General features: G+C 73.8%; 51 protein-coding genes and 1 pseudogene (1 of these 52 cut by a window edge). 31 read left to right on the top strand and 21 right to left on the bottom strand.

Going from position 1 to position 56,419, the window contains the following annotated elements:
- Positions 1 to 359: the 5' end (the start) of an SDR family oxidoreductase gene (locus tag NFX44_RS28490; protein ID WP_262286687.1), read on the bottom strand. It extends 382 nt beyond the left edge of the window; 359 of the gene's 741 nt are visible here — the first part of the coding sequence; the start codon lies at positions 357 to 359; its stop codon lies off the left edge, out of view.
- 125 nt (positions 360 to 484) lie between these two features.
- Between NFX44_RS28490 and NFX44_RS28485 the strand changes: the two genes are divergently transcribed.
- From NFX44_RS28485 to NFX44_RS28475, 3 genes are read left to right on the top strand one after another with little or no spacing between them, the layout of a single operon-like run.
- The gene (locus NFX44_RS28485; RefSeq protein ID WP_262286686.1) at positions 485 to 955 is read left to right on the top strand and encodes an Rrf2 family transcriptional regulator; all 471 of its coding nucleotides are present in this window, start codon (positions 485 to 487) and stop codon (positions 953 to 955) included.
- Positions 956 to 987: 32 nt separating this feature from the next.
- Positions 988 to 1,311 carry a helix-turn-helix transcriptional regulator gene (locus NFX44_RS28480; protein ID WP_262286685.1) on the top strand — a complete coding sequence of 108 codons (324 nt, stop codon included), beginning with the start codon at positions 988 to 990 and terminating at the stop codon, positions 1,309 to 1,311.
- Positions 1,308 to 1,787: an SRPBCC family protein gene (locus NFX44_RS28475; protein ID WP_262286684.1), complete on the top strand. Its 480-nt coding sequence runs from the start codon at positions 1,308 to 1,310 to the stop codon at positions 1,785 to 1,787. Before NFX44_RS28480 ends, NFX44_RS28475 begins: the two co-directional genes overlap by 4 nt.
- Before the next feature lie 63 nt (positions 1,788 to 1,850).
- Here NFX44_RS28475 and NFX44_RS28470 read toward each other — a convergent pair whose 3' ends face one another.
- Entirely contained in the window at positions 1,851 to 3,041 is a 1,191-nt protein-coding gene (locus NFX44_RS28470; protein WP_262286683.1) for a spore photoproduct lyase family protein, read from the bottom strand.
- Positions 3,042 to 3,197: 156 nt separating this feature from the next.
- Here NFX44_RS28470 and NFX44_RS28465 point away from each other — a divergent pair, with 156 nt between their 5' ends.
- Both NFX44_RS28465 and NFX44_RS28460 read left to right on the top strand, forming a co-directional pair.
- Positions 3,198 to 3,551 (top strand): cupin domain-containing protein, encoded by a 354-nt coding sequence (locus NFX44_RS28465; RefSeq protein WP_262286682.1) that lies wholly within the window; start codon positions 3,198 to 3,200, stop codon positions 3,549 to 3,551.
- Positions 3,552 to 3,577: 26 nt separating this feature from the next.
- Positions 3,578 to 4,303, top strand: a complete 726-nt coding sequence (locus tag NFX44_RS28460) for an alpha/beta fold hydrolase (RefSeq protein WP_262286681.1) — start codon at positions 3,578 to 3,580, stop codon at positions 4,301 to 4,303.
- A gap of 54 nt (positions 4,304 to 4,357) precedes the next feature.
- Here NFX44_RS28460 and NFX44_RS28455 read toward each other — a convergent pair whose 3' ends face one another.
- A complete protein-coding gene (locus tag NFX44_RS28455; protein ID WP_262286680.1) occupies positions 4,358 to 7,063 on the bottom strand; it encodes a LuxR family transcriptional regulator in 2,706 nt (901 codons plus the stop codon).
- Between the two features lie 67 nt (positions 7,064 to 7,130).
- Between NFX44_RS28455 and NFX44_RS28450 the strand changes: the two genes are divergently transcribed.
- Together NFX44_RS28450 and NFX44_RS28445 are read left to right on the top strand one after the other, a co-directional pair.
- Positions 7,131 to 7,862, top strand: coding sequence for an ABC transporter ATP-binding protein (locus tag NFX44_RS28450; RefSeq protein ID WP_262286679.1), 732 nt, complete (start codon positions 7,131 to 7,133; stop codon positions 7,860 to 7,862).
- Positions 7,856 to 10,246: an ABC transporter permease gene (locus NFX44_RS28445; protein WP_262286678.1), complete on the top strand. Its 2,391-nt coding sequence runs from the start codon at positions 7,856 to 7,858 to the stop codon at positions 10,244 to 10,246. Before NFX44_RS28450 ends, NFX44_RS28445 begins: the two co-directional genes overlap by 7 nt.
- 53 nt (positions 10,247 to 10,299) lie before the next feature.
- Here the strand turns inward: NFX44_RS28445 and NFX44_RS28440 are convergent, their stop codons facing one another.
- From NFX44_RS28440 to NFX44_RS28430, 3 genes are all read right to left on the bottom strand, one after another.
- Positions 10,300 to 11,394, bottom strand: a complete 1,095-nt coding sequence (locus NFX44_RS28440; RefSeq protein ID WP_262286677.1) for a nucleotide disphospho-sugar-binding domain-containing protein — start codon at positions 11,392 to 11,394, stop codon at positions 10,300 to 10,302.
- A gap of 155 nt (positions 11,395 to 11,549) precedes the next feature.
- Complete coding sequence (locus NFX44_RS28435; protein WP_262286676.1) at positions 11,550 to 12,215, bottom strand: response regulator transcription factor; 666 nt, start codon at positions 12,213 to 12,215, stop codon at positions 11,550 to 11,552.
- The gene (locus tag NFX44_RS28430) at positions 12,212 to 13,567 is read right to left on the bottom strand and encodes a sensor histidine kinase (RefSeq protein ID WP_262286675.1); all 1,356 of its coding nucleotides are present in this window, start codon (positions 13,565 to 13,567) and stop codon (positions 12,212 to 12,214) included. The genes NFX44_RS28435 and NFX44_RS28430 overlap by 4 nt, the downstream gene beginning before the upstream one ends.
- A 128-nt stretch (positions 13,568 to 13,695) precedes the next feature.
- Between NFX44_RS28430 and NFX44_RS28425 the strand changes: the two genes are divergently transcribed.
- From NFX44_RS28425 to NFX44_RS28405, 5 genes are all read left to right on the top strand, one after another.
- Complete coding sequence (locus tag NFX44_RS28425) at positions 13,696 to 14,289, top strand: hypothetical protein (RefSeq protein ID WP_262286674.1); 594 nt, start codon at positions 13,696 to 13,698, stop codon at positions 14,287 to 14,289.
- Positions 14,286 to 15,386 (top strand): peptidoglycan-binding protein, encoded by a 1,101-nt coding sequence (locus tag NFX44_RS28420; protein WP_262286673.1) that lies wholly within the window; start codon positions 14,286 to 14,288, stop codon positions 15,384 to 15,386. The genes NFX44_RS28425 and NFX44_RS28420 overlap by 4 nt, the downstream gene beginning before the upstream one ends.
- Positions 15,383 to 16,069, top strand: a complete 687-nt coding sequence (locus NFX44_RS28415; RefSeq protein ID WP_262286672.1) for an ABC transporter ATP-binding protein — start codon at positions 15,383 to 15,385, stop codon at positions 16,067 to 16,069. The genes NFX44_RS28420 and NFX44_RS28415 overlap by 4 nt, the downstream gene beginning before the upstream one ends.
- Entirely contained in the window at positions 16,066 to 17,250 is a 1,185-nt protein-coding gene (locus NFX44_RS28410; protein WP_262286671.1) for an ABC transporter permease, read from the top strand. Before NFX44_RS28415 ends, NFX44_RS28410 begins: the two co-directional genes overlap by 4 nt.
- 234 nt (positions 17,251 to 17,484) lie before the next feature.
- Positions 17,485 to 20,823, top strand: coding sequence for a S8 family serine peptidase (locus tag NFX44_RS28405; RefSeq protein ID WP_262286670.1), 3,339 nt, complete (start codon positions 17,485 to 17,487; stop codon positions 20,821 to 20,823).
- 42 nt (positions 20,824 to 20,865) lie between these two features.
- Here the strand turns inward: NFX44_RS28405 and NFX44_RS28400 are convergent, their stop codons facing one another.
- The 7 genes from NFX44_RS28400 to NFX44_RS28370 form a co-directional block, all read right to left on the bottom strand.
- Entirely contained in the window at positions 20,866 to 22,800 is a 1,935-nt protein-coding gene (locus tag NFX44_RS28400) for a BTAD domain-containing putative transcriptional regulator (RefSeq protein WP_262286669.1), read from the bottom strand.
- Between the two features lie 88 nt (positions 22,801 to 22,888).
- Positions 22,889 to 23,413 (bottom strand): sigma-70 family RNA polymerase sigma factor, encoded by a 525-nt coding sequence (locus NFX44_RS28395; RefSeq protein ID WP_262286668.1) that lies wholly within the window; start codon positions 23,411 to 23,413, stop codon positions 22,889 to 22,891.
- A gap of 114 nt (positions 23,414 to 23,527) precedes the next feature.
- Positions 23,528 to 26,347, bottom strand: a complete 2,820-nt coding sequence (locus NFX44_RS28390; protein WP_262286667.1) for a BTAD domain-containing putative transcriptional regulator — start codon at positions 26,345 to 26,347, stop codon at positions 23,528 to 23,530.
- 120 nt (positions 26,348 to 26,467) lie between these two features.
- The gene (locus NFX44_RS28385; protein ID WP_262286666.1) at positions 26,468 to 26,920 is read right to left on the bottom strand and encodes an iron chaperone; all 453 of its coding nucleotides are present in this window, start codon (positions 26,918 to 26,920) and stop codon (positions 26,468 to 26,470) included.
- Between the two features lie 220 nt (positions 26,921 to 27,140).
- Positions 27,141 to 29,420, bottom strand: coding sequence for a catalase/peroxidase HPI (katG, locus tag NFX44_RS28380; protein WP_262286665.1), 2,280 nt, complete (start codon positions 29,418 to 29,420; stop codon positions 27,141 to 27,143).
- Positions 29,420 to 29,872, bottom strand: coding sequence for a Fur family transcriptional regulator (locus NFX44_RS28375; protein WP_262286664.1), 453 nt, complete (start codon positions 29,870 to 29,872; stop codon positions 29,420 to 29,422). Before NFX44_RS28375 ends, katG begins: the two co-directional genes overlap by 1 nt.
- Positions 29,873 to 29,964: 92 nt before the next feature.
- A complete protein-coding gene (locus NFX44_RS28370) occupies positions 29,965 to 31,011 on the bottom strand; it encodes a trans-acting enoyl reductase family protein (RefSeq protein ID WP_262286663.1) in 1,047 nt (348 codons plus the stop codon).
- Positions 31,012 to 31,107: 96 nt separating this feature from the next.
- On the opposite strand from NFX44_RS28370, the gene NFX44_RS28365 reads away from it, so the two are divergent.
- Positions 31,108 to 32,046 (top strand): helix-turn-helix domain-containing protein, encoded by a 939-nt coding sequence (locus tag NFX44_RS28365; protein WP_262286662.1) that lies wholly within the window; start codon positions 31,108 to 31,110, stop codon positions 32,044 to 32,046.
- A gap of 12 nt (positions 32,047 to 32,058) precedes the next feature.
- On the opposite strand, the gene NFX44_RS28360 is transcribed toward NFX44_RS28365, so the two are convergent.
- Positions 32,059 to 34,674, bottom strand: coding sequence for a LuxR family transcriptional regulator (locus NFX44_RS28360; protein WP_262286661.1), 2,616 nt, complete (start codon positions 34,672 to 34,674; stop codon positions 32,059 to 32,061).
- Between the two features lie 77 nt (positions 34,675 to 34,751).
- Here NFX44_RS28360 and NFX44_RS28355 point away from each other — a divergent pair, with 77 nt between their 5' ends.
- Positions 34,752 to 35,099, top strand: coding sequence for a nuclear transport factor 2 family protein (locus NFX44_RS28355; protein WP_262286660.1), 348 nt, complete (start codon positions 34,752 to 34,754; stop codon positions 35,097 to 35,099).
- Entirely contained in the window at positions 35,096 to 36,469 is a 1,374-nt protein-coding gene (locus tag NFX44_RS28350; RefSeq protein WP_262286659.1) for an MFS transporter, read from the top strand. Before NFX44_RS28355 ends, NFX44_RS28350 begins: the two co-directional genes overlap by 4 nt.
- 53 nt (positions 36,470 to 36,522) lie before the next feature.
- Here the strand turns inward: NFX44_RS28350 and NFX44_RS28345 are convergent, their stop codons facing one another.
- Entirely contained in the window at positions 36,523 to 37,029 is a 507-nt protein-coding gene (locus tag NFX44_RS28345; RefSeq protein ID WP_262286658.1) for a tetratricopeptide repeat protein, read from the bottom strand.
- 74 nt (positions 37,030 to 37,103) lie between these two features.
- Here NFX44_RS28345 and NFX44_RS28340 point away from each other — a divergent pair, with 74 nt between their 5' ends.
- Together NFX44_RS28340 and NFX44_RS28335 are read left to right on the top strand one after the other, a co-directional pair.
- A complete protein-coding gene (locus NFX44_RS28340; protein WP_262286657.1) occupies positions 37,104 to 38,093 on the top strand; it encodes a winged helix-turn-helix domain-containing protein in 990 nt (329 codons plus the stop codon).
- 141 nt (positions 38,094 to 38,234) lie between these two features.
- Positions 38,235 to 38,597 carry a hypothetical protein gene (locus tag NFX44_RS28335; protein WP_262286656.1) on the top strand — a complete coding sequence of 121 codons (363 nt, stop codon included), beginning with the start codon at positions 38,235 to 38,237 and terminating at the stop codon, positions 38,595 to 38,597.
- Positions 38,598 to 38,627: 30 nt separating this feature from the next.
- Here NFX44_RS28335 and NFX44_RS28330 read toward each other — a convergent pair whose 3' ends face one another.
- On the bottom strand, positions 38,628 to 39,236 hold the full coding sequence (locus tag NFX44_RS28330) for a hypothetical protein (RefSeq protein ID WP_262286655.1): 609 nt from the start codon (positions 39,234 to 39,236) through the stop codon (positions 38,628 to 38,630).
- A 162-nt stretch (positions 39,237 to 39,398) separates the two neighbouring features.
- Between NFX44_RS28330 and NFX44_RS28325 the strand changes: the two are divergent.
- The 7 genes and pseudogenes from NFX44_RS28325 to rph form a co-directional block, all read left to right on the top strand.
- Positions 39,399 to 40,214 (top strand): annotated as a pseudogene (locus NFX44_RS28325) (hypothetical protein); the annotation flags it as partial.
- Positions 40,215 to 40,324: 110 nt separating this feature from the next.
- Complete coding sequence (locus NFX44_RS28320) at positions 40,325 to 40,615, top strand: helix-turn-helix domain-containing protein (protein ID WP_262286654.1); 291 nt, start codon at positions 40,325 to 40,327, stop codon at positions 40,613 to 40,615.
- Positions 40,616 to 40,622: 7 nt separating this feature from the next.
- Positions 40,623 to 40,865 (top strand): hypothetical protein, encoded by a 243-nt coding sequence (locus NFX44_RS28315; RefSeq protein WP_262286653.1) that lies wholly within the window; start codon positions 40,623 to 40,625, stop codon positions 40,863 to 40,865.
- 119 nt (positions 40,866 to 40,984) lie between these two features.
- On the top strand, positions 40,985 to 41,290 hold the full coding sequence (locus NFX44_RS28310) for a hypothetical protein (protein ID WP_262286652.1): 306 nt from the start codon (positions 40,985 to 40,987) through the stop codon (positions 41,288 to 41,290).
- Positions 41,291 to 41,328: 38 nt separating this feature from the next.
- The gene (locus tag NFX44_RS28305; RefSeq protein WP_262286651.1) at positions 41,329 to 41,562 is read left to right on the top strand and encodes a hypothetical protein; all 234 of its coding nucleotides are present in this window, start codon (positions 41,329 to 41,331) and stop codon (positions 41,560 to 41,562) included.
- The gene (locus tag NFX44_RS28300; protein ID WP_262286650.1) at positions 41,559 to 42,215 is read left to right on the top strand and encodes an HAD family hydrolase; all 657 of its coding nucleotides are present in this window, start codon (positions 41,559 to 41,561) and stop codon (positions 42,213 to 42,215) included. Before NFX44_RS28305 ends, NFX44_RS28300 begins: the two co-directional genes overlap by 4 nt.
- 242 nt (positions 42,216 to 42,457) lie before the next feature.
- On the top strand, positions 42,458 to 45,055 hold the full coding sequence (rph, locus tag NFX44_RS28295) for a rifamycin-inactivating phosphotransferase (protein WP_262286649.1): 2,598 nt from the start codon (positions 42,458 to 42,460) through the stop codon (positions 45,053 to 45,055).
- Positions 45,056 to 45,267: 212 nt separating this feature from the next.
- Here rph and NFX44_RS28290 read toward each other — a convergent pair whose 3' ends face one another.
- A complete protein-coding gene (locus tag NFX44_RS28290; RefSeq protein WP_262286648.1) occupies positions 45,268 to 45,579 on the bottom strand; it encodes a hypothetical protein in 312 nt (103 codons plus the stop codon).
- Positions 45,580 to 45,920: 341 nt separating this feature from the next.
- Between NFX44_RS28290 and NFX44_RS28285 the strand changes: the two genes are divergently transcribed.
- The 3 genes from NFX44_RS28285 (at position 45,921) to NFX44_RS28275 (ending at position 49,977) form a co-directional block, all read left to right on the top strand.
- Entirely contained in the window at positions 45,921 to 47,900 is a 1,980-nt protein-coding gene (locus NFX44_RS28285; RefSeq protein WP_262286647.1) for a potassium transporter Kup, read from the top strand.
- Between the two features lie 390 nt (positions 47,901 to 48,290).
- The gene (locus NFX44_RS28280; RefSeq protein WP_262286646.1) at positions 48,291 to 49,493 is read left to right on the top strand and encodes a D-alanyl-D-alanine carboxypeptidase family protein; all 1,203 of its coding nucleotides are present in this window, start codon (positions 48,291 to 48,293) and stop codon (positions 49,491 to 49,493) included.
- Between the two features lie 64 nt (positions 49,494 to 49,557).
- The gene (locus NFX44_RS28275; RefSeq protein ID WP_262286645.1) at positions 49,558 to 49,977 is read left to right on the top strand and encodes a PPOX class F420-dependent oxidoreductase; all 420 of its coding nucleotides are present in this window, start codon (positions 49,558 to 49,560) and stop codon (positions 49,975 to 49,977) included.
- Between the two features lie 4 nt (positions 49,978 to 49,981).
- Here NFX44_RS28275 and NFX44_RS28270 read toward each other — a convergent pair whose 3' ends face one another.
- The 4 genes from NFX44_RS28270 to NFX44_RS28255 all read right to left on the bottom strand — a co-directional run bounded on the left by NFX44_RS28270 (position 49,982) and on the right by NFX44_RS28255 (position 53,061).
- The gene (locus tag NFX44_RS28270) at positions 49,982 to 51,034 is read right to left on the bottom strand and encodes an NAD(P)/FAD-dependent oxidoreductase (RefSeq protein WP_262286644.1); all 1,053 of its coding nucleotides are present in this window, start codon (positions 51,032 to 51,034) and stop codon (positions 49,982 to 49,984) included.
- A 50-nt stretch (positions 51,035 to 51,084) separates the two neighbouring features.
- Entirely contained in the window at positions 51,085 to 51,339 is a 255-nt protein-coding gene (locus NFX44_RS28265; RefSeq protein WP_262286643.1) for a helix-turn-helix transcriptional regulator, read from the bottom strand.
- 53 nt (positions 51,340 to 51,392) lie between these two features.
- Positions 51,393 to 51,926 carry a hypothetical protein gene (locus NFX44_RS28260; RefSeq protein WP_262286642.1) on the bottom strand — a complete coding sequence of 178 codons (534 nt, stop codon included), beginning with the start codon at positions 51,924 to 51,926 and terminating at the stop codon, positions 51,393 to 51,395.
- Positions 51,927 to 52,005: 79 nt separating this feature from the next.
- On the bottom strand, positions 52,006 to 53,061 hold the full coding sequence (locus NFX44_RS28255; protein WP_262286641.1) for a LuxR C-terminal-related transcriptional regulator: 1,056 nt from the start codon (positions 53,059 to 53,061) through the stop codon (positions 52,006 to 52,008).
- Positions 53,062 to 53,266: 205 nt separating this feature from the next.
- On the opposite strand from NFX44_RS28255, the gene NFX44_RS28250 reads away from it, so the two are divergent.
- The 4 genes from NFX44_RS28250 to NFX44_RS28235 all read left to right on the top strand — a co-directional run bounded on the left by NFX44_RS28250 (position 53,267) and on the right by NFX44_RS28235 (position 56,340).
- Positions 53,267 to 53,788: a hypothetical protein gene (locus tag NFX44_RS28250; protein WP_262286640.1), complete on the top strand. Its 522-nt coding sequence runs from the start codon at positions 53,267 to 53,269 to the stop codon at positions 53,786 to 53,788.
- Positions 53,789 to 53,827: 39 nt separating this feature from the next.
- Positions 53,828 to 54,298, top strand: a complete 471-nt coding sequence (locus tag NFX44_RS28245; RefSeq protein ID WP_262286639.1) for a hypothetical protein — start codon at positions 53,828 to 53,830, stop codon at positions 54,296 to 54,298.
- 90 nt (positions 54,299 to 54,388) lie between these two features.
- Entirely contained in the window at positions 54,389 to 55,126 is a 738-nt protein-coding gene (locus NFX44_RS28240; protein WP_262286638.1) for a hypothetical protein, read from the top strand.
- Between the two features lie 77 nt (positions 55,127 to 55,203).
- Positions 55,204 to 56,340: a glycerophosphodiester phosphodiesterase family protein gene (locus NFX44_RS28235; RefSeq protein WP_315974648.1), complete on the top strand. Its 1,137-nt coding sequence runs from the start codon at positions 55,204 to 55,206 to the stop codon at positions 56,338 to 56,340.
- The last annotated feature ends 79 nt before the right edge of the window (positions 56,341 to 56,419 follow it).

Here is a 56,419-nt window from a genome sequence, read left to right as displayed (position 1 = left end):
CCCTGCCGGAGCAGGTCCTCCTGGAGGGTCTTGGCACGGTAGTACTCGAGCTGGGGCACCTGGTCCACCCCGACGATCGAGAGGACCACCTGGTGCCGGACGCCGGCACGCTCCCCGGCGGCCAGCAGGTTGGTCATCGAGGTGCGGAAGAAGTCGAGCGAGGCCTCGTCGAAGGTCGGCGAGTTCGCCACGTTGACCACCACCTCGGCGCCCTCCAGCGCCTTGTCCAGCCCCCCGCCGGTGAGCAGGTCGACGCCGGTCGACAGCGCCGCGGGGACGGCCTCGTGCCCGGCCGCGGTCAGCTTCTGGACCACCTGCGAGCCGATCAGTCCGGTGCCACCGATGACTGTGAGCTTCATGGCTCTCACCCTTCCACGACGCGCCGCACGGCACGCCGGCTTCGTCGAGACGCCGCCTCGAACTCGGATAACTTCTGTCCGAGACTCTAATCGGATAGTCTTTGTCCGAGTCAAGAGGGGGTCCCATGAAGCTGTCCGGCGGGGTCGAGTGGGCACTGCACTGCTGCGTGGTGCTGACCACGGCGACCGAACCGGTGCCGGCGGCCCGGCTGGCCGAGCTGCATGACGTCTCCGGCAGCTACCTGGCCAAGCAGTTGCAGGCGCTCTCCCGCGCCGGCCTCGTGACCTCCGTCCAGGGCAAGGCGGGCGGCTACGTCCTGACCAGGGCTCCCGAACTGATCACGGTCCTCGACGTCGTCGCCGCCGTCGACGGCGACCAGCCCGCGTTCGTGTGCACCGAGATCCGCCAGCGCGGCCCGCTGGCCACACCGGCGGAGGCCTGCACCGGGCCGTGCCCGATCGCCCGCGCGATGGCCGGCGCCGACGCCGCCTGGCGCGCCGCCCTCCGGGCCGTCTCCATCGCCGACCTCGCCCGCGACGTCGACGAGGACTACGGCCCCACCGCGCTGGCCGGCATCCGCGACTGGCTGTCTTGACTCGCGCCCTCGGTAAGCTGTAGCTTACGTTCGTGGCTACTTACCGAACGGGCGACGGCTGGGACGCCCTGGGCGACCCCACCCGGCGCACCATCGTCGCCTGCCTGGCCGAGCGACCCCGTGCCGTCGGCGAGCTCGCCGACGAGCTGCCGATCAGCCGACCGGCGGTGTCCCAGCACCTCAAGGTCCTGAAGGACGCCGGGCTGGTCACCGACCAGGCGGCCGGCACCCGGCGGGTCTACCGGCTCAACCCGGCCGGTGTGGCCGCGCTACGGGACCAGCTCGACACGTTCTGGCACCGCGCGTTGGACAGCTACCAGAGCGCCGTCGAACAACCGACCGAGGAGACCCCATGACCGAGACAGAAGTCCCTGTGGTCCGCCGGCAGATCGTGGTCGAGGCGCCGCTGGAACGGGCGTTCACCGTGTTCACCGAGCGGTTCGGTGACTTCAAGCCGCCGGAGCACAACCTGCTCGGCGCGGCGATCGCGGAAACCGTGTTCGAGCCCAAGGTCGGCGGCCACATCTACGACCGGGCCGTCGACGGCAGCGAGTGCCGCTGGGCGCGCGTGCTCGCGTACGAGCCGCCGGACCGGGTGGTGTTCAGCTGGGACATCAGTCCCCGGTGGCAGGTCGAGACCGACCCGGACAACACCAGCGAGGTCGAGGTCCGCTTCGTGGCCGAGACCCCGCACCGCACCCGCGTCGAGCTGGAACACCGCCACCTCGACCGGCACGGCCCGGGCTGGCAGTCCGTCCGCGACGGCGTCAGCCACGACGAGGGCTGGCCGCTCTACCTCACCCGGTACGCCGCCCTGTTCACCGACCGCTGACCGCGGGCGCGGGGACGCTCCCGCCCGGTCGCGTCCCCGCACCGTCAACGGGCCGCTTCGCGGTCAGGTCCAGTAGAGCAGCCGGCAGGCCGGCACCCGGGCGGCCAGTTCCCGCTCGAACCAGGTCCGCAGCTCCGTCATCGTCTCCCGCGGGTAGACGTACTTCACCGCGCCGAACCTTCCGTACTTCCGGCGGCGGGACTCCTCGTCCATCTCCAGGCGGGTCCGCGGATACCAACCGAGCAGCACCTCCTTGCTGCCCGGCGTGAACCGGTGGGTGATCAGCTCGGCCGTCAGGTCCAGCCCGGCCAGCCCGCCCACGGCCGACGCCACCCGGTCGAGGAGCGCGCCGTAGTGCCGCCGCCAGTCGGGCACCGGCATGATCGGCGCGATGGTCAGTCCCACCGGGTAACCGGCGAGGGCCAGCCGGCGCAGGGCCGCGAGCCGGTCCGCCACCGTCGCGGTCCCGCCCTCCAGGCGCTCGCTGACCGGCGCGGCGTTGACGCTGAACCGCACCCGGGTACGCCCCCCGTGCGGCACCCCGACGAAGGTGTCCACATCGGCGTACTTGGTGGTCCAGCGCAGTTGCACCGGCGCGTCCCAGGCGGCGAAGTGCTCCACGGCCCGCCGCCAGCTCCCGGTCAGGTGCTCCAGGGCGAGCGGGTCCGTGTAGCAGGACGCCTCGAACGTGGTGCCCTCCCCGGCCCGCGCGGCGCTGCGGCTTGTCACGGTTCCCCGCCCGGCGTACGCGGCCAGCCCGGCGAGGATGTCGTCGAGGTCCGCGTACACCCGGGTCACCGGCGGGCCGGACAGCGACCCGGCGAGATAGCAGTACTGGCAGTGCGCCGGGCAGCCCTCGGCCAGGTCGACCCGCCAGTCCGCGCTCGGCGCGATCGGCTGCAGCGCCCGCCGCGACGGCGGGCTGACCACGATCGCCAGGGTGGCCTTGGCCCGCGCGTACGTCTCTCGCTCGGTCTCCCCACGCACGCCGGTCAGCCGGTTGGCGCGCAACCGCTCCACCTCGGTGCCCAGCGCCTCGACCCGGTCGACGACCCGCCGCCCGTGCGGGTGGTCGAGGGCCGCCGGAGTCACCACCACCCGGCGCGGCGTCCAGCGCCGGGCCGGCCGGGCCGCCGGCGCCAGACCGGTCAGGTCGCGCGTCGGCACCCCCTCACCGCTGGCGTCGTGCGAAGCCGGGGACACGTCCACGGCGAGCGGCTCGTCGACGTCGACGGAGTCGCTGTCCCGCCTCATCCGGCCCGCCTACCCGCTCCCCCTCCCGTCAACCCGTGGAGCTGGTCCTGGCGGGTCGGGCATGTCTCGACCGGCGGCGGGTAACGCCACGTCCCCGGTGCCGCGCGCCTGCCGGACCGCAGGCGGGCGTGGAGATCGACTGGACAGGAGACGGGCATGTCGCACCAACCCGGCGTCGCGGAGCCGCCCACCGTCCGGCGTACCGAACTCCAGCGGCATCCGGCCTCGGTGCCGGGTCGGCTGATCGTGCAGACCCTGTTCGAGATCCCGGTCGGGCTGGCGTCGGGGCGGCACCGGCACCCCGGCGAGGAGGTGGGGTACCTCATCCACGGGGTGATCGCCATGGAGTTCAACGACCGGCCCACCCTGACGGTCCACGCCGGGGAGCCGTTCCTGATCCCACCCGGAGTCGTCCACAACGCCCGGAACATCACGGCCGACGTCACCACCATGATGCTCTCGACGTACCTGGTCGACGAGACGCAGCCCCTGGTGACGCCGTGTGACTGACGGACCGTCGACCGAAAGGACCGATCATGACCAGCACCTCCGCGCGTCCCACCGTCGTCCTGGTGCACGGCGCATTCGCCGACAGTTCCAGCTGGAACGGGGTGGTGGAGCGGTTGATCGCCGCGGGCGTCGCCGTGAAGGCGGTGCCCAACCCGCTGCGCGGCATCGCCGAGGACGCCGCGTACGTGGCGAGCGCCCTCCAGCAGACGCCGGGCCCGGTCCTCGCGGTGGGGCACTCCTACGGCGGAGCCGTCATCACCAACGCCGCCTCGCGGGTCGACAACGTCGTGGGCCTGGTCTACGTCGCCGCCTTCGCCCCCGAAGACGGCGAGACGCTGATGGACATCGAGGGTGGCTCGAAGGACAGCGTGCTGACCTCGGCGCTGGTGCCGGTGCAGTATCCGACCGCCTCGGGGACCGAGGCGGAGTTCCTCATCGACCCGGCGAAATTCCACGACGCGTTCGCCGCCGACCTCGCCGAGAAGGACGCGACGGTCATGGCGGCCACCCAGCGCCCGGCCTCCTCGCTGGCCTTCTCCACGCCCACGACGAACCCCGCCTGGAAGAGGCTTCCCTCCTGGGCGGTCGTCGCCACCGGCGACCGGGCCGCCGGCAGCGACGCGCTGCTCCGGATGGCCGAGCGTGCCGGCGCCACCATCACCCGGGTCGAAGCCTCCCACGTCGTCATGGTCAGCCAGCCCCAGGCGGTCACCGACGTCATCATGCAGGCCCTCGACGGCGTGTCCCGCTGACCGCAGCCGTGCGGCCGCGGCGCGCCTGCCGCGGTGCCGGCGCGCCGCGTGGGTTCACGCCGGCAGGTCGAGGCGGGCCAACTGGCCCCGGTTGGCCACGTTGAGCTTCGGGAACGCGCGGTAAAGGTGATAGCTGACAGTCTTCGGGCTGAGGAAGAGCTGTGCCGCTATCTCCCGGTTCCTCAAACCCGCGTGAGCCAGCTTGACGATCTGCAACTCCTGCGGCGAGAGCGCCGCGAGCAGGTCGACGGCAGCGGCGGACGGTGTCTGCTCGCCGGCGGCACGCAGCTCCGCGGCCGCCCGGTCGGCCCACGGCTGTGCCGGCAGCCGTTCGAAGATCTCCCGCGCGGTCCTCAGGTGCGACCGGGCCTGGTTCTTGCGCCGGTCGCGGCGCAGCCGCTCGCCGTACGACAGGTGAGTACGGGCGACCTCCCACGGCCGTGAGCCGTCCGCGTGCGCGCGCAACGCCGCCGCGAAGTGGTGGTCCGCGAGGTCCGTGTCCGTGGTGAGCATGCCCTGGCAGCGGTGCCATACGGCCCGCGCCCAGTCCTGTCCGGCCGCGTCGGCGAACGCCCCGAACCGGTCGCCCGCCGCGCGGCCGCGCTCCGGATCGCCGAGGCGAACGGCGCACTCAACCTGGTCGGGTGCGAAGTAGACGGCATGGGCCTGGTGCCGCACCGGCCCGTCCAGGGCGGCGTCGAGCCGGGCCAGCGCCTCGGCGGTGCGGCCCTGGGCGAGGTCCAGCATCGCTCGGGCCCAGACTGCCCAGGCGAGGCCGTTGGCGATGCGGTGGGTGGCGAAGCCGTCCTGGCACTGGGCGCTGAGGCGCAGGCAGGTGTCCTCGTCGCCCTGCACGGCGGCGATCCAGGCGAGCACGCCCTCCAGATATCCGGCGCGGTTCGGCTGGCCGGTGTCGGCGGCCAGCTGCAGGCCTTCGGTGGCCGACGCGACCGCGTTGCGGAACTGTCCGAGATACAGCTCGGCGGTGGCGAGGGTCACGTGCGCGAGTGGCAACCAGCCGACCGCGCCGGCGGCGCGGCAGTCGTCGACGACCTGCCGGGCGATGCTGCCGCCGGCGGTGAAGTCGCCGACGATGCCCGCCACGAACGCGGCGTTGAGCCGCAGGCCGTAGGCGCCACGGCTCCGCAGCCCCGCGGCGACCAGCGAACGCATCACGGGCAGGGCCCCCACCGGGCCGGTGGTGAGCAGGGTGGCGGCTCCGGTGACGGCGGAGACCGCCGGTGCCAGGCTCTCCGGGGCAGGGCCCAGCTTCGCCAGCCGTTCGGCGGCGTCGGCCACGCGGGGCGGGTCGCTGAGCTGCCAGGCGTTGCGGGCCGCGTCGATGAGCACGGTACGCGCACCGACGGGATCCACGTCGGACAGTGCCGTGGACGCCGTCACCAGCAGGTCGTGTGCCCGGGCGGCGTCGCCGGAGTCGAAGGCGACCCGGGCCCGGAGTTCGTGGTAGCGGGCGGCTCGGAGCGGATCGGCGGGAGCCGCGCCGACCCGGTCCAGCAGGTGCTGGGTACGGTGCTGCTGTCCGGCATCGTTCGCCGCGACCGCGGCCGCGATCAGCCGGCGACCGCGCAGCCCGGGATCGGCGGTCAGCTCGGCGGCGCGTTCCAGTGCCGCCGCTGCCGCGGCGTATCCGCTGCGGCCCTGCGCCCGCTCGGCGGCGAGTTCGAGCGCGCGGGCGGTGGTCTCGTCGGGGCCCGTCGCCGCCGCGGCGAGATGCCAGGCCTGTTGGTCCGGCTCCGCGGCGACGGCCTCGGCGAGCGCCCGGTGCACGGCCAGCCGCTCGATCCCGGCCTGCTGGTAGGCGACGGCCCGCAGCAACGGATGGGTGAAGACCACCCGGCCGCCGGACACCCGCAGCAGGTCGGCCTGCTCGGCCTCGGCCAGGGCGGCGCGCAGCGCGTCGCGGGAGATCCCCCGGGTGGCGGCGGCGCGCAGCAGGTTGCCGAGTTCGGCTGCCTCGTCGGCGGCGGCGATGGCGAGCACGGCACGCGCGGTCGGCGCCAACCGGGCGATGCGTGTACCGAAGGCGTGCTCGAGCCGCTTCGACAGCGGCAGCGGCGCGGGCAGGTGCGTCTGCTCCGCCGCCACGTGCGGCAGCTCGCGCAGTGCCAGCGGGTTGCCGCCGCTCTCCCGGATGATCCGTTCCCGCGCCGCGTGGTCCAGACCGGGAGACCAGCGGTCGAGCAGGGCGCCGCAGGCCGAGGCGCCGATCCCGGCCAACCGGTGCTCGGGCAGACCTGCGGGATCGAACCCGGGACGCGCCGCGAAGACCATCGCCACCGCGTCGGCGTGCAACCGCCGGCCGACGAAGCGCAGCGTCCGCGCGGAGGACTCGTCGAGCCAGTGCGCGTCGTCGACGAGGCAGAGCACCGGCTCGTCCTCGGCCAGGTCGCCGAGCAGGGTCAACGCGGCGGCGCCGATCAGCAGCGGGTCCCGGCCGGCGGCCGGCTCCACCCCGAGCGCACCGAGCAGGGCGGTGCGCTGCAGGTCGGGCAGCGCCTCCGCGCGGCCGAGCACCGGGTGGAGCAGGAGGTGGAGGGAGGCGAACGGTATCTCCGCCTCGGACTCGACCCCGGCGCAGCGCAGCACGGTCAGCCCCGGGCCGGTGGTGACGTGGTCCAGCAGCGCGGACTTGCCGATGCCCGGATCCCCGATCACCACGAGCGCGGCGCTCCGGCCGGCGCGTGCCTGCTCGACGGCGGTCCGCAGGACGGCCAGGTCAGCGTCGCGGCCCACCAGCATGGGATCGGAAACTACACCAGTCACCTGTCCGGTACCCCACGGGAATGGATCTTCATAGCGTCGGCGCATGCCTTCCGTACCCGTCGTCGAGGTCAGCGAGGTGACCCGGCGCTACGCCAACGGGGTCACCGCCCTCGCCGGTGTCTCCGTCAGCTTCGACACCGGATCCTTCACCGCCGTCATGGGGCCCTCCGGCTCCGGCAAGTCGACCCTCCTGCAGTGCGCGGCCGGCCTGGACCGGCCCACCTCTGGCCGGGTCAGCCTCGCCGGGCAGGACCTGACCGTGCTCAGCGAGCGACGGCTGACCCTGCTGCGGCGCGACCGCATCGGCTTCGTGTTCCAGTCCTTCAATCTGATGCCGGCCCTCACCGCCGAACAGAACGTCGCCCTGCCACTGCGGCTCGCGGGGCGCCGCCCCCGCCGCGCGGATGTGCTCGCCAGCCTCGCCGCCGTCGGTCTCGCCGAGCGCGGCGGACACCGGCCGGGCGAGCTCTCCGGCGGGGAGCAGCAGCGCGTCGCGATCGCCCGGGCGCTGCTGACCGCGCCAGCGGTGCTCTTCGCCGACGAGCCGACCGGCGCGCTGGACCGGCGCTCCGGTGAGCAGGTGCTGCGGTTGCTGCGTGAGGTGGTCGACCAGCGCCGCCAGACCGTCGTGATGGTCACCCACGACGCGCACGCCGCCGCGTACGCCGATCGGGTTCTCTTCCTCGCGGACGGCCGCATCGACGGCGAGATCGTCGCGCCGACCGCGGAGGCCATCATGATGCACATGGCGCGGCTGGGGGCGGCGGCATGCTGACAACGCTCGCGCTGTCGACGCTGCGGATCCGTTGGCGGTCCTTCGTCGGCATGTTCGTGGCTCTGGCTCTCGGGTCGGCGCTGGTCGCCGCGCTCGGCCAGGTCCTGGCCACCACGGTCGGCGCGGCCGACCGTGGACCGCAACGCTACCGGGACGTCCCGGTCGTCGTGGTGGGTGTCGACGAGCTGAGCGTGCCGACCGGGCACGGCGGGGAGACGGTGCCGCTGGCGCTGCCGCAGGGGGTTCCCGCCGCACTGGCGACCACGTTGCCGCACGCGGTCGCCGACCGGATCTTCCCGGCGACGCTCGCCACCGGGCCCGGCGGGAGTGTTGGGCGCCCCTGGTCGGCCCTACCCGCCGCGGCGCAGCACCTGGTCGCCGGCCGGGCGCCGACGACCGATGACGAGATCGTTGTCAGCGAGGGCGCCCGACCGGGCGACCGGGTGCAGGTGGTCACGGCGGCGGGGGTACGCCCGTACACCGTCGTCGGCGTCAGCAGCACCGCCCGCGAGGTCTCCCTCTTCTTCACCGACGTCCGCGCCGCGCAGCTCTCCCCGCGCGTCGACGCGCTCCTCACCTGGCAGCCGGAGGCCGACGTCCGCGCGGCGGTCGGTACGCGGGCCCGGGTGCTGGTCGGCGAGGAACGTGCCCGGTTGGACCCGAACCGGGAGAGTGACGCCGATGCCCGCAACAACGCCAACACCATCGCCGGCATCGCCCTCGGGTTCGCCATCTTCATCTCGATCGCCGTGGTGGCCGCGACCTTCGCGTTCGCGGTCGGCCAGCGGCACCGGGAGATGGCGCTGTTGCGGGCGACCGGGGCCACACCGGGCCAGATCCGCCGGATGGTCTACCTCGAGGCGCTGACCATCTCCTTCTTCGCGGCCGCAACCGGCGCGGTCGCGGGCCCGTACGCCGCCCCCGCCGTCCTCGACTGGCTCGTCGCGCGCCGCATGGCCCCGGACTGGATCGACTCGGTCAGCGGTTCCTCCGTACCGGCCTACCTCTCCTTCGCCGCCGGCATACTCGTCGCTCTGCTCGCCGCGGTCACGGCCGCGTGGCGGGCCAGCCGGGTCCGGCCGGTCGAGGCGCTGCGCGACGCCCCGGCGCAGGCCCGGCCGATGCCGCTCAGCCGATGGGTGCTGGGCCTCGGAACGCTGGCCACCGCGCTGGTCTGCATGGCGATCACCGCCGTCGCGGATCCCGGCTCGGCGACCAACCGCAAGACGTACATGCCCGTGCTGATGCTGCTGATCGCGGCCGCCGCGCTGCTCGCCCCCGCTGTGGTCCGGCCCACCGCCCGGCTGCTGACGCGGCCGTTCGAGCGGGTGGGCGGCACCGTCGGAATGCTGGTGGCGGCCGCCGCGACGAGCTCGGCGCGGCGGACGGCGGCGCTCGCGACGCCCGTACTGCTGACCGTGGTCCTGCCCGCGGCGCTGCTCACCGCCTCCGCCATGACCGACACCGCGAGAGCGGCGGCCGACGCGCAGTCGGTGCGGGCCGACTACCTCGTGCTGCCGGACGGCACCGCGGGGCTCGACGTCGAGCTGACGGCCCGCCTGCGGGCCGTTCCCGGTGCCGACGTGTCGACAGTGACCGAGAGCAGCGTCTACACGCTCGAGGGCGACATGGTGCTGATCCAGCGCCCGACGCAGGGCGTGGAGTCCGTCCCGGACGACGCGATCGTCCCGGAGCCGGACTGGGGATACCGGGTGGGTGACACGGCCCGGCTGTGGCTGGCCGACGGCACCGAGGCCCGGTTGCGCGTGGTGCGGCTACTGTCCCCCGGGGCGGGCGCGGCCGCACTCGTGAGTCCCCGTAATGCCCGTGCCGGGCTGCCGTCGACGGCCCTGGTCGACGTGCGGCCCGGCGACGACCCGGCGGCCGTGGCGGCGGCACTGCGCCGAGCCGTGGAGGGGCACCGCGCCCTGGTGGTCAGCAAGCGGCAGTGGTCGGCCGCGACCGCCGCCGGACGGGCGAGCGCGAGCCGCCTCGGACTGCTGATGGTCCTCGGGATCCTGCTGACCTACACCACGATCGCGCTCGTGAACACCCTGGTCATGGGTGCACCGGACCGCGCCGGCGAGCGGCGCACGCTGCACCTGCTCGGCGCCGACCGTGGCCAGGTGCTCCGTTACGCGCTGGCGGAGTCCCTGGTGGCCGTCGGCGTCGGCGTGGTGCTCGCGGCAGCCGTCGCCGCGGCGGGGCTGAGCGGACTGTGGGTGGCGCTGCTCCGGGTGGCCGGACCCGTTCCGCTCGACGTGTCGTGGACGGTGCTGGGCGCGGTGGTCGCGGGCTGCGTCCTGATCGCCACGGTCCTGCCGGCCCTGCTCGAGCGAGCCGCCCACTCACCGACCGCATCGAGGGCGGAGCCGCCAGCGTGACGCCAGGCCGGACGCGGCCGGGGGTCGGCACCGTGGCCCGGGCCTCGGCAGGGTCACCGGCACAGCGCGGTCAGCGCGGGCACCACGTCGGAGGGCGCCGGCATCGCGGCCATCTCGTCGCGTACCTCGCCCGCCGCCTTCCTGAGCTCCGCGTCGGTGATGAGCCGGGTCAGGACGTCCGGTGTGATGGCCCGGGCGGCCACCGCGAGACCGGCGCCGCGCCGCGTGACCACCTCGGCGTTGTGCCGCCGGTCGCCGGGGCCGGGCACGACGAGCTGCGGCACGCCCGCGGCCAGCGCGCCGAGCACGCTGCCCGCCCCGCCGTGGTGCACGCACGCCGTCGCGTACGGGAGCACCCGGTCCAGCGGCACGCGGCCGACGGTCCGGACGTTCTCCGGTAGCCGCGGCAGCCGGCCGGGCGGCCGGACGAGCACGATGTCGGCGTCCACCGTGGGCGCGGCCGCGACGATCGCCGCCGTCGGGTCGCCGCCACCCGGGCCCGCGACGGTGCTGCGGCTCACGATGATCCGCGGCCGCTCCCCGGCGCTCAGAAGCCAGGCCGGCACCGTACCGCCGCCCGAGCACGGCACCGCCCGCATGGGCAACCCCGGTCTCGGTCCGGTGAGGCTCGGCGGTGACACGGTGATCGTGGCGGCCGGCGTGCCGATCCGGTACCGCCTCATCGGCCCGCTCGCCGCCACGGCCGCGACGAGATCGGCGGCGGGGAACAGGTTGTTCTCCTGCAGGACGCCGGGAACCCCGACCCGCTCGGCGGCGATGCCGCCGGCCACACCCAGCGGCTCGTAGACGACCAGGTCGGGCCGTTCGCGCCGGGCCAGCGCGGCCACCGCGTCCACGAACGTGGCGTTGGCGGCGCCGAACAGCTCACCGACGACCGCGGTGCCGGCACGCCCGGTGAGTTCCCGGCGGGCCAGCAGGGGATGACGCAGCAGCACCCGGCCGGCGATCCGGCCGAAGGCGAACCCCGGCGCGACGTCGTGCGCCGCCAGGCCGCCGAGGTCGACGTCGAGCGCGTCGCCGCCACTCGCGACCAGCACGTCGTGGCCGGCGTCCCGCCAGGCGCGGGCCAGCGGGAGCAGCGGCAGCAGATGCCCCTGCAGCGGCGCGGAGACGACCAGGACGCGCATGCCCCATTGAAACCCGACGGCGGCGCCGCCTAATGTGACCTGCATCACTACTTTACGTCTGCTTCGCCGGCGTCGAGCGCCCCACCCACGGCGTGACCGTGCTGTTCGACGTGCACGCCCTCGCCTTCGAGGGCCCACCACCCTGGCTCTGATCGCTACCGGTCCGTGCCGGTGTCGACCAGGCCGCACTCGTAGCCGAGGATGACCGCCTGCACCCGGTCCCGCAGGTCCAGCTTCGCCAGGATCCGGCCGAGGTGCGTCTTGACCGTGCTCTCGGAGACGAAGAGCGCCACCGCGATCTCGCTGTTCGACAGCCCTCGCGCCACCAGGGTGAGCACCTCGCGCTCGCGCTCCGTCAGCGCCCCGAGCCGCGCGTCGCGGTCGGAGCGGGTCGGGGTCTTACCGAGGTAGTGGGCGAAGAGGCGGCGGGTGACGCTGGGCGCGGCCACCGCCTCGCCGGCGGCCACCACCCGCACGGCGGAGATCAGGTCGGCGGCGAGCGCGTCCTTGAGCAGGAAGCCACTCGCGCCGGCCCGCAGCCCGGCCAGCACGTACTCGTCCAGGTCGAAGGTGGTCAGGATGATCACCCGGGCCGGGTGGGGGCCGAAGCGGATCCGCCGGGTGGCCTCGATGCCGTCCAGGCCCGGCATCCGCACGTCCATCAGGACCACGTCGGGCCGGGTGCGGGCCACCACGTCCAGCGCCTGTGCGCCGTCGGCGGCCTCCCCGACCACCTCGATGTCGCCGGTCTCCTCCAGCACCAACCGGAACCCGGTGCGCACCAGCGTCTGATCGTCGACCAGCGCCACCCGTACGCTCATCGCGGTACCGAGGTGATCTCGCGCGCCTGCAGGGGCAGCGTGGCGCACAGTCGGAACCCGCCGCGGTCGGACCGGCCGGTTTCCAGTTCCCCGCCGAGCATCTCGACGCGCTCGGCGATGCCACGCAGCCCGTTGCCGCGCCCGTCCGCGCCGTCCGCCGGACCCGTGCCGTCGTCGGTCACCTCCACGCGGAGCCGTCCGGGCGCAAAGGCGAGCCGCAGCACCGCGGCGGCGCCCGGGCCCGCGTGCTTCAGCGTGTTCGTCAGGGCCTCCTGCACGATCCGGTACGCGGACAGATCGACCGCCGCGGGCACCGCTGCCGGCACCCCGTCGACGTGCAGCTCGATCCGCATGCCGGTGGACCGCAACTGGTCGATCAGCCCGGGTAGCGCGTCGAGGCCCGGCAGTGGGTTGAGGCGCGGGTCCTCGGCCGGCTCGGTGCGCCCGGCGGCGAGCAGCCGGCGCATCTCGGCCAGCGAGGCGCGTCCGGTGGTGATCACATGCTGCAGCGCGGTGGCGGCCCGGTCAGGATGCCGGTCGAGCGCGGCCGAGGCGCCCTGCGCCTGCACCACCATCACCGAGATCCCGTGCGCCACCACGTCGTGCAGCTCCCGGGTGATCCGGGCGCGCTCGGCCGCGACCGCCAGCGCCGCCCGTTGCCGCTCCTCCCGGGCCAGGTCGGCGGTCCGCTGCTCGACCGCGGCCAGGTGGGCGCGCCGGCTGCGCATCGCGTCGCCGACGGCGTACGCCGCGACCAGCAGCAGCCACAGCTCCATCATCGCCTGGCCGACGCTGACCAGTCTGTCGACCGAGACCACCGGCTCCGGTGCCGGTCCGATCCTTTCCTGGACCGACGCACCCTCGACCTGCCCTCGCGCAACCTGCCCTTGCACAACCTGCTTGCCGGACCGCGCGTAGTCCTGCCGCTCGACATAGATCTGGCCGCTCAGCATCGTCGCGTAGGTCAGGAGCATGGTGAGCGCGAGCACGGCGAGCGAGACCCGCCGGCTCCGGGCCATCGCCGCCACGGTGTACAGGACCAGCGGAAGCGCCAGATCGAGCACCTGGAACTTGGTGTCCTTGAAGACATGGCCGACCGCCCCGGCCCCGGTGAGGGCCAGGGCCAGCGGGGGATGGTGTTGCCTGATCAGGAGGCCGGCAACGATCAGTGCGGCGAAAATCCACCACAGGCGGTCCCCGGGGGGAGCCGTCTTGCTCAGATACTCCTTGGCGGAGGCCGGGTTCGTCGGGGCCAGGAACTTCATCACCAGCCCGGGCCCCACGGTCAGCACGATCAGCACCACCGACAGGGCGGCGTCGGTCAGGAAGTGGCGCGGCACGAACCGGGGCACATTCCCATGGTAGGGAGCGTCGGCTCCGGCGGCGTCCGACCCAGGTGCTACGTCCGCGGTATCGGCGGTCGCCGAAGGACCGACTCCGGTCCGACGAATTCCATCTCGCCCGCGGCCACCGTGAAGCCATGACCAGAACAACGTCCACAGTGTTCCTCATCGCGCTGCTCGCGGTCGGGGCCGGGACCGCCGGATGCGATCCCGGCGGTGCCGCCTCCGGATCGTCGGGCCCGTCGGCGTCCGCCTCGGGGAGCCGGCAGCATCTCCTCGCCCTCGGCCAGGAGTGGGTCCAGTGCATACGCGCCCACGGCCTGCCCCGGATGCCCGACGCCGAGCTCAGCCAGGACGGCTACCTCCAGATCGCACCTCAGGCCGGGTACGACTGGAAGGCGGACCTGCGGAACCATCCGACGACCATCGACGCGTGCAAGTCGATCGAGGATCGGTATCCGCCGAACGCGTTCCGCCCCAAGGAACAGTTCTCGGCCGCGGACCTGGCCAAGCTCGCCGAGTACGCCAAGTGCATCCGCGAGCACGGCATCCCCGAGTTCCCGGATCCGAATGCCGCCGGCGAATTCGACCTCACCGGAACCTCGCTGGCGAACGGGATCCCGGAGCAGCAGATGAGCCCGGCGGCGCGGGCGTGCCAGCAGATCTGGACCGGGGACGTCCGCATCACGGACAACGGCGGTACCGTGCACGGCGGCGGAGGGAAGAAGTGAGCCGCCGGCGCGGTGCCGGCACGGTGCTCGCGGTCGCGGTGGCCGCGCCGCTCGCCGCCGGCGTGGCCTACGCCGCCCACTCGCCGAGCTCCCCGGCGACACCCACCGCCTCGGTGGCGGTCGGAACAGCCAGGGTCACCAAGGGCACGCTCGCCGAGCGGGTCCAGATCGGCGGCGTGCTCGGCTACGCCGGCGCCTACCTCGTCGACCATCAGGGCGCGCCGGGGGTGCTGACCGACGCCCCCCACTCCGGCGACACGATCGGCCGCGGCGGCGTCCTCTACCGCGTGTCCGACGCGCCGGTCCGCCTCCTGCTGGGCAGCGTTCCTGCCTACCGCGACTTCCGATCCGGGATGAGCAACGGACCCGACGTGCGCCAACTCGAGGCCAACCTGGTCGCCATGGGCTTCGACCCGCACCACCGGATCACCGTCGACCGGCACTTCTCCGCCGCCACGGCGGCGGCGATCCGACGCTGGGAAGCGTCCTGGGGACGGCCGGCGTACCAGCGCACGGGCCGGCTCGGCCAGGGCGAGATCGTCTTTCTGCCCAACCCGCTGCGGGTGACCCAGATGCAGGTCCGGGTGGGCGGGACGGTCGGGCCCGGGACGACCGTGCTCACCGGAACGTCGACGAGCCGGGCGGTGATCGCGCAACTGGACACCGGGCAGCGCAGCACCGTACACGTCGGGGACCAGGTCGAGGTCACGCTGCCGGACGCCGAACCGATCCGCGGCCGGGTCACCGCCATCGGCGAGGTCGCGACGGCGCCCTCGGCCGAGGCGGGCGACGGCCCGCAGCAGCCGGCGAACCCGGACATGGCGACGGTCCCGCTGACCATCGCGGTCCGCCTGCCCCGCGGCTCCGGACTGGACCAGGCGCCGGTGACCGTCGACATCACCACCGGCACCCGCCCCAATGTCCTGCTGATGCCGATCGCCGCACTGCTCGCCCGGCCCGGTGGCGGCTACCAGGTCCGCCTGAGCGGCGGGAGCGCGGTCCAGGTGGAACCGGGCAGATACGACGAGAGCACCGGCCAGGTGGAGGTCGTCAGCGGCCTCACCGCCGGCCAGACCGTGGAGGTGCCGGCGACATGACCGCCGTCCTGGAGCTGATCGACGCGCGCAAGGTCTACCCGGGCACGCCACCGGTCGAGTCGCTGCGCGGTGTCACCCTCGCCGTGCACACCGGCGAGCTGGTCGCCGTGGCGGGCGCGTCCGGGTCGGGCAAGACCACGTTGCTCAACCTCGCCGCCGGCCTGGACCGCCCGTCCGGTGGCTCGGTACGCATCGCCGGCCACCCGGTCGAGAAGCTGCGCGACCGGCAGCTCTCCGGCGTGCGTGCGCACCTGCTCGGGGTCGTCTTCCAGCAGTTCTTCCTGCTGGAACGGCTGAGCGCGGCCGACAACGTGGCCACCGGCCTGCTCTACCGCGGGGTGCCGGCCGCGGAACGCCGCCGGGCCGCGCACGCCGCGTGCGAGCGGGTCGGCCTGGCCCACCGCGCCCACTCCCCCGCCGCTCATCTGTCCGGCGGCGAACGGCAGCGAGTGGCGATCGCCCGCGCGCTGGTCGGCCGGCCTGCCGTGGTGCTCGCCGACGAACCGACCGGCAACCTGGACTCCGTCACCGGCGCCGAGATCGTCGAACTGCTGCGCGAGCTCAACGACGACGGCGTCACCATCGTCGTGATCACCCACGACGAGCGGGTCGCCGCGGCGATGGGGCGCCGCATCCAGTTGCGCGACGGCCTGGTGGTAGCAGACAGCGGCGGTGCGTCGTGAGGTCCCGCCTGCGCGTCGCCGACCTGCTGCCGGTGAGCACGGTGGGGCTGCGGTCGCGGCCCGGGCGGGCGGCGCTGTCCATCCTCGGGGTGGCGATCGGGATCGCGGCCATGGTGGCCGTGCTCGGCGTCACCCGGTCCAGCCAGTCGGACGTGCTCGCCCGCATCGACCGGGTCGGCACCAACCTGCTCACCGTGGCCAACGGCAAGACCATTCGCGGGGAGGAGGCCGAGTTGCCGGTGACCGCGGGCACGGCCGTGGCGCGTACCGATGGGGTGCTCAGCTCGGCGGCCACCGCGACCCTCGACGAGCGCATCTACCGCAACGACCGGGTTCCCTCCGGCCGGACCGGCGGGCTCTCCGTGCGGGTCACGGACCCGGCGTTGCTCGCCACGCTGGACGCCGCCGTGGTGGACGGCCGCTTCCTCGACGCGGCGCTGGCCCACTATCCGGCCGTGGTGCTCGGCCACTACGCCGCCACGTCACTGGGCATCCGCGATGTCACCGGGAACCCACAGGTCTACCTCGGCCACCGCTGGTACACCGTGGTGGGCATCCTGGCGCCGGTCGAGCTGGCGCCCGAACTGGACGCGTCGGCACTGATCGGCGCGCCGGTGGCGGCCGCGCAATTCGGGTACGACGGCAAACCGACCCGGATCTTCGTACGTGCCCAGACCGAGCGCACCGACGAGGTGGCCGGCCTGCTGGGGCGGGCGGCCAACCCGGCCCACCCCGAGGAGGTCGCCGTGAGCCGGCCCTCCGAAGCGCTCACCGCCCGGCTCGCGGTCACCGGCGGCGCCACTGTCCTGCTGCTCGGCCTGGGCGCGGTGGCCCTGCTGGTCGGCGGCATCGGCATCGCCAACGTGCTGGTGATCTCGGTCCTGGAACGGCGCGGCGAGATCGGGCTGCGCCGGGCGCTGGGCGCCACCCGGCGGCACGTCGCGGCCCAGTTCCTGGTCGAGTCGCTGCTGCTGGGCGCGGGCGGCGGCGCGGCGGGGGTGCTGCTGGGCGCCACGGTCACGTACGCGATGGCCACCGCCCGCGGCTGGCAGACGCTCGTACCGGTCGCCGCGGTCGGCGCCGGGCTGGGCGCTGCCGTCCTCATCGGCGGGCTGGCCGGTGTCTACCCGGCGCTGCGGGCCGCCCGGCTCTCCCCGGCGACGGCACTGCGCACCGCTTGAGCGCAGCGCGAGACCACCGAACGGGGGACGAGCCCCGGTCGACCGCAGATCGGTCGACCGGGGCTCGTCGGTTGCGATCGGATCACCTCGGCGAGGGCCCGCAGCTGGGAGTTGGAACCGACGATGAGACCCGAAGAGGCCGCCACCCATTGTGAGCCAGGTCACATTGATTGAACCGTCGCCCGCCGGACACGTCCGGAGCACCTGGATACCTCTCGCGTTCATCCAGGGAGCATGATGCGTTCAACTCGCAAGTTATCGGCGCTGGCGCTGCTCGCGCTGGGCGTCTCGGTGGTGGCTCCGGGCGGTACGCCGGTGTCGGCGCAGCCCCGGGCCGCCACGCCGGCGACCACACCCCCGGTCGCGTCCCAGCCCCGGGCGGTCACGCTGCTCACCGGCGACACCGTCCACGTCAGCACCGTGAACGGCCAGACCGCCGTGAGCGTCGTGCCGGGCAAGGGACGGGAGCGGATCCCGTTCCTCACCCAGAGCGCCGGCAAGGACGTGCGGGTCATCCCCGCCGACGCCGTCGGCCTGCTCAACCGGGGCAAGCTCGACCAGCGGCTCTTCGACATCACGACGCTGGTCGGCTTCGGCTACGACGACACCCGGGCCACCCTGCCGCTGATCGTCCAGCACACCGGCGCCGCCCCCGCCGGCCTGACCGGCGCCCGGACCACCCGTGAGCTCTCCGGGGCGAGCGCCGTCGCGGAGAACCGGGCGGACGCGGTGGCCTTCTGGAACACCCTCACGTCCGCCTCCGGCGGCACCGAGCGGCTGCTGCGGGCCGGGTTCGACAAGGTCTGGCTCGACGGGCTGCGCCACCCCACCCTCGACGTCAGCGTCCCGCTCACCGGCGCGCCGGAGGCCTGGCAGGCCGGCTGGACGGGAACGGGGGTGAAGGTCGGCGTGATCGACACCGGCGTCGACCAGACCCACCCCGACCTGGCCGGCCGCGTCGCCGCCGCGGCGAACTTCACCTCCGACCCGGACACCCTCGACCGGGTGGGCCACGGTACCCACGTCGCCTCCACCATCGCCGGCACGGCGGCCGCGTCGCAGGGCCGCTACCAGGGCATGGCGCCCGGCGCGACCCTCTACAGTGCCAAGGTCTGCGTCGAGGAGGGCTGCCCGGAGTCGGCGATCCTGGCCGGCATGACCTGGGCGGCGCAGCAGGGCGTCAAGGTCGCCAACATGAGCCTCGGCGGCCCGGACAGCCCGGAGACCGACCCGATCGAGGCGGCCGTGGCCGACCTCACCCACCGCTACGGCGTGCTGTTCGTCGTGGCCGCGGGCAACAGCGGCGAGGCCGGCGAGGCCACGGTGAACTCGCCCGGCAGCGTCACCGAGGCGCTGACCGTGGGCGCCGTGAGCAAGACCGGCGAGCTGGCCAGCTTCTCCAGCCGGGGTCCGCGTGCGGGTGACGCCGGCATCAAGCCGGACGTCACCGCGCCCGGCGTCGGCATCCTCGCCGCCCGCAGCTCGACCTCCGACCTGCCGCCGGACGACGGAAACCCGCAGTACACAAGCCTCAACGGCACCTCGATGGCGACCCCGCACGTCGCCGGCGCGGCGGCGATCCTGACCCAGCAGCACCCGGACTGGTCGCCCGAGCGGATCAAGTCCACGCTCATGGCGGCCGCGAAGCCGAACGCCGCCATCGGCGTCTACGAGCAGGGCGCGGGCTTCCTCGACGTCGCCCGGGCGATCCGGCAGGACGTCACGGCGAGCCCGGTCAGCGTCGCCTTCGAGCGCACCGGCGCCACGCAGCAGCGCACGATCACGTACGCGAACAGCGGCTCCGCCCCGCTGACCCTAGCCGTCTCCCTCGACGCGAAGGACGCCGACGGCGCACCCGCGCCGGCCGGCCTGTTCCACCTCGGCGCCTCCTCCGTGACGGTCCCGGCCGGCGGCACGGCCACCGTGACCGTCGACGTGCAGGCCGGCACCGACCTGTCGGACCACTACTTCGGCGGTGAGGTGACCGCCACCGGCGGCGGCGTGCAGGTGCAGACCCCGGTCGCCCTCGACATCGCCCGCCACCAGCTCAGCCTCAAGCTCGTCGGGCCGGACGGCGGGGCCCCCACCCCCGAGCAGGGCTGGGTGACCCTCCTGACCGACCTGGAGCGGCAGACCGTCCTGGTGCTCGACAACCCCGCGGTCACCACCTACCGGGTCCGCGCGGGCCGCTACCTGGTCCAGACCTACCTGCTGACCGGCGACCCGTACGTCCCGAACGTCACGTCGCTGGTGCGCCCGAGCCTCGACCTCACCACCGACCAGGCGCTCACCGTGGACGCCCGCCGGGCGAAGCCGATCGCGGTGTCCGTGCCGAACCCGAAGGCCACCCCGGTCCACCAGGAGTTCGGCTGGACGATCCGGACCGAGCAGCCACAGATCTGGGGCAGCAACGACCCGTTCGGCGTCGTCATGGGCGTCCCCCTCGACCTCGTGCGGACCGCGCAGATCGGGGCCGGCACGACGCCCGGCTTCGTCTCCTACGTCAACGGGATGTGGGGTCGGGTGGCCGAGGACGGCAGCCTGCACAACAGCCCGTACGTCTACCGGGTCTACCTCTACGAGCCGCAGCGGATGATGACCGGCCTGACCCACCGGCTGCGGGCGGACGACTTCGCCACGGTCCGCTCCCGGATCAGCGCGGACGTGGCCGGCGTGCCGGTGGCGCGGACCGCGGTGGCGCACGCCCCCGGCAACTCGCCGGTCTACCGGGACGAGCGCACCATCCCGCCGAGCTTCACCTACGACGCGCCGGGCACCATCACGGAGTACTACAACCAGGACAAGCGGGCGGTGTGGCAGTCGACCTCGGCCCAGCCGCGGTACACGTACTACGAGTCGCCCTGGACCAGCTTCAAGCCGGGGCGCACCTACACGGTGGCGTGGGCCAACGGGGTGGCCGGGCCGGTCTTCCCGGCGCCGAACTTCGGCCAGCAGTACGCGACCCGCTACTGGGGCGACACGATCGGCGGGCCGGGGCCGCTGCACGGCGACGGCTCGGGGCACATGGGCTTCCGGCACGTCGTCGGTGGCAGCGTGGAGGTGAACCTCTACCGCAACGGCGTGAAGATCGGCGACGCGAACCAGACGCCCTGGACCTGGGACGTGCCGGCGGAGGCGGGTGACTACCGGCTGGCCGCGACCTTCCGCAGCGACCCGGCCTTCACCCTGTCCACGGTGGTCGACGCGGAGTGGACCTTCAAGTCCGCGCACGTGCCCGACGGCGACCTCGTGAAGCTGCCGATGACGGCGGTCCGGTACAGCCCGGCGCTCGACATCGACAACCGGGCGCCGGCCGGCCGCCTGTTCGCGATCCCGTTCTCGCTCGACCGTCAGGTCGGGGCGGCGCCGGGCCGGACCCGGACCCTGACCGTCGAAGCATCCTTCGACGACGGCAGGACCTGGGGGCAGCTGACCGTCCAGCGGTCCGGCGAGAAGGGGGTCGCCTGGGTGCGAAACCCGGCCGGCACCGGCTTCGTCTCGCTGCGGGCGGCCGCGACGGACACCAGCGGCAACACGGTCAAGCAGACCATCATCCGCGCCTACCGGTACTGACAACGGTCCCGGACGCGGCGCCCACCGGCGCCGCGTCCGGGGTCACCGGCGGGCGGCCGCGCCGCGGTGGTGGTCGTGCATCCGCTCGACGGCGGCGTCCCGCTCCGCGGCGTCGTCCTGTTCCTCCCCCAGCTCCGCGGCATAGGCCCGCAGCAGGTCGTGCATCCGCCACCGGCCGTCGCCGGACCGCACCAGCAGATTCGCCGCCAGCTCGGCGAGCAGGCCACGGGCGGTGCGCGGGGACAGGCCGGCCAGGACAGCCGCCGCCTCCGTGCTCACCTCCCCGGCCGGGTGCAGAGGCAGCAGCCGGAAGAGCCGGGCCGCCCCGGGGGTCAGGGCCCGGTAGGACCAGGAGAAGGCCGCCTCCAGATCGGCGTGTGCGTCCCCGAAACCGGCCAGCCGGCCGTCGGCCCCGGCCAGCTCACCGGCGACCGCGGGCAGGCTGAGCGCGGGCCGGCCGACGGCGCGGGTGGCGACCAGCGCCAGGGCCAGCGGCAATCCGCCGCACCGGGCGACGATCTCGTCGACGGCGGCCGGGTCGGCGGCCGTCGCGTCGCCGAGCCAGCGGGTGAGCAGTTCACGGGCCTCGGCGTCGGTCAGCAGGTCGAGGTGCAGCGGGTGGGCGCCCGCCGGGCCGGCCCCGCCGGTGATCCGGCGGCGGCCGGTGGCGATGACCAGACTGCCGCCGGTGCCGGGCAGCAGGTGCCGGACCTGGTCCCAGTCGCGGCAGTTGTCGAGCAGGATCAGCATCCCGCGCTCGGCCAGCATGCTGCGGTACAGGCCGGCCTGCGCGTGCAGCTCGGCCGGGATGGCGGCCGGCGCGACCCCCAGCGACCACAGGAAGCCCCGCAGCGCCTCGGCCGGTGTCAGCACCGCGTCGCCGGAGTCGAAGCCGCGCAGGTCGGCGTACAACTGCCCGTCGGGGTAGCGGGCGGCGAGCCGGTGGGCCAGGTGCACCGCCAGGGCGGTCTTCCCCACCCCGGGCATGCCGTCGATGACCAGCGCGGCGGGCGGCCGATCGCCGGCCAGCAGCTCCTCCGCGGCGGCCAGCAGGTCGCGGCGGCCGCTGAAGTACGGATGGTCGGCCGGCAACTGCGCCGGCCGCCCGGCACCGGTCGACGGCGACACCTCCGGCCGAGATCCGGCCGCCGTCACGCCGGGTGGCGCTCCGGACCGGATGAAGGCCGGTCCGGCGCCGGGCCACGGCCGGGAGCCGCCGGCCGCAGCATCGGGGTCGAGCAGGCTGTCGCGGGCCGCTCGCAGGTCGGCGCCCGGCCGGATGCCGAGCTCGTCGGCGAGCCGGTGCTCGATGTCGGCGTACGCCGCGAGGGCCTCGGCGCGCCGGCCGTCCGCGGCGAGCGCGAGCAGCAGCCGCGCCTGGAGTCCCTCGTCCAGCGGCTCCCGGTCGGCGGCCAGCCGGATCGCGGGCAGCACCGCGGGGACGCGGCCGGCCCGCAGCGCGGCGTCGGTCGCCGCCCGGACGGCCGCGAACCACTCGCCGTCGACGGCGACGAACTCCGGCTGGGTACGGCCGCCGGCCCGCAGGTTCGCGGCGCACCGGTCGCGCCACAGCGCCAGTGCCTCCCGGTAGAGCTCGACGCCCGCTGCGCCGGAGCTGCCACCGGCCCGGTCGACCAGGCGCCGGAAGCGCAGCAGGTCGAGCGAATCCTCCTCGATCAGCAGCCGGTACCCGGCGCCGTCGCGGATCAGCACCGAGCCCGCCGCCCGCGTCGGCAGGCCCGGCTCGAAGCGCCGCCGGAGCGCCCCGACGTGCCGGTGCACCACGTTGACCGCGCTGGGCGGCGGGTCGGATTCCCACAGCAGGTCGACGAGCTCGGCGACGCTGACCGCGCCGCCCGCCCGGACGAGCAGGAGCGCCAGGATCAGCCGCTGCTGCCGGGTGCCCAGGTCGAGTTCGGACCGGCCGCGCCAGCCCCGCACCGGGCCGAGAACGGCGAAGGAGAGCGGGGTGGTCATCCGGACGCGATCCGTACAGAGCTGCTTGCCACGACCGCCACAGCATGGCAGGGGCCGCCGCGGGACCGGCGGCGGGGGTGTTCCCTGCTCAGGCCGCCTGGAGCCCGGTGCGCAGGGCGCGCAGGGCGTGGTGGGTCCGGGACTTCACCGTGCCGATCGGCACCCCCAGCCGGCCCGCGACCTCCTCCGTCGACCGCCCGACCAGGAACACCTCGGAGAGCAGGCTGCGCTGCGCCGGGCTCAGCCGGCGCAGCGCGCGCCGGACGGCGTACGACGCCAGCGCGGTGCCGGTCGTGTCGTCACGGGCCGGAATCCAGGTCATGTCGACGAGATGGACCTCGGCGGGACGGCCCTGCCGGCGCCGGACCCCGTCGATGACGAGCCGCCGGGCGACGGTGAGGAGCCACCGGCGGGCGGCCTCGGGCTCGGCCGGCACCGAGTCGAGGTGTCGCCAGGCCCGCAGCATCGTCTCCTGGAGCAGGTCCTCGGCGGTCTGCCGCTGCTCGCGGGTCAGCAGGAGCAGGAGACCCAGCACGGCACGGGCGTGGTCCGCGTGCAGCGCGGTCATGCGCTCGGCCCGGCCGGCCGGTGATCCGTCGGACGCCCACAGCACGGTCGCTCCCCCCTCCCCAGCAGCAACGGTGAATGAGGCAGGAGCCTAGGGACGGGGGATGCGAATGGACTGACGCGCGAGTGCGAATCGAGTGCCGTCGCCGAGCGCGACCGGTCACGGACCGGACGTGACCGCCGCGAGCAGGCCGGCCAGTCGCCGGCCGGTCGGCGTGTGCGTGTGCGCGTGCGGGATCAGGGCCAGCGCCTCCCGCCACGCCCGTACCGCGGCGTCCCGGTCGCCGGCGGCGGCGAGGGCGTCACCGAGCAGCGCGAGCACCTCCGCGGCCGGGGCCGGCGCCGAGGCCTCCTGGTAGGCGACGGCGGCCTCGCGCCAGCAGTCGACCGCACGGTCGAGCTCCCCGCGGGCGGAATGCCCCCGGCCGAGCACCTCCCACGCCTCGGCGACGCCCAACCGGTACCGCGCGCCGCGCGACAGCGCCATCGCCCGCTCGGCGCAGCGCACGGCCTCGTCCGCCCGGCCCAGTTCGGCGTGGCTCGCGCCCATGATGACCAGGACGTCCGCCAGCAGCTTGTCGTCGCCGGCCACCCACGGCCCCAGCGCCGCGGAGAGCGCCCGGAGGACCTCCTCGTGGCGCCCCTGCGCGCTCAGGATCATCGCCCGGTTGAACCCGGCCCGGGTCATCTCCCCGTACAGGCCGAGCCGGGCGAGCAGCTCGACCGCCCGGTCGAGATGCCCGAGCGCGGTCTCGTGCTCGTGCCGGAAGTAGGCCGCCCCGGCCAGGCTGCGGTGCATCCGGGCCTGCCCGACCAGGTCGCCGCCCGCCCGGGCCGCCGCGAGGGCCACCTCGCCGGTCGTCGTCCAGTCGGCCCACCGGCCGCTGCGTTCGAAGAAGTGCTGCATCCCCAGGGCGAGCTGCCAGGCCTCGGCGTGCCGGCCCTGCCGGGCGGCCCGGCCGACCAGCGCGATGAGGACCTGCCGCTCGGCGGTGAACCAGCGCATGGCGTCGCCGTGCCCGTCGAAGCGCAGCGGGGTCTCGCCCGGCCCCGGCTCGATCAGCGGTTGGTACTCGGAGGCCAACAGCCACCGGTGCGCCTGATAGCCGGTGGCCCGGTAGAACCGCAGGCAGCGCAGCTCCGCGGCGGCGCGCTCGGCCGGGCCGTCGTTCTCCTCGCCCAGCTCGGTGGCGTAGGCGAGCAGCAGGTCGTGGGTGCGGTAGCGGCCCGGCAGGTCCTCGGTGACCAGGTGCGCGCGGCTCAGCTCGCCGAGCAGTGCCCGCGCGCTCCGCAGGGGGACGCCGGCCAGTCCCGCCGCGCCGGCGATCGAGACGTCCGGGCCGGGATGGATCGGCAACAGCCGGAAGAGCCGGGCGGCCGGCGCGGACAGCGCCCGGTAGGACCAGGAGAAGACGGCACGCAGCCCGGTCTGCGGGTCGTCGCCGTCGAAGCCGTCCAGACTCCCGGGCGCCCGGGCCAGCTCCGCGGCGATCTGCGCCGGCGGCGTCCCCGGCAGGCCCGCCGCCCGGGCGGCCACCACGGCCAGCGCGAGCGGCAGCCGCCCGCAGCTGGCGATGATGGCGTCGATCGCGGCCGGATCCGCCGCGACGCGGGCCGCGCCCAGCGGCCGCGACAGCGCCGCGCGGGCCTCCTCGACGCTCGGCAGGCCGACCGGCAACGGGTGGGCGCCCGCCGCGGTCAGCAGGCCGCTGAGCCGGCTGCGGCTGGTGACGATCACCAGGCAGCCGGGGGTGCCGGGGAGCAGGTGCCGGATCTGCTCGGCGTCGCGGCAGTTGTCGAGCAGGATGAGCAGCCGCCGGCCGGCGAGGCTGCTGCGGTACAGGCCGGCCTGTGCGTGCAGCTCGGCGGGAATGCCGTCCTGGGGCACCCCGAGCGAGCCGAGGAAGCCGCGCAGCGCCTCGGCCGGGCTCATCGCCGGCTCGTGCCCGTCGTATCCGCGCAGGTCGACGTACAGCTGCCCGTCCGGGTAGCCGGCGGCGAACCCGTGGGCGAGGTGGACGGCGAGGGCGGTCTTGCCGACCCCGGGCATGCCGTCGATGGCGAGCACCGCCGGCCCGCCCGGGCGCGCGACCGCCGCGCGGGCCTCCGCGATGAGGTCGTCCCGGCCGCTGAAGAACGGCAGGTCCGGTGGCAGCTGCGCGGGCCGTGGGAGCGGCGCCGGCGAGCCGGTACGGGCCGGCCGGGTGCGCTGGTGCAGCACCCGGTCGTACGCCTCCCGCAGCTCCTCGCCGGGGTCCACGCCCAGGTCCTCGGCGAGCCGGTGGCGCACCGCCCGGTACACCTCGACGGCCTCCGCCTGCCGGCCGTCGGCGGCGAGCGCCAGCAGCAGCCGGCTCTGCAGCGACTCGTCGAACGGGTGCTGCTCGGCGGCCTGCCGCAGCGGCGCCAGCACCGTGCTCAGCCGGCCGCAGCGCTCGGCGGCGTCGGCGGCCGCGCGCACGGCTTCGGCGCGTTCGGCCTCCACGGCGAGGAACGCGGGGTGCAGGCGGGAGGCAGGTTCCAGACCGGCGGCGCACCGGCCGCGCCACAGCCGCAGCCCGTCGAGGGAATGCCGCAGCGCCGACTCCGGATCGCCGTCCTGCAGGCTGCGGGCCGCCCGCCGGTTCAGCGACCGGAACCTCAGCAGGTCGAGGGACTCCTCGTCGGCGTGCAGCCGGTAGCCCGACAGCTCCCGGTGGATGTGCCGGCCCGCCGCCCGGGTGGGCAGGTCGGGCTCGAACAGCCGCCGGAGCATCCCGACGTGCCGGTGCACCACGTTCGCGGCGCTGGCCGGGGCCTCCTCGTCCCACAGCAGGTCGACCAGCTCGGCCAGGGTGACCGGCAGCCCGCCCCGGACCAGCAGCAACGCGAGCACCAGGCGCTGCTGGCGGGCGCCCAGACGCAGCTCGGCGCCGGCGCGGACGACCCGGATCGAGCCGAGCACCGAGAAACCGACCGTGTCGCCCGCCTCCGCTCGCACAGCGGCCACGGTAACCGGCCGACCCGCCGGCCGGAGCTTGCGATCGGGCAAGCTACGGCCGGTTCAGGTACGCGAGGACGGCGAGAGCCGCCGGCCCGGGCCGGCGGCCAGCCGCGCAGCTCAACTCACCGCGCGCTTCACGAGCGCGGCGATGCGCGCCTCCACCTCGGGCGTCACCTCGGTCAGGGCGAAGGCGTTGGCCCACATCGTGCCCTCGTCCAGCTCCGCCTGGTCGCTGAAGCCGAGCGTCGCGTAGCGCGCCGTGAACTTCTGCGCGCTCTGGAAGAAGCACACCACCTTGCCGTCCCGCGCGTAGGCGGGCATCCCGTACCAGAGCTTCGGCGCGAGGACCGGCGCGGCGGCCGTGACGACGGCGTGGACCCGCTCGGCCATGACCCGGTCCGAGTCCGGCATCTCGGCGATCTTCGCGAGCACGCTCCGCTCCGCCTCGGCCTCCTTGTCCGCGCGCGAGCCCCGGCGCGCCGCGGTCCTGAGCTCCTGGGCGTGCTCCTTCATGGCGGCCCGCTCCTCGGCCGTGAATCCCTCGTACCCGCTGGTCCTGGTGCTGGCCATGGTTCCTCCTGTGCTCGTGAACCGGGCGTGTCCTCCCGGCCCGATCGCTGTGGTCACAGCCTCTCCCGGCCCGGGCACGGGCCGCCTCCGTGCTGACCACGGAAACCACCACGGACACCCGGGTCGGTGCACCCGCCGGCAACCGGCGGACCGGCGCCGACGACGACCGAGCCCCGGTCGATCCTGCTGGATCGACCGGGGCTCGGCGGTGCAGGCCGGATCAGCGGGCGTCGAACCGGTCCAGTTCCATGACCTTGGTCCAGGCGGCCACGAAGTCCGTCACGAACTTCTCGCGCGCGTCCTCGCTGGCGTAGACCTCGGCGAGGGCCCGCAGCTGGGAGTTGGAGCCGAAGATGAGGTCGACCGCGGTGGCGGTCCACTTCACCTGGTCGGTGGCCAGGTCCCGGATCTCGTACACGTGCTCCTCGGACTCCGACGCCTTCCACCGGGTGCCCGGGGAGAGCAGGTTGGCGAAGAAGTCGTTGGTGAGCACGCCGGGCCGGTCGGTGAGGACGCCGTGGCGCGCACCGCCGACGTTCGCCCCGAGGGAGCGCAGGCCGCCGACGAGGACGGTCATCTCCGGGGCGGTCAGGTTGAGCATGTAGGCACGGTCGATGAGCAGCACCTCCGGCTGGGTCTTCTCACCCGGACGCAGGTAGTTGCGGAACCCGTCGGCGCGCGGCTCGAGGACCCGGAAGGACTCGACGTCGGTCTGCTCCTGGGAGGCGTCCGTGCGGCCCGGGCGGAACGGCACGGTCACGTCGAAGCCGGCGTCGCGCGCCGCCTTCTCGACCGCGGCCGAGCCGGCCAGCACGATCAGGTCCGCGAGCGAGATCTTCTTGGCGCCGCCGGCGGAGTTGAACTCCTGCTGGATGCCCTCCAGGGTCGACAGGACCGTCGCGAGCTGCTCGGGCTGGTTGACCTCCCAGCTGCGCTGCGGCTCGAGGCGGATCCGCGCGCCGTTGGCGCCGCCGCGCTTGTCGGTGGACCGGAAGCTCGCGGCGGAGGCCCAGGCGGTGGAGATCAGCTGGGCGGTCGTGAGACCGGACTCCAGGACCTTGGCCTTGAGCGCGGCGACGTCGGCGTCGTCCACGAGCTCGTGGTCGACGGCCGGCACCGGGTCCTGCCACAGCTGGGGCTCCGCCACCCACGGCCCGAGGAAGCGCTCGATCGGACCCATGTCGCGGTGCAGCAGCTTGTACCAGGCCTTGGCGAACGCCAGCGCGAACTCGTCCGGGTTCTCCAGGAACCGGCGGGAGATCTTCTCGTACGCCGGGTCGACGCGCAGCGACAGGTCGGTCGTCAGCATCGTCGGCTTGTACTTCTTCGACGGGTCGAACGGGTCCGGGATGATCTCGGGAGCGTCCTTGGCGACCCACTGCTTGGCGCCGCCCGGGCTGGTGGTGAGCTCCCACTCGAAGCCGAAGAGGATCTCGAAGAAGCGGTTGCTCCACTCGGTCGGCCGGTCGGTCCAGGTCACCTCGAGACCGCTGGTGATGGTGTCCGGGCCCGTGCCCGTGCCGTGGGTGCTCAGCCAGCCCAGGCCCTGCGCCTCCAGCGGGGCGCCCTCGGGCTCGGGGCCGACGTGGTTGTCGGCGACGGCGGCGCCGTGGGTCTTGCCGAAGGTGTGGCCACCGGCGATGAGGGCGACGGTCTCCTCGTCGTTCATCGCCATCCGGGCGAAGGTCTCGCGGATGAAGTGCGCCGCCGCGAGCGGGTCCGCGTTGCCGCGGGGGCCCTCCGGGTTGACGTAGATGAGGCCCATCTCGGTCGCGCCGACGCCGGTCACCATCTCCTTCTCGGAGGCGTAGCGCTCGTCACCGAGCCAGGTGTCCTCCGGACCCCAGAAGATCTCCTCGGGCTCCCAGACGTCCTCGCGGCCGAAGCCGAAGCCGAAGGTCTTGAAGCCCATCGACTCCAGGGCGACGTTGCCGGCGAGCACGAGCAGGTCGGCCCACGAGATCTTCTGGCCGTACTTCTGCTTGACCGGCCAGAGCAGGCGGCGGGCCTTGTCCAGGTTGGCGTTGTCCGGCCAGCTGTTGAGCGGGGCGAACCGCTGGCCGCCGTCGCCGGCGCCGCCGCGGCCGTCCTCGATCCGGTAGGTGCCGGCGGAGTGCCAGCTCATCCGGATCATCAGGCCGCCGTAGTGCCCGAAGTCGGCCGGCCACCAGTCCTGCGAGGTGGTGAGGGCGGTGACGATGTCCTGCTTGAGGGCCTCGACGTCGAGCTTGGCGAACTCCCTGGCGTAGCTGAAGTCCGCACCCAGCGGGTTGCCCTTGGGCGAGTGCGCGTGCAGCACCGACAGGTCGAGCTGGTTGGGCCACCAGTCACGGTTGGTGCGCGGACGACCGCCGGTCTTCGGGGTCGGCGAGTCGATCGCCGGGTTCTCGCTCTCGCTGCCGTGGGCGGTCACGGAGTCGTGCGCGACCGGGCAGCCGGCCGCCGCCTTCTTGTCCACGCCCTGGGCGCTGGAGGGGGCGTTGTCCTGGGTGTCGCTCATCAATGTCCTTCCGAACTGGCGGATCGCTGGGAGGTGCGTTCGGTCGCGCAGTCGGGGCAGGTGCCCCAGTAGACGACCTCCGCCTCGTCGACCAGGAACCCCTGGTCGTCGGAGGCGGTGAGACACGGGGCCTCACCCACGGCGCAGTCGACGTCGGCGATCGCCCCGCAGGAGCGGCACACGACATGGTGGTGGTTGTCCCCCACCCGCGACTCGTACCGGGCCGTGGCGCCCGCCGGCTGGATGCGCCGCACCAGACCGGCGTCGGTGAGGGCACGCAGCACGTCGTACACCGTCTGGTGGGAGACCGTGGGTTGATCGGCCCGGACCAGGGCGATCACGGTGTCGGTGTCGACGTGCGGGTGGTCGCGCAGTGCGGCGAGCACCGCCAACCGGGGCCGGGTGACCCGCAACGAGACCGCGCGGAGCTGGGTCTCGAAGTCGGGCGCCATGCGACGAACATAGCTCACTCTTTTGGAATCAATCAAGTTTTGCCGCGATCCGATCCGCCCAAAAGATACCCGCCATCGGGGTCGAACGGTGCCTAATGCCCGTTCTGGCGCGAGGCGACCGAAAGGTGGGCGGACAGCGCGCGGAGGAAGTCGGGCGCGTCGAAGATCTCGCCGGCCGAGGCCACGCCGGTCGTCCTCGTGGCACCGGCGAGGATGCGGCGGACCGCCTCGACCGCCAGCGGCGCACTGACGGCGTAGATGTCCCGGCCGCTGGCGACGACGCCGCGCCGCCGCTCGCCGGAGCGCACGACCACGTCGACCGTGAACGTCTGCGCGGACCGGCCCAGCTCGTCGACCGCGGCCGGTGCGGGCGTGTCCGGGCCGGCCAGGTCCCGGGCGGCGTCGGTGGTCATGTACGTGCGCACCTCGGGGATCGACAGGTGGCTGGGGATGGTGACCACGTCGGCCATCGTGAACCCGCCGAGGACGGTGCGGGTGCCCAGCGGAGCGGGGAAGGTCCAGTCCAGAACCGGCAGGTCCCCCTCGTCGTGGTGGTACTCCAGCCGGCCGCCGGTGTAGCGGACCCGCCGGCCGTCCCGCCGTTCGCGGGAGACGGTGCCCGAGGCGAGGGTCCCCGCCGTGGGGTGCCAACTGCTCAACCCGTACGCGACGTGCGCCTCGTCGGCCGCCGTCCAGTCGCCCATCGCCGCCGTGACCAGCAGATCGCCGAGGCCGCCGAAGAAGGCCATCGCCGGGACCACCGCGACGCCGGCGCTCCGCGCGCGGTCGGTGAACCGCGCGAACGTGTCGACGTTGGCCTCGATCTCCGCCGCCACGTCCACGTACGGGATCCCGGCGCGCAGGGCGGCCTCGATGACCGGGGCGGCGGTCGAGGCGAACGGGCCGGCGCAGTTGACGACCGCGGCCGCACCCCGCAACGCCCGGTCGAGCGAGGCCGGATCGTCGGCCGACGCCACCCGGTGTTCGAGCCCCGGATGCGACGCCGCCAGCGCCCCGAGCCGGCCCGCGTCGCGGCCGAGCAGGAGCGGGACGAACCCCCGGGCGCGCAACTCCGCCACCACGAACCGCCCGGTGTGCCCGTACGCGCCGAACACCGCCACGGTCTGATCCGAACCCATCTGAATTCCCCCTCGGAAGATCGACTGAGACGATCTTCCCCGCGACGGCCGGCCCGGACCAGTGTCTGGAACGCCATGCCCCGTACAGTTTCAGACATGGCCACGATCGCGCTCGCCGCCACCGACGGGATGCTGCACTTCGAGTTCGCCATGGCGTGCGAGGTCTTCGCCCGCGACCCCTCCGGCCTGGCGGACCCGTGGTACGACCTCGTGGTCTGCGGCCCGGGCCCGGTCGGGATCGGCAGGTTCCGGGTGGAACCCGACGACGGCCTGGACCGGCTCGCCCGCGCCGACACCGTGATCGTTCCCGCCGTGGCGGACATCGACGCGGACGTGCCACCCGAGCTGCTCGACGCCGTCCGCGCGGCCCACGAGGCGGGCGCTCGGCTGGTCTCGCTGTGCACGGGCGCGTTCGTGCTGGCCGCCGCGGGGGTGCTGGACGGGCTGCGCGCCACCACGCACTGGGCCCACACCGAGGAGCTGGCCGCCCGCCATCCCCGGGTACGGGTCGACCCGGACGTGCTCTACGTCGACAACGGCACCGTGCTCGCCTCCGCCGGCAAGGCCGCCGCGGTCGACCTGTGCCTGCACCTGATCCGGCGCGACCACGGCTCGACGGTCGCCAACGCCGTCGCCCGCCGCCTGGTCGTGCCGCCGCACCGGGCCGGCGGCCAGGCCCAGTTCGTCACCACCCCGGTGCCCGCACGCGACGACCATCCCCTCGCCCACCTCCTGCCGTGGGCGATGGCCCGCCTGAACCGTCCGCTGACCGTGGAGGACCTGGCCCGCCAGGCGAACATGAGTTCGCGCAACCTGGCCCGCCACTTCGTGGCGGCAACCGGCACCACCCCGCTGCAGTGGCTGTCGACGCAGCGGATCCGCCGGGCCCAGGAGCTGCTGGAGAACACCGACCGGAGCGTCGACGCCATCGCCCGGGCGGCCGGCATGGGCACCGCCACCACACTGCGCCGGCACTTCAACCGGACCGTCGGCGTGCCGCCGGAGACCTACCGGCGCACCTTCCGCAGCACCTGACCCCCGCCGTCCTCACAGCGCCAGGGCGCTCAGCTCCGCGCGGCCGGCCACGCCGAGCTTCGGGTAGGCCTTGTACAGGTGGTACGCGACCGTCTTCGGGCTGAGGAAAAGCTGCGCGGCGATGTCCCGGTTGGACAGTCCCGTCGCGGCCAGCCGGACGATCTGCAGCTCCTGCGGGGTGAGGTCGGCGCCGGCCGACGCCGCGGGCTGCGGGCTGCGCAGCCCGGTCGCCTCCAGCTCGCCGCGCGCCCGCGCCGCCCACGGCGCCGCACCCAACTGGTCGAACGTGTGCAGGGCGCGCTGCAGCTGGCCGCGCGCCTCGGCCTTGCGGCGGGCGCGGCGCAACCACTCCCCGTACAGCAGCTCGGTGCGGGCCTGCTCGAACGGGCGGCCACCGGCCTTCAGGGCGAGCAGGTGATCCTGCTCGTCGCCGGTGAGCAGCGCCCGGCACCGGTACGCCAGGGACATCGCCCACGGCTGGTCCACCCGCTCCGCCCAGGCCCGGAAGCGGGCGTACGCCTCGTCGGCCCGCTCGGGCACGCCGGCCCGGACGGCCGCCTCGACCAGGTCCGGCACGCTCCGGTACGCGCACACCTGGTGGGCGTACGGGTTCTCCTGCAGGGCGGCGAGCCGCGCCACCGCGGACTCGGCGCGGCCCTGGCCGAGGTCGAGCAGGCCCAGCGCCCACAGCGTCCACGCCCGACCGCCCGCCTCCGCGCCCGCCGGGGCGCCGTCCAGCGCCGAGGCCACCAGCTCCCGGCAACGCGCCTCGTCACCGGCCACCGCGGCGAGCACCGCCTGGACGGCACGCAACTGGCTGACCCAGAGCGGTTGACCGCCGTCCCGGGCCACCCGCACCGCCTCGTCGAGGCTGACCGTGGCGTCCCGGTGCCGGCCGTGGAAGAACTCCGCCTCGGCGAGGAAGAACAGCAGGGTGGGCAGCAGGCCGAGGACGCCGTCGGCCCGGCAGCGGGCCACCAGGGCACCGGCCAGCTCGTACGTCTCGGCGTCCTGCCCGGCGACGAAGCCGAGCCCGCAGAGTTGCAGCCGGTCGCGGGGTTCGCCGCCCACCTGGGCGGCGGTCGCGGCCAGCGGCAGCGGCCGGTCGCGCACGGCGGCGACCTGGTAGCGGGCCACCGGATGGTCGAGCGTGGCGAGCTGGTCGAGGCAGGCGCCCAGCTGCGGCTCACCGAGGTACCAGGCCGGGTGGAACGCGGCTACCAGCAGCGCGTCCCGCTGTTCCGGGTCGAGCGTCGCACCCTGGGTCATGAGGTCGTACGCGGTCTGGTGGCCGCCCTGCCAGAACCAGGCGTGCCCCTCGACCCAGGCGACGCGGGCGTGGAAGGTCGGGTCGTCCACGAGGCCGGCCGCCCGCTCGGCGAGCCGGACGGCGTCGCCGAGGTGCCCGGACTGCAGGCCGCTCTCCGCGGCCAGCAGTAGGCGGCGCGCCTTCGCGGCCTCGTCCCCGCTCAGCTCCGCGGCGCGCTCGAACGCGGCCAGGGCGGCGCCGTAGCCGCTGCGCCCGCGGGCCTGCTCGGCGGTGCGTTCCAGCGCGGCGGCCACCCGCTCCTCCGGCCCCGTGGTGGCCGCGGCGAGGTGCCAGGCCCGCCGGTCGGCGGTGTCCGGCGCGGTGAGCACGTCCGCGAGCGCCCGGTGCGCGGCGAGCCGCTCCGGATACGGTGCGGCGGCGTGCACCGCGGCGCGGACCAGCGGGTGTCGGAACCGCAGCCGCCGTCCGGTGACCTCGACGAGCCGGGCCTCCTCGGCCGCGCGCAGGTCCGCGGGGCCGCCGCCGAGCGGCGCGGCGGCGCGCAGCAGCACGTCGAGGTCACCGGTGTCCTCGACGGCGGCGACGCGCAGCAGCGCCCGGGTGCCGGCGGGCAGCCGGTCGACCTGGCCGTGGAACGCCGCGAGCAGCCGGTCGGTCAGCGGCAGCGGGCCGTCGGTCCCGCCGGCGGCGAGGACTCCGGGCAGCTCGATCAGCGCGAGCGGGTTGCCCTGCGCCTCGCCGAGCACCCGCATCCGCACCTCCGGCGCGAGCCGCGGGTCGAGCAGCCGGGCGGCGTCGGCCGGCGCGAGCGCGCCGACGGTCAGCTCGGGCAGGCCGGGGGCGGGGAAGCTGCCGTCCCGGGCCGCGAAGATCATGACGATGCCCTCGGCGTGCAGCCGGCGCGCGGCGAAGAGCAGCGCCTCGGCGGAGACGGTGTCCAGCCAGTGCGCGTCGTCGACGAGGCAGAGCAGTGGACCGTCCTCGGCGAGGTCCGCCAGGAGCGACAGCACGGCGAGCCCCACGAGCAGCCGGTCGGCCGGGGCGCCGCCGCCGAGGCCGAACGCGGCGGCGAGCACCTGCCGCTGCGGCCCGGGCAGCCGGTCGAGGCGGTCGAGCGCGGGCCGCACGAGCTGGCTCAGCCCGGCGAACGGCAGCTCGGCCTCGAACTCGGCGGCGCTGGCGCGCAGCACGCGCGCCGGGCCGGCGGCCGGTGCCGGCAGCTCGGCCGCCCAGTCCAGCAGCGCCGTCTTGCCGATGCCCGGGCCGCCCCGCAGCACCAGCGCGGCGCTGCGGCCGGTCCGGGCCCGCGCCACCAGGGCCGCGATCCGGTCCTGCTCTGCGCCGCGGCCGTGCAACATTCCCGCACCCTACACAGGTACGCGGTACCTAAGCGCTACCGATTCCCGGGCTCCGGATCATCCCTAGCGTCGTGGCCATGGAACTGATCGAGAAGTACCTCACCGCCTGGAACACCACCGACCCCGCCGCCCGCCGAGCCCTCGTCGACGAGGTCTGGACCGCCGACGGGACCTACACCGACCCGCTGGCCGCCGTCGCCGGGCGCGACCAGATCGACGCGCTGATCGCCGGCGTGCAGCAGCAGTTCCCCGGCCTGGAGTTCCGCCTCGCCGGCCCGGTCGACGCGCACCACGACCTGGCCCGGTTCACCTGGCACCTCGGCCCGCGCGGCGCCGAGCCGATCGTGATCGGCTTCGACGTGGCGGTGATCGCCGACGGCCGGATCGCCACCGTGCACGGCTTCCTGGACCGGGTGCCGGCATGACCGTCCTGGCCGCGCGGCCGGCGGCGGTCACCGCCCCGGCCGCCCGCGCCGGCGGCTTCCTGCCGGTGCTGCTGACCGCCACGTTCATGACCGCGATCGACGCGTTCATCGTCAACGTGGCACTGCCGGCGATGCAACGCGACCTGCACGCCGGCCCGGCCGCCCTGGAATGGGTGGTCGCCGGCTACGTCCTCGCGGTGGCCGCCGGCCTGATCACCGGCGGCCGGCTGGGTGACCGGTACGGCCGCCGCCGGATCTTCGGGCTCGGCCTCGCGCTGTTCACGGCCGCCTCCGTGCTCTGCGGGCTGGCGCCCACCGCGGGCGTCCTGCTCGGCGCCCGGGTGCTGCAGGGGCTCGCCGCGGCGCTGCTCATGCCGCAGGTGCTGGCCATCGTGCGGACCAGCGTCGCGCCCGCCGAGCAGCCGAAGGCGTTCGCCCGGTACGGCCTGACGATGGGCCTGGGCGCCGTCTTCGGGCAGCTGATCGGCGGCCTGCTCATCCAGGCCGACCTGTTCGGCCTGGACTGGCGACTGTGCTTCCTGATCAACCTGCCGATCGGCGTGGCCGCGCTGGTCATCCTCCGGCGGGTGCCCGAGTCCCGCCAGCCGGCGGCCCGGCTCGACCTGGCCGGCGTGGTCCTGGTCAGCGCGGCGCTGGTGGCGCTGGTGCTGCCGCTGGTGGAGGGGCGGGAACAGGGTTGGCCGCTGTGGACGTGGCTCAGCCTGGCCGCCTCGGTGCTGCTGTTCGCGCTGTTCGTGGCGACCCAGCGGCGCAACGGGCAACCCCTGGTGCACCTGACGCTGTTCCGGGAGCGGGCGTTCTCGGTGGGGCTGGTGGCGACCCAGGTGTTCTGGATGGGGCAGGCCTCCTTCTTCCTCATCCTGGCCCTCTACCTGCAGGTCGAGCGGGGCCTGTCGGCGCTGGAGTCGGGCGTCGTCTTCACCGCGATCGGCGCCGGCTACCTGGCCACCTCGACGTACGCCCACCGGATCGCCGCCCGGCTCGGTCGCCAGGTGGTCACGGTCGGCGCGCTGGTGATGGTGTTGGGCCTGTACGGCATGTGGGAGGCGGCCGGCCACGGGACCGGTTGGCTCGTGCCGGGGCTCGCCGTGGACGGCATCGGGATGGGCATCGCGCTCGCGCCGCTCACCACCACGGTGCTCGCCCGGGTCAGCCCATCGCACACCGGCGCCGCCGCCGGCGTGCTCGCCACGGTCAACCAGACCGGCAACGCCGTCGGGGTGGCCCTGATCGGCATCGTCTTCTACCAGGCCGCCGACCTGACCGGCGGGTTCCGCGCCGGGCTGGTCGCGCTCATCGCGTTGGAACTCGCGCTGGCCGCGGTCATCCAACTGTTGCCGAGGCGATGACGCCGACACACCGGCCGCCGTCCACGCGACGGCGGCCGGTGTGTCGGTGCCTCCTAGCTCTGCGCCGCCTCGGGCTCGACCAGCAGGCGGGCGTAGTTGGCCATGGAACGCTGGTAGCGGGGCAGGTGCGGGGCCAGCGCGGCAACCGCGACGGCGACGGCCTCCCGTTCACGGCCCACGCTGGTCAGCGCCAGAGCCAGCGTGGCGCTGACCGCGTCGTCGAGCTCGTCGGCGGGCTGCTGCCGCTCGGCCGTCAGCAGGTCGACCGACTCCTCGGCCCGGCCCATGTTGCGCAGCGAGCTGGCCAACTGGATCACCGACCGCCGGCGGCGGATGCCGGAGACGCCACCGGCCAGCGCGGCCCGGTACAGCGGCACGGCCCGGTCGGAGTGGCCGGTGGAGTCGAAGGCGCAGGCGCGCTCGAACGCGGCCACGGGGTCGCCGTCCGGCAGCTCGGCGGCGAGCGCGTCGACGCGTCTGCGGAACTCCTCGGGTTCGTGGTCGTCGATGGTGGCCCACAGTTCGGCGCTACGTCGTTCCCAGTCCGGTGATGTCGTCATGGCGGCGATGGTGGCCGGAACGGGTAGGGTGTCGCCAGTGATTCGGCGAGGAGCGAATCACCGGAGGGACGGGCATGGCGATCACCCTGCGGTTCAGCCCGGCCGACCTCATGCGCTGCCGGTTCGCCGTGTCGCCGGCGCTGGAGACGATCGAGGCCATCCGGCTGACCACGCCCGAGGACACCCCCGGCTACCACCAGGGCTTCCTCCACGCGATGCGGGACCGCCTGGCGGCGCTGGACCTTCGCCCGGTCACGCTGCTGCAACCCCGCCGCGGTTACAGCCCGGACTTCCTGTCCCCGCCGCCGACCACGGCACGCCCCCGCTTCGAGGACGAACTGGCCCGCATCGAGGCGACCCCCCTCGACCGGGTGGCCGAGGAGATCGCCCGCTCGCTGCACGAGACCCGCGGCGCGGCGCGCACCGCGGTGGGCCGCCGGCTGCTGGCCGACCCGGCCGACGCGCTGCGCCTGCTCACCGGCGTGATCCGGAACGTGTGGGACGAGGTGATCCGGCCGGTGTGGCCGAACGTCCGCGCCCTGCTCGACGCCGACGTCGCCCATCAGAGCCGCCGGCTCGCCGAGGGCGGCCTGGACCGCCTCTTCGCCGAACTGCACCCCCAGCTGCGCTGGCACGACGGGGTCCTCACGCGCGACCGCGGTGACCACGAGGACCGCCAGCTCACCGGCGAGGGCCTGCTGCTGATCCCGAGCGCGTTCAAGTTCGACCAGGTTCTGGTGATCCTCGACGAGCCGTGGCAGCCCACAGTGATCTATCCGGCGCGCGGCCTGGGCACCCTGTGGCAGTCGACGCGGACGCAGGAGCTGGCGGCCGCGGGTCGCCTCATCGGGCGCAGCCGCGCGACCCTCCTGGCCGGGCTGACCGAGCCCGTCAGCACGACCGTCCTGGCCCACCGGCACGCCCTGGCCGCCGGCACCGTGTCGCAGCATCTGACCGTGCTCCGCGAGGCCGGGCTGGCCGTGGGCGAGCGCCACGGGCACGAGATCCGCTACCGCCGCACGCCGCTGGGCACCGCGCTGCTCAGCGGGACACTCCCCGCCTGACGGCGGCGCGGGCGACAGACCGCGCAGCGGGGCGTATTACGGACGAACCGGCGGAGCGGACGACTGGCGGTCCGGGGAATGACGTCGACCGGGGCGGGCAATCGGCCCGGGTACCGGCGGACGAGACCAGCGAGGTGCGCGATGACGGGCAGCAGCGGGCGGGGCGACAGGCAGCAGCCGGAGGCGGCGAACCCCTGGGTGACCCGGGACGGCTTCGACGCGGAACCGCCGTGGGGCCTGGGCGAGCACGATCCGATGGACGAGGGCAGCGAGGAGACCGCCGTACCCGAGGGACGGCGCGGCGAGCGGCGTGCCGACGCGCCGGCCGCGCCGTCGGGCCGCGCCGGCCGGCACGGGTTCGGGCCGGTCGAGCCCACCCGTACGCCGATGGCGGGTCCCGGCGCGCCCCCGGACCCGGCGCCGACCGGGCGGTCGTTCCCGGACGACGCGGACATCGACGTCCAGTCGGAGGACGCGCTGCGCACACGCGGCCGGCGGTCCTGAGCAGACGGTCCGACCGGTCCGGGGAACCGTTCAGTACCGCCTGCGGGGCAGCCACCCCAGGAAGCGGGCCCTGGCCTGCGCCAGGGGCAGGGTGGGCAGGTCCCGGGTGGCGGCTACCAGGCAGGTTCCCAGGTAGACGGCCAGTCCGGCCGTCGTCCCGCCGAACTCCGCCAGCAGTTGGCTCTGCTTCGTGGGGCAGGGCCATTCGTGGGCGCACCCGCTGCACCGCCAGTCCGGCGGACGGGGCAGGTGTGCGGGAGGGCCGGAGACCCGGTAGCGACGGGACGCGCCGTTGCGGGCGCGTACGTTGCGCCGGGACGCGGCGTCGGCGACGGGTGGCTCGCCCACCAGCCGGCGGCGGGCCGTCGTGAGTGCGGCACCGACCCGGACCAGCACCTCCGGACCCAGCTGTTGGGCGAGCACCGCGGTGAGCAGGTGGTGCCCGAACGCGTCGAACTCGTCCTGGGTCACCCGCAGCCGCCGTTGAAGCTCGAGGAGCAGCACCGGTTCGGAACCGGACCGGCCCGCCAGCGCCTCCCGCAGAAGCTCCCGCAGGCACCCACCCAGCTCTGCGCGGTGGCAGCCGAAACGGTGCGCCAGGCTCGGGTCCTCGTCGATTCGACGGAGGGTCTCGGTCACCACCGCCGACGTCACTCTCTGGGCACCGGTTTCCTCCACCACCACTCCCTTCCGGTCGCACCGCGGCGACGGGCCAGCGGAGGACGCGTCGCGACAAGCGCCCCCACAGGTTGAGCGCGACCACACCGGGGATCACTCTTCCCGATCATCGACCGCCGGACTATGCCGGCCAGCGCAGAGGATCGGCGGCGCCTGATCGCTCCGCGCAAGTCCCGCGCGTGGAACACCCGTGGGAGCGCGATTCCCCGGATCGGGAATAGCATCGGCACGAGCAAACCTCGGAACCAGCTTGTCCCCGGCCGCCGAGCCACCGTCCGCCGCCGCCGTGACTCCGGCCGCCCTTCCCACCACAGCGTTCCTCTCGCACCCCATCCGCACCATCGGTCAGCCCATGGAGGACGGTTGAGTGCCGACGGTCCCATCAGCCACCGCTTCGACAGCCGCGACCCACAGCTCATCCGCGACTACCTCGCCGGCGCCTACGGGGCCGGCGGCCTACGCCTCAGCAGCAGCGACCGCGACTACCACCTGCGCCACCGGGGCGTGCGGGCCGGCCGGTTCCAAGCCGATCGACTCGCCCAGTCCACGGACCTGCGGGTCGCCGTCGAGGAGATCAACTCCCTGGTCGTCTGCGAAGCCGCGACCAGCAGGGTGGATCGCAGCTGTGACGGCGAGCAGGGCGAGTACGTTCCCGGCGACGTCTTCGTCGCCGCCACACCGGGACGCCCCTACCGGCTGCGCTGGCAGCCCGGCGAGGTGGCCCTGCTCCAGCTGGACACCCACCTGTTCACCCAGCTGGCGCTCCCCGACGTACGGCGGCGGCCCGAGCCGATCCGCTTCACCGCGCTCGAACCCGCCTCCCCCGCCCTCGCGGAGCACTGGCGGGCCACCGCCCACTATGTCCGCCTGGCCGTGCTCGGCAACACCGAGGCCAGCCGAGAGCCCCTGGTCATCGGCGCCGCGGCCCGTGCGCTGGCCGCCGCCGCCCTGGCCGTGTTTCCCAACACGGCCCGGACCGAGCCCACCGCACAGGACCGCCGCGACGCCGTGGCGCCGTGGCGCCCGCTGTCCGCCGGGCGATCGCCTTCATGGAGGAACACGCCGAGCAGGACATCAGTCCCGCCGATGTCGCCGCTGCCGCCGCCGTCTCGGTCCGCGCCCTGCAGTTGGCCTTCCGGCGTCACCCGGACAGCACCCCGATGGCCCAGCTGCGCCGGATCCGCCTGGAACGGGCACACCACGAGCTACGGCAGGCCGACCCACGCCGGGAGACGGTGAGCCGCATCGCCAGCCGCTGGGGTTTCCCGAGCCACAGCCGATTCACCGCCCACTACCGCGCCGTCTTCGGCGTTCCGCCGAGCCGGACCCTGCACACCTGAGCGAGAGATGCGGGCGATCACGACCGCCAGGCCGGTGGCGCCGAGCCGGTACGACTGGACGACGTACGAGCCGCAGGCGATGTTCACCGCGGCGCGCACCGGCACCAGGAACTGGACCACCCGCTGCCGTAGCAGCCAGGCGGCGATCCCGGCGGGGGTCTCCGGCGTCGGCAGCGCCGCCGTCCCGTACCTCGACCTTGACGCCGCGCTGGTGGGCCTCCTCGGCGAGCCGGCCGATCCTAAGGATTGAAGCATCTTCACCCACCCGCGCACGGCCGGTTTGCCGGACCGTCAACCGCTCTGGCGTCCCCACCGCCCGCGCCGGCCCGAGCTCGAACCCGGGCGCGCTCCCCGGTGTACGGTCACGACATGGGCCTCCCCACCGCAGTGACCACCGCCGGGTCCCTCATCGGCGGCTGGCAGCTCGCCCGCCGGACCGGCAACCGTCCCCTCGGCGGCGTGGTCCTCGCGGCGGGCGGTGTGCTGGCGGGACGCGAGTGGGCCCGGCGGACCAGCCCCGCCGTGACGGCGGCCCTGCTCGCGACCTACGCCGGCGCCTTCGGCCTGTCGCACCCGCTGGCCAGGCGCATCGGCGCGTGGCCCTCGGTGCTGGCCGTCTCCGCGCTCACCGCGGCCGCCTCGTACGCCGCGGCGGACCGGCACGCCCCGCGCTGAGCCGCACGCCCGGCCGGCCGGCCGGACCATCTGTCACCGTGGACGGCGCCATCGTCGCCGACATCGCGGCCCGCCCGCGCCTCTCCGAGTGCACCGTCGGCAGCTACCTGTCGGCCGCCACCGGCAGGACCGGCAACCGCGACCGGATCGAGGCCGCCCTCCACGCCTGGGCGAACGGCTGGATCCAGGCCCGGATCCGCGGGGCCCACGAGGTGCCCCGACGTCCGCCTATGATCCAGCGACGACCCGACGGTGGCGGAGGAACGAAGTGATCGACGCGGTCTTCTTCGATGTCGGCGGCACGATTCTCGACGAGTCCCGCGAGTTCGGGACCTGGGCGGACTGGTTAGGCGTTCCCCGGCACACCTTCTCGGCGGTCTTCGGCGCGGCGATCGCCCGGGGTCTCGACTGGCAGGAACCGTTCCGGGTCTTCCGGCCCGATTTCAACCTGGCGGTCGAGCTCGAACGGCGGGCAGCCGCCGGCAAACCGGAGTCGTTCGGCGAGGAGGATCTCTACCCCGACGCGCGATCGTGCCTCAGGGCCCTGAAGGACCAGGGCCTGCTCGTGGGCCTGGCCGGCAACCAGCCGGCCCATGCCGAGGCGTCCCTCCGTGCCCTCGACCTGCCGGTGGACGTGATCGGCACGTCGCACGGTTGGGGCGTGGCGAAGCCGGCGCCGGCCTTCTTCGCGCACGTCATCCGTGCGAGCGGTGGCGAGGCGTCGTCGATCCTGTACGTCGGCGACCGGCCCGACAACGACGTACGCCCGGCCATGGCGGCCGGCATGAAGACGTGCCTGATCCGGCGCGGCCCGTGGGGTCACATCCTCGACATGCCCGCCGTGGCCGCGCAGTGCCTGTTCCGCATCGATTCGCTGGACGAACTCCCGAGCCTGGTGGCGAAGCACAACGCGGCGAGCGACTGACGGCCGGGGTCGGTGGCGGAGAACGCACGCTGCTCACGACCCGCGAACTTCGTCCCACTTTAATGTATATCGCACCAGGGGTCTTGCCGCAAGACCCGGGTGGTGCCGCAGAATCGTCGGCCGGACCCAGGAACGGACGAGGAAACGGGGCACGACGTGCGCATGTTGTGGGCGACCGGTCGGGGGCGCGGTGACGTCGAGTCGCTGACGGCATCGGCGAAGGCCACCTCGGAGGTGTCGCGATGACCGAGCCGTACGTGCGGGGTCTCCCCGAGGTCGACGAGAACCAGGCCGCGATCGTCGGCGGCAAGGCCGCGCATCTCGGGGCGCTGACCCGGATCGACGGCATCGACGTGCCGCCCGGCTTCTGCGTCACGACGGACGCCTTCCGGCGGGTCATGGCCGAGGCGCCGTCGATCGACGACCGGCTCGACGAGCTGTCGCGCCTGACCCCGGACGACCGGGAGGCGATCCGCGCGGCCAGCGCGGAGATCCGCCGGGCCATCGAGGGAACCGCCCTCCCCGACGATGTGGCGGTGGCGATCACCCGGGCGCTCACCGCGCTCGGTGAGCGGGCCGCCTACGCCGTCCGATCCAGCGCGACGGCGGAGGACCTGCCGACGGCCTCCTTCGCGGGCCAGCAGGACACCTACCTGAACGTCATCGGGACGGCCGCAGTCCTCCAGCACGTCAGCCGGTGCTGGGCCTCGCTCTTCACCGAGCGGGCCGTGACCTACCGCCAGCGGAACGGCATCGACCACCGCACGGTCCACATGGCCGTTGTCGTGCAGAAGATGGTCTTCCCGGAGGTGTCCGGCATCCTGTTCACGGCCGACCCCGTGACGTCCCACCGGAAGGTCGCCACCGTGGAGGCCAGCTTCGGCCTCGGCGAGGCTCTGGTCTCCGGGCTGGTGAACGCGGACGCCTACACGGTGCGGGACGGCGCGATCGTCGACCGGACGATCGCCACGAAGCGGCTCGCCGTCCACGCCCTGCCGGCCGGCGGGACGACCGAACAGGCGATCGACGCGGCGCGGCAGGACCAGCCGGCGCTCACCGATGCGCAGGTCATCCGGCTGGTGCAGCTGGGCCGGCGGATCGAAGCCCACTTCGGCCACCCCCAGGACATCGAATGGTGCCTGGTCGACGGCGACTTCCAGATCGTGCAGAGTCGGCCGATCACCACGCTGTTCCCCGTCCCCGAGACCGGCGACGGAGGGAACCACGTCTTCATCTCGGTCGGTCACCAGCAGATGATGACCGACCCCATGAAGCCCCTGGGGCTCTCCATGTGGCAGCTGACGGCCATGGCACCGATGTACGACGCCGGTGGCCGGCTGTTCGTCGACGCCACCCGGGCCCTGGCATCGCCGGCGAGCCGCGCCGGCCTGCTGGAGATGGCGGGACGATCCGATCCCCTCGTCAGGGACGCGCTGGAGACCGTCATCGACCGCGGCGACTTCCTTCCGTCGCTCCCCGACCAGGCTCCGGCGGGGCCACGCGCCGGCGGCGCGCCGGCGCCGATCGAGACCGATCCGGCCATCGTCACCGACCTGATCGAACGCAGCCAGGCGTCCATCGACGCCCTGCGGCGCGACATCGCGACGAAGTCCGGCCCGGCGCTGTTCGAGTTCCTCCTGGCGGCGTTTCAGGAGCACAAGCGGTTCCTGGCCGAACCGCGGAGCATGCAGGCGATCATGGCCGGCATGGAGGCCACGTGGTGGCTCAACGACCAGTTGCGGGTGTGGCTGGGCGAGAAGAACGCGGCCGACACGCTCACCCTGTCCGCGCCGCACAACGTCACGTCGGAGATGGGGCTGGCGCTCCTGGACGTCGCCGACGTCATCCGGCCGCACGCGGAGGTGGTCGCCTTCCTGCGGGAGGCCGAGGACGAGGACTTCCTGGACGAGCTGGCCAAGCTCCCGGGCGGCCCGGAAGCGCGGGAGGCCATCCTGGCCTTCCTCGACAGGTACGGCATGCGCTGTGTCGGCGAGATCGACATCACGAGGCCGCGCTGGAGCGAAAGCCCGACGACCCTCGTGCCCGTCATCCTCGACAACATCAGGAACTTCGCGCCGGGCGCCCGGGAGCGGCGCTTCGAGCAGGGGCGCCGGGAGGCGGCGAGGAAGGAACAGGACGTCCTGGAACGCCTGCGGGCCCTGCCGGACGGCGAGCGGAAGGCGGCCGAGGCCAAGCGGATGATCGACCGGGTCCGCACCTTCATCGGGTACCGGGAGTATCCGAAGTACGCCATCGTCAGCCGCTACTTCGTTTACAAGCAGGCCCTGCTCAGGGAGGCCGAGAGCCTCGTGCGGGCGAACGTGCTCCGCGAGCAGGAGGACATCTTCTTCCTCACGTTCCCGGAGCTGCACGACGCCGTACGCACGCACCAGGTCGACGACCAGCTCATTCGCCGGCGGAAGGACGCGTTCCGGTCGTATCACGCGCTCACACCGCCCCGGGTGCTCACGTCGGAGGGCGAGGCCATCACCGGGGCGTACCGTCGCGACGACGTGCCATCCGGCGCGCTGGTCGGCCTCCCGGTCTCCGGCGGGGTGGTCGAGGGGCGGGCTCGGGTCATCCTGGACCTGGCCGACGCCGACCTCGAACCGGGCGACATCCTGGTCACCGCGTACACCGACCCGAGCTGGTCACCCCTGTTCGTCGCGGTGAAGGGGTTGGTGACGGAGGTCGGCGGACTCATGACCCATGGCGCGGTGGTCGCCCGGGAGTACGGGCTGCCCTCCGTCGTCGGTGTGGAGCACGCGACCAGGCTGATCCGGGACGGGCAGCGGATCCGCGTGCACGGCACCGACGGCTACGTGGAGATCCTGCCCTGACCGACCCTTCGAGCGAAGGCTCGGGTCGGAGGTGGCGTCGGGGCCTCGGACCGCGGCGGCGCCGGGGGCTGCCGGAGGCTCCGACGGGTCCGCGTCGGGATCCGTGTTCGGTTCCTCGGCCGGGAAGAGGATCGGGCTGAGAAGGTATCGGGCGCGGTCGGGTGTCGACCGGTTCGCCAGCCGGGGGGCGATGGCCGCCCGCAGTTCGCCGATCAGTTCGCGGAGTTCGTCCTGTCGAGCCAGAGCGCGTGCTGTCGGTAGCCGACGAGGTCCGTTGCCGGGTCGGCGTTCTCGCGGTCAAGGTAGGCGTCGAACTCGGCGAGCAGGGCGGCCATCGCGGTGGCGAACGCCCGTCGATGGTCGTCGGCGGAGAGGAGTTCCATCACGGCGGGGTCGATGACCGCCCGGTCCTGGCGCAGGCGGTATCGACGCTCCACCGCACCGCGTACCCGGCGCTCGTCGGCGACCTCCAGGCGACAGCCGACAGTGGACCCCGCCCGCGTCTTCGTCCTCGGACACAGCATGGGGGGCAAGGTCGCGCCGCGCGTGGCCGCCGCGGAGCCGTCCGTCGCCGGCCTGGTGCTCCTGGCCGGCGACGCCGCCCCGACGTCACCATTCGGGTCTACGACGCCGACAACCACCTGTTCTTCCCGGGCACCGGCCGCCCCGGCCCCGCCGATTACGAGGCGGCGCAGCACGTCGACCCGACCGTCGTCGCCGACATCGCCGACTGGCTGGCGCCGCCCCGCACGTCGTGACGTCTCCCCCGCTGTCGGCCCTCCGCCCGTCCGGACCGGTCGTGGCATCTTCGACCCAGGTTGGCAGGTCCGGGGTAGGGGCGGCCGGAAGTTGGTATGCCTATGGGGTGGCGGAGCGCGCAGGCAACGAGCAGCCCGGGGCAGGTGCCCCGGCACCCCCGGAGGATGACGGGACGGCGTCCCGGACATCGCCGGCGGGTCGCCCGGCGGCGCGGCTCGGCCTGCTGCTGGGCGCGTTGGGCGTGGTGTACGGCGACATCGGCACGAGCCCGCTGTACGCGCTGAAGACGGTCTTCACCCTGGACCGCAGCCTGACACCGGACGCTCCCGACGTGTTCGGCGTCATCTCGTGGGTCTTCTGGTCGATCATCCTGATCGTCTCGGTCAAGTACGTCATCTTCATCCTGCGGGCCGACAACGAGGGCGAGGGCGGCGTGATGGCCCTGGCCGCCCTCGCCCGGCGGGCGCTGCTCAAGATCAGTGAGCGCCGCGCCGAGACCGTGCTGGCGCTCGGGGCGCTCGGCGCGGCCCTGTTCTACGGGGACAGCGTGATCACCCCGGCGATCTCGGTGCTGTCGGCCGTGGAAGGACTGGAGGTGATCTCCCCGAGGTTGGAGGTCGTGGTCCTGCCGGCGTCGGCGGTGATCCTCACCCTGCTGTTCGCCATCCAGCGCTGGGGCACCGGGCGGGTCGGGGCCGTGTTCGGGCCGATCATGCTGCTCTGGTTCGCCTGCCTGGGCGTCGCGGGTGCGGCCGAGGTGATCCGTCACCCGAAGGTGCTGGCCGGGCTGTCACCGACGTACGCGGCCCTGTTCGTCGTCGACCACCCGATGATCGCGTTCATCGCGATGGGTGCCGTGGTGCTGTCGATCACCGGCGCCGAAGCGCTCTACGCCGACATGGGGCACTTCGGTCGCGCTCCGATCCGCCGGGCCTGGTTCGCGATCGTCTTCCCCGCGCTGACCCTGAACTACCTCGGCCAGGGGGCACTGATCCTCCGGGTGCCGGGAAGCCGCGACAACCCGTTCTTCCTGCTGCTGCCGAGTTGGGCGCAGCTGCCGATGGTCGTCCTGGCCACCGTGGCCACCGTGATCGCGTCCCAGTCGGTGATCTCCGGGGCGTTCTCGGTGTCCCGGGAGGCCATGCGGCTGGGTTTCCTGCCGCACCTGCGCATCCGGCAGACCTCGCGCCGCCAGTACGGACAGATCTACGCACCCGGAGTGAACTGGGGCCTGTTCGCGGCGGTCCTGGTGGTGGTGTTCGCCTTCGGCTCGTCCACGAACCTCGCCGCCGCCTACGGCGTGGCGGTCACCGGCACCTTCATGATCACCACGACCCTGTTCCTGGTCGTCGCCCGGGCGGGATGGCACTGGAGCACCTGGCGGCTGGTGCTGTTCGGCGTCGTCTTCGGCAGCATCGAGCTGACCTTCTTCACGGCGAACCTGGCCAAGGTCACCCACGGCGGTTGGCTGACGCTGCTCATCGCGATCATCCTGTTCACGGTCCTGCTGACCTGGCGGCGCGGCGCGGAGCTGGTCACCGCCCGGCGGATCGAACGGGAGGGACCGCTCCCCGAGTTCCTCGACCACCTGCACGCCACGAACATCCCGTGGGTGCCGGGCACCGCGGTCTTTCCCCACCCGAACAAGGAGACCACGCCCCTGGCGTTGCGCGCGAACGTCGCGCATTACCACGTCCGGCACGAACGAATTGTGATCATCACGGGTCGCACGGGCAACGTCCCCCACATCCCCTGGGACCAGCGCCTCACCGTCGACGACCTCGGCGACCCGAACGACGGCATCATCCACATCGACGCCCTCTTCGGCTTCCAGGATCCCACCGACTTCCCCGAGGTGCTTCGCCGCGCGGCCACCCACCCCCAGGCCAGGGACATCAACCTCGACCAGGACCAGGTCTCCTACTTCGTTTCGCGGATCACGCTGCGTTGCACGCGCCAGCCCGGCATGGCCGTCTGGCGCAAGCGCCTGTTCATCGCCCTGGCCCACAACGCCGCCAGTCACGCCGAATTCCTCCACCTGCCGGAGGAACGCACCATCGTCCTCAGCGCCGAGGTCGCGGTCTGAGCCTGGCAGCACCGCCACCTCCGCTTCCGCGAGCGCCCGCCCAGACTGAGGCTACGACGGCCAACGCCGCCTTGTCGCCCATCGTCGTCGACAGACGCTCGCCGGCGTGGCGACGACATGGCGGCGCGTTTCGACGGAATGGACGACGCTCTGCTCACTCGTCCCGTCCTGACCTGGCCGCGCCCCGCGTCTCCACTAATTCGGAGAACGTCCCGGCTGCCGCGATTCACCGGTCGAGCGCGCCGGAAATCGCACTTTCCGAGCCGCCCGAAACGGCACAAGTCCATTCAGGGAGTGCCGGTCGGGCCGAGGCCGGAAATTGTCGCCCTCCCGGGACCACTTTCGGCAACCGCGCCGTGCCCGCATGGCGGGCGATTACGGTGCAAAGGCGTGACCATTATTCGCGCCGCTGCGGTAGTGCTCAGTGCCGTCCTGACCGTGCCCGCCACGGTGTCCGCGTCACCGGCGCGGGCCGCCACGCCGTACCTGCCCTGCCCGACCGTGAAGCCGCCGGTTGCCCCACCGGCCGCACCGTCTCCGCCACCGGTCGCTCCCGCCGACCTCGCCGTCGGCGGCGAGTCGCTGGCGACGGCGGGACTGTCCGTCCCGGCCGGCGCGCCGGCGGCCCCGGCGGTGACCGCCACCTCGTGGCTCGTGGCCGACCTGGACAGTGGCGCGGTGCTGGGTGGGTGTGGACCGCACGAGCACCGCACGCCGGCCAGCGTGCAGAAGATGCTGCTCGCCGCGGCCCTGATGCCCCACCTCGACCCGAACCAGATGGTCGAGGTGACCCGGGCGGATCTGCAGGACCTCGACCCGGCCAGCTCGGTGATGGGGCTGGTGCCCGGCGGCCGGTACTCGATCGAGAGCCTGTGGCTCGGGCTCCTCCTGAAGTCGGGCAACGACGCCGCCAACGTGCTGGCCCGCGTCGGCGGTGGCGCCGCCGGCCGGCCGGGCGGCGTACAGGCCATGAACGACGAGGCACACCGGCTGGGCGCACGCCAGACCCACGCCGCCACACCGTCCGGCCTGGACGGTCCCGGCCAGTACACCAGCGCGTACGACCTGGCGCTGATCGCGCGCGCCACCTACGCCCGCGCGGACTTCCGGCGGTACGTCGCGACCCGGGTGGCGGAGGTACCGGCAGCGCCGGGACGGGCCGGCTTCTCCCTGACCCACGACAACACCCTGCTGGACCACTACCCGGGGACGCTCGGCGGGAAGACCGGCTTCACCGACCTGGCACGGCAGACGTACGTGGGGGTGGCCGAGCGCGACGGCCGGCGGCTCGCCGTGACCCTGCTCGGCGCGGAAACCGCGCCGCTGGGCAGCCTGGGCGAGGCGGCGGCGCTGCTGAACTGGGGCTTCGCGCTCTCCCCCGGCGCGTCGGTCGGCCGCCTGGTCACCCCGGACGAGAAGAAGTACGACCGTCCCGTCGCCCAGGTCAAGGCCGAGCAGCACGGGCCGGCGCGCACCGGGCGGCCGGCGTCGTGGCCGGCCGTCCTCGGCGTCGGCGCCGCCGGCGTCCTGGCCGTCCTGCTGCTGGCGGTGCCCCGGCGGCGGAGGGCGGCGCGGGCGGCGGCCAAACCGTAGGCGGCACGATCCGCCCGGCGGTTGCGTACATTGCGGAGGTCACGCTGTCGCGAGGAGGAGAACCATGTCGAAGCCGCCGCTGCCCGAACCCGCGATCACCATGCTGCGCAAGGCGAACCCCGCGGTCATCGCCACGCTCCGGGCCGACGGTCAGCCGGTCTCCGCGGCCACCTGGTACCTGTGGGACGACGGCCGGATCATGGTGAACATGGACGAGGGCCGCCGCCGGCTCAGCCACCTCCGCAACGACCCCCGGGTCACCCTGACGGTGCTCGACGAGCAGGCCTGGTACACCCACGTCACGATCCTGGGGCGCGTCGTCGAACTCCGCGACGACGAGGACCTGGCCGACATCGACCGGCTCTCCCAGCACTACACCGGGAGGGCGTACCCGCGGCGCGATCGCCGGCGGGTGAGCGCCGTCATCGAGATCGACCGCTGGCACGGCTGGGGCGCGCTGAAGGACAACGACCAGATCGGCTGAGCGGTCAGGCGAGGGCGGGCGCCGCCAGGAGCGCGCGCAGCTCGCGGACCGCTGCCCGCCCGGCGCGGTTCGCGCCGACCGTGCTGGCGGACGGCCCGTAGCCAACCAGGTGGATCCGGGGATCGGCGACCACGCGGGTGCCGTCCATGACGATGCCGCCGCGAGGGCCGCGCAGGCGCAGGGGGGCCAGGTGGTCGAGCGCCGGCCGGAAGCCGGTGCACCAGAGGATGACGTCCACGTCCTGCGCGGTGCCGTCGCGCCACTGGACGCCGCCGGGGACGATCCGGTCGAACATCGGCCGGCGTCGGAGGAGACCCCGTTCCCGGGCCTCGCGCATCAGCGGTGTCCACGCCAGCTCGGTGGCGCTGGCGATGCTGCCCGGGGGGAGGCCGGCGCGTACGCGTGCCTCCACCTTGGCGACCACCTCGCGCCCGTGGTCCGGGGTGAACGGCCCGTCCCGGAACACCGGCGGGCGACGCGTGACCCAGGTTGTCGTCGCCGCGACATCGGCGATCTCGACCATCAGCTGCACGGCCGACGCTCCGCCCCCGACGACGACCACCCGCTTCCCGGCGAATTCCGCCGGCCCCCGGTAGTGGGCGGTGTGCAGCTGCCGCCCGAGGAACGTCTCCTGGCCGGGGTAGTACGGCACGAACGGCCTGGTCCACGTCCCCGTCGCGTTGATCAGTGCGCGGGTGGTCCAGGTGCCTTTGTCGGATTCGACGAGGAGCCGTCCGTCGCCGGCGTCCCGGACGGCCGTGACGGCGACCGGCCGCTGCACGCCGATGCCGAATTCACGCTCGAAGGCGGCGAAGTAGGCCGGCACCGCGTCGGCGGCGGGTTCGTCCGGCGGTGGCGGCGTGAAATGCATTCCGGGCAGGTCGAAGATGCCGTGCACGGTCGCCATGCGCAGCGTCGGCCACCGGTGCCGCCAGGCCCCGCCGGGCGCCGCGTCGGCGTCCAGAACGGCGAAGTCAAGACCAGAGGAGCGCAGGTGGTACGCGCTGGACAGGCCCGCCTGCCCAGCCCCGACAACCACCACATCCGTCTCCGGCACGTGCCGCACAACCTCCCCGGCTCGCCCGGACTTCCCACGGGCGATGGATCTCACACCGACTCCCCTCCCGCTGGCGCCTCGGCGCCGTCCACGCGGTCGGGCGAGGCGACGATGTTCAAGGCGCCCAGGGCCGCGCCCAGCTGGAACCGGTTGTCCACGTGCAGCCGGTCCATCAGTGACCGCATCATGTTCGACACCGACCGTTGGCTGATCCCGAGTTCCCGGGCCGCGGTGGCGTCGGTGTGCCCCCGCGCGAGCAGGTCGATCAGCGCTGCCTCGCGCGGTGAGAGCCGGAGCTGCGACACCGGAGCCTCCTGGGGACCGTGTTCGGTGCGGACGGGAAGGGACCGGGCTCGGGTCAGTCCGGGGGCGGCCGCAGGCAGGTGGCGCAGTTGCCGCCCCCGCCACCGCCGTTGCCGACAAGGATCGGGTCCTTGTAGCTGAGTGGCCGACTCACCAGTTGCCCGCCGGTGCGCGTGACGAGCAGGCAGCGGTTAAGCGACCCGGGCATGATCGAGCCAGGACCGATACCCAGGCAGTAGGCGGTGTACTCACCGTCGCCGACGGGCACCGGCACCGGCACGGCGAAGGGATCGGCGGTTCCGGTCGGCCCGTACCGGTACAGGGCGCCCCCGCTGAGCTGTCCGCTGAAGTAGTAGAGGACCGCGTACGCCGCGCCGGCGGGCGTGGCGGCGCAGGTGTTGACCCAACCGTGCAGGCTGCCGGCCGCGTCGATGGACTCGACCTGGCCGGTTGCGCACTGGGAGACCGGGATCTGGTCGGCACCGCCCCATGTTTCACTGGTGGCGGCGGCCGGCAGGGGCGAGCCGAGGACGAGCGCGGCGGCGAGCACCGCCGTCGTCCCGGTGCGCACATCGTGACGCAGGGTCATCGGGATCCTTTCAGACGTCTGACGGGTGGACGAGGCTGACCGACCGCGCACGGCGCGCTCGGTGGACTGGTGGGCGGGCTCAGCCAGCCGGGGGCCGGTCGTGTCCTGGCGGTGGGCCGAAGACCCCGGCGGCTCCGAGCACCAGGCCGAGCTGGAACCGGTTGTCCACCCGCAGCCGGTCCATGAGGGCACGCAGGATGCCGGACACGGAACGCTCGCTGATCCGCAGCTCCCGTCCAGCCCGGGCCTCGGTGTGACCACGGGCGAGCAGGTTGACCAGGGCCGCCTCGCGGTCGGTGAGGAACAGGCCGGCCTGCGTGCCGGTCGCGCAGGACCGCCAGTGCCGCTCGAACGTCGCGACCAGCGACTCCACCACCGGGGCGTGGCGAATCTCCAGGTAGCCGCGTTCATAGTTGCCCGGGTCGACCGGGAACAGCGCCACCGACCGGTCCACGACGATCAGCTTGAGCGGCACGCCGGGACTTTCCCGGTAGCTGTCCGTTGATCCGCCGGCGTCGATGCCGCCGTACGGGGTCAGCAGGTCCACGTCGCGGGGCTGGACGCCGATCATCCGTACGCTGACACCACGCTCCCGCAGCGTGCGGTCCATCGAACCGGCGGCGGTCTTGGCGGACTCGTCGAAGGCGGATTCCGGGTTCATGGCCAGGTGCTCGCGGCGGGCCATGCCCACGAGGGCGGCCAGGCGGCGCCGGGCGGCGTCCCGGGTGGTCAGGTGGTTGACGCCGGCGCCGAGCTCGACAAGTTCCTCGCTGAGCCGCATCGACCGGGCCGACGGCCGGCCGCTCGCGCCGGCACCGGGCTGGCAGAGGTGCGCGACCGCCGTCATGGCCTGGGCCAGCGGCACCGCCCGCCACGTCCCGCCCGCCGCGCGCGGGCCGGCCGGCTCGCAGACCAGGCCGCCGTCGCGGAGTTCGGCCAGGCAGCCGAGGACCACCGTCAAGGGCATGCCGAGATCGCGTGCCAGCTGCCCGCCGGTCTGACTGCCGTACGCGGTCAGCGACCGGAAGACGAGATCGGTCGCGGGCGTGAAGCCGTACCGCGTCAGCGACGGCGCCGGGCGGATCGGCGTTGCCGGGTGCGCCTGCGGCGCCGTGGCGGCGAGCGGGGGTGCCATACCGGGAAACCAATCACCTACGCCGATTCAATCCTGGGTTCGTGGCCGAACTGTGACATTCCCTTGCGTCTTTGCGCAGCCGTGGTCCACCGCCGCCGGCGGTCATGCGTCGCCCGTACGCACTTCCGCAGATCCGGTGCCGGCTCTTACGGCGGGCGTCGGCCTCCTGTTTCGGTGGGCGCACTCGACGAACCAAGGAGGAGAAATGCGCAGAGGTGTTTCCCGCTGGGCGGCGGCCGTCCTGTCCGGAGTGATGGGCAGCGCGGCGCTGACGGCTCCGGCACTGGCCAGTGAGAACGGCACGCTGGCCTGCCCGCCCGAGTACTTCTACGACATCACGTCCAGCAGCAGCTACCACATGCCCGCCTCGGGCGCCTACTTCAAGGACGGTCCCGGCGGCAGCATGTCCGTCAGCGTCACCAAGTCGACCACGATCACGGCGACCGCAACCGTCAGCGCCGGCGCCACGGTCTCCGGCATCGTCGCGGAGGCCAAGATCGAGGTCAGCGCGTCGATCGCCCAGAGCAACACGATCACGGTCGGTCACACGTTCAACCACAACATCACCGCGGGAAAGTACGGCAACGCGCAGTACGGCTCCTGGGGTTACAACGTCGGCTGGCGGTACTACTACACCAGCGCGTCCTGCTCCACCGCGCTCAAGTCCTCGGGCACGGCCAAGGTGCCGACCAGCGCCGAGGGCTGGCGTTACTGGGAGACGAACTAATCCGCCCGCCATGGCCCGCGCGCGGATCGGGCGCGGGCCATGGCCGTACCCCTCCAGGACCTCGCCATGCGAACTGCTGCCGCCCTTGCCGGCCTCGCCCTTGCCGCCGCTGTCCCGTCGATCACCGGCTGCGCCGGAACCACCGCCCCGCGGCCCGACCGCGCCCGGCTCCCCGCCACCAGCGCACCGGCGGCCCCCTCGCTCGGCGCCCCGGCCGAGGAACTGCCGGGGACCCGGACGCTGCTGTACCAGCCGCCGGTGCACGGCGCGCGGCTGGTGGGCAGGGCCGACGTGCGGTCCGACGTTCCCGTCTGGATCAGCGTGACCTGTTCCGCGCCGGCCGACACCGACATCCGGGTCGAGTTCCAGCCGCTGGATCAGTTCCACATCCCGTGCGGCTCGGAGGCCTCCGCCACCCGCAACCAGGTCAACCTTCGAAGCCCGCGCACGCTCACCCTGGCCGTCACGGCACCGGAGTCGGTGACCTGGAGCATCCGCGTCCAGCAGTGAAGGGTTCCGGACCGGCATGGACAGCGAGTCGCTGCCGCCGACGGACGCTTCGGGGCAACGCGGCGATCAGCACCGCCGTATCCTGCGCCGGTGCCGCTCCCCTCCTCGACCTCGACCCGTGCCCACGGGGCCCCGACAGCACTACGGATGGTCGCCGGGCTCGTGGCCACGCTGCTGCTGGCCGGCTGCGGGCTCCTCACCCCACCGTCGCCCGCCTCCCTGCTGCGGTTCCAGTTCACGCCGGTCACCGGGACCGGGTACATGAACCAGACCCTGACCATCTACAACGACAGCGCCCGGATGGTCGCCCCGACACTGGAGTTCACGGCGCTCGACGCCACCGGAAGGCCGCTACCGGCAGTGCAGGTCACGACGGTCTACGGCAGCGACCGGGGACGGCTGGTCGTCGCACCGGGCGGCGGCCTCGACGTGCTGATCTTCGCAGGCGAGGGCGCGCGGTTGGCCGAGGACGTGGCCGTGTCCGTCCGTGCCGCGGAGAGGGTCGACGCGCCGGCGGTCGGCGTCGAGCCGATCGTCGCCCCGGTGGACGACTCCGGCCGCGTGGTCGACCGCAACAGCCCATTCGCCGCCGTGTCGCTGCGCAACGAGGACAGCGAGCCCATGCACGTCCGGCTGGTGTACATCATCTGGACCGAGCCGGAGGGCATTGAGCGGCAACAGGCCGAACGGGTCGTACCGATCGGCGACCTGATCGTCATCCCGCCCAAGCTCGGCACTCTCGTGCCGGTCCGAGGAGAGGCGCAGACCGCCATGACAGACGCGGCAGGGCACGTCCCGACCAGCATCAAGGCGTACCTGTCCCGGTAACCGCCGGACGCCGTCCCGCCGCGGTCGCGCCGCCCCGAGAGGGAGGAGGGCATCGGGGTCTCGGTTAGGGTCAGGCGGTGGTCAGCCGTAGCAGCGGGCGCGCCGCGACGTACGCGCACCGCGGATCGTCCGGTGTGGCGCCGGAGAACACCGCGGCCGCCTTCGAGCTGGCGATCGCCGAGGGCGCCGACTACGTCGAGACCGACGTGCAGCTCAGCGCCGACGGGGAGCTGGTGATCATCCACGACACCACGCTCGCCCGCACCACCGACGCCGGCCTGGTCTTCGCCGACCGCGCCCCCTGGAACGTGCACGACCTCACCCTGGCCGAGCTCAGGAAGCTCGACGCCGGGGGCTGGTACGACGCCGATTTCGCCGGCCAGCACATCCTGACCTTCGACGAGCTGCTCGACCTGATCGGCGGCCGGGTCGGCCTGAACCTCGAGCTGAAGTCGCCCGGGTTGAATCCCGGGCTGGCGCGGGCCGTCGCCGCGCGGCTGCGGGAGCGTCGGGGCGAGATCGAGCGGGGCTCCCTGCCGCGGCCGCTCGTCGTCGGGTCCTTCGACGAGCAGGCCCTCCGGGACTTCCACGCGCGGCTGCACGACGTCCCGGTGTCGCTGATCGCCTACGACGTGCCGGCGGGCGGGACGCTGACCGAGCTCGCCGGCTGGGTCTACTCGGTCAACCCGGACATCCGCCGGCTGCAACCCGGGGACGCGGCCCGCGTCGTCGAGGCGGGCATGGCCGTCGTGCCGTGGACGGTCGACTCGCCCGAGTTGTGGCGACGGGCCCTCGACCTCGGCGTCGCCGGCATGATCACGAACTATCCGTACGCGCTGAGGAACCTGCTGCACGGGCGCGACCCGGTGCCGGGCGCTGCGGGTGTGGTCGTCCGGGACATCGTGTGCCGCTCTCCCGGCGACGAGCCGCAGCGGGCCGGCGAGCACGCCGTCCTGCGCAACGTCTCCGGCCAGCCGGTGGACGTCAGCGGCTGGTACCTGCGCAGCCAGTCGTCCGCCAGGGTCGTGGTGGGCGACGGCTACGTGATTCCGCCGGGCGGGCTGCTGCGGGTGCACACCGGCCCGGGCCGGAACGACGCGGTCAACTACCACAACGGCCGCACCACCGCCGTCTGGAACGGCACGAAGGGCGACTCCGCGGGCTTGCATCGCGCGGACGGCACGATCGTCGACCTGTACGCCTACATCGTCTGACCCGGCGGATCCGCCGAGCCCGTGCGGCCCGGCGGAGCATCGAGGGGCCGGCTCCGTCGGAGGCGGCCACTCGATGAAC

Source organism: Micromonospora sp. MA102 (genome assembly GCF_025460765.1).
Classification (GTDB): Bacteria; Actinomycetota; Actinomycetes; order Mycobacteriales; family Micromonosporaceae; genus Micromonospora; species Micromonospora halotolerans.
This window is presented reverse-complemented; position numbering and strand designations above follow the sequence as displayed.

Coding starts and splice junctions, on each gene's coding strand:
- NFX44_RS28385 (WP_262286666.1), bottom strand. CDS start 26,920: ATGGCCAGCACCAGGACCAGCGGGTACGAGGGATTCACGGCCGAGGAG.
- NFX44_RS28455 (WP_262286680.1), bottom strand. CDS start 7,063: ATGCTGGTGGGCCGCGACGCTGACCTGGCCGTCCTGCGGACCGCCGTC.
- katG (WP_262286665.1), bottom strand. CDS start 29,420: ATGAGCGACACCCAGGACAACGCCCCCTCCAGCGCCCAGGGCGTGGAC.
- NFX44_RS28250 (WP_262286640.1), top strand. CDS start 53,267: ATGCGCAGAGGTGTTTCCCGCTGGGCGGCGGCCGTCCTGTCCGGAGTG.
- NFX44_RS28445 (WP_262286678.1), top strand. CDS start 7,856: ATGCTGACAACGCTCGCGCTGTCGACGCTGCGGATCCGTTGGCGGTCC.
- NFX44_RS28460 (WP_262286681.1), top strand. CDS start 3,578: ATGACCAGCACCTCCGCGCGTCCCACCGTCGTCCTGGTGCACGGCGCA.
- rph (WP_262286649.1), top strand. CDS start 42,458: ATGACCGAGCCGTACGTGCGGGGTCTCCCCGAGGTCGACGAGAACCAG.
- NFX44_RS28315 (WP_262286653.1), top strand. CDS start 40,623: ATGCGGGCGATCACGACCGCCAGGCCGGTGGCGCCGAGCCGGTACGAC.
- NFX44_RS28485 (WP_262286686.1), top strand. CDS start 485: ATGAAGCTGTCCGGCGGGGTCGAGTGGGCACTGCACTGCTGCGTGGTG.
- NFX44_RS28355 (WP_262286660.1), top strand. CDS start 34,752: ATGGAACTGATCGAGAAGTACCTCACCGCCTGGAACACCACCGACCCC.
- NFX44_RS28290 (WP_262286648.1), bottom strand. CDS start 45,579: ATGCTGTGTCCGAGGACGAAGACGCGGGCGGGGTCCACTGTCGGCTGT.
- NFX44_RS28475 (WP_262286684.1), top strand. CDS start 1,308: ATGACCGAGACAGAAGTCCCTGTGGTCCGCCGGCAGATCGTGGTCGAG.
- NFX44_RS28245 (WP_262286639.1), top strand. CDS start 53,828: ATGGCCGTACCCCTCCAGGACCTCGCCATGCGAACTGCTGCCGCCCTT.
- NFX44_RS28345 (WP_262286658.1), bottom strand. CDS start 37,029: ATGACGACATCACCGGACTGGGAACGACGTAGCGCCGAACTGTGGGCC.
- NFX44_RS28275 (WP_262286645.1), top strand. CDS start 49,558: ATGTCGAAGCCGCCGCTGCCCGAACCCGCGATCACCATGCTGCGCAAG.
- NFX44_RS28435 (WP_262286676.1), bottom strand. CDS start 12,215: ATGAGCGTACGGGTGGCGCTGGTCGACGATCAGACGCTGGTGCGCACC.
- NFX44_RS28260 (WP_262286642.1), bottom strand. CDS start 51,926: ATGACCCTGCGTCACGATGTGCGCACCGGGACGACGGCGGTGCTCGCC.
- NFX44_RS28370 (WP_262286663.1), bottom strand. CDS start 31,011: ATGGGTTCGGATCAGACCGTGGCGGTGTTCGGCGCGTACGGGCACACC.
- NFX44_RS28310 (WP_262286652.1), top strand. CDS start 40,985: ATGGGCCTCCCCACCGCAGTGACCACCGCCGGGTCCCTCATCGGCGGC.
- NFX44_RS28360 (WP_262286661.1), bottom strand. CDS start 34,674: ATGTTGCACGGCCGCGGCGCAGAGCAGGACCGGATCGCGGCCCTGGTG.
- NFX44_RS28350 (WP_262286659.1), top strand. CDS start 35,096: ATGACCGTCCTGGCCGCGCGGCCGGCGGCGGTCACCGCCCCGGCCGCC.
- NFX44_RS28425 (WP_262286674.1), top strand. CDS start 13,696: ATGACCAGAACAACGTCCACAGTGTTCCTCATCGCGCTGCTCGCGGTC.
- NFX44_RS28415 (WP_262286672.1), top strand. CDS start 15,383: ATGACCGCCGTCCTGGAGCTGATCGACGCGCGCAAGGTCTACCCGGGC.
- NFX44_RS28340 (WP_262286657.1), top strand. CDS start 37,104: ATGGCGATCACCCTGCGGTTCAGCCCGGCCGACCTCATGCGCTGCCGG.
- NFX44_RS28470 (WP_262286683.1), bottom strand. CDS start 3,041: ATGAGGCGGGACAGCGACTCCGTCGACGTCGACGAGCCGCTCGCCGTG.
- NFX44_RS28365 (WP_262286662.1), top strand. CDS start 31,108: ATGGCCACGATCGCGCTCGCCGCCACCGACGGGATGCTGCACTTCGAG.
- NFX44_RS28405 (WP_262286670.1), top strand. CDS start 17,485: ATGATGCGTTCAACTCGCAAGTTATCGGCGCTGGCGCTGCTCGCGCTG.
- NFX44_RS28335 (WP_262286656.1), top strand. CDS start 38,235: ATGACGGGCAGCAGCGGGCGGGGCGACAGGCAGCAGCCGGAGGCGGCG.
- NFX44_RS28400 (WP_262286669.1), bottom strand. CDS start 22,800: ATGACCACCCCGCTCTCCTTCGCCGTTCTCGGCCCGGTGCGGGGCTGG.
- NFX44_RS28450 (WP_262286679.1), top strand. CDS start 7,131: ATGCCTTCCGTACCCGTCGTCGAGGTCAGCGAGGTGACCCGGCGCTAC.
- NFX44_RS28465 (WP_262286682.1), top strand. CDS start 3,198: ATGTCGCACCAACCCGGCGTCGCGGAGCCGCCCACCGTCCGGCGTACC.
- NFX44_RS28375 (WP_262286664.1), bottom strand. CDS start 29,872: ATGGCGCCCGACTTCGAGACCCAGCTCCGCGCGGTCTCGTTGCGGGTC.
- NFX44_RS28440 (WP_262286677.1), bottom strand. CDS start 11,394: ATGCGCGTCCTGGTCGTCTCCGCGCCGCTGCAGGGGCATCTGCTGCCG.
- NFX44_RS28320 (WP_262286654.1), top strand. CDS start 40,325: ATGGAGGAACACGCCGAGCAGGACATCAGTCCCGCCGATGTCGCCGCT.
- NFX44_RS28255 (WP_262286641.1), bottom strand. CDS start 53,061: ATGGCACCCCCGCTCGCCGCCACGGCGCCGCAGGCGCACCCGGCAACG.